The organism is Polaribacter sp. Hel_I_88 (genome assembly GCF_000687935.1).
GTDB lineage: Bacteria > Bacteroidota > Bacteroidia > Flavobacteriales > Flavobacteriaceae > Polaribacter.
The window spans coordinates 2,800,001-2,857,671 of the sequence record NZ_JHZZ01000001.1; the positions used below are offsets into that span (position 1 = coordinate 2,800,001).

Genomic DNA, 57,671 nt, shown 5'->3' on the forward strand with positions numbered 1-57,671 from the left:
CTTGTTTGAGTTCGTGCTTGGTAAGCTTAAAATAGTTTACTAGAACTTCTGGTAATAATAATTTTATAACATCAATTGAAACCTCCAAATCTTTAATATTTTAAAAATTCAAAGTTTTGCTTTTTATCTTTACTCCACAACTTTTGGACTTGATCCAATCTTTTCTCGATTAGTTTTTCATACCATTTAGAATTTATAATCAAAGCTGAAGGTTTAACTTTAGTTTGATTGTAAAACCAAGATAAATTTTGACAAAGATTATCTGTTTTTTATATCTGTATATTATTTAAAAAGAATTTTTTCAACTTTAAGCATAATATAAAGTAAATATTTATTTTTTGCTACTAGTAGTTTTATTTTTTCTTAGTTTGAAAATAGTTCTGGTTTGTATTTTAAAGATTTTTGTAAAATTTTGCTAACCTTTTCTACTTTAGTTTCTTTAATTATTCCAATTAATGCTCTATTATTATCTTATACTTTTATAATCATAATGTATAAATTTCTATTTGAAAAGACAGTTTTAATCAATAGATTTTTTTTTCATTATTTTGAGCAAACCAACACCAATTTTTATCGTACTTTTTCTGATTTAGCTCTACAATACAAGAACTTCTTAAAATAATAAATTTAATAACATTATTTATTTATCCAAATCTTAAGTGTTTTAAAGATTAAAATTAAGTATGATTGGCAATAGTTAATGTTGGAATAGAAAACAATTATAGCCTTACTTTTTTGATTACATTAATACTATTCATGGAAAATTTATTTAAATGAACTATTAATTAATTTTTTTGTGATAATATATTCATTATCAATAATAAACTTTACAAAATAAATACCTGTTTTAGTATTTAAAAGTTGAAAAGAATGATTTCTACTATTGTTTAAAATATTAATTTTTTTTCCTGTAATATCATACACTAGAATTTTTACATCATTATAAGATTCTAAACCCTTAAAATAAACAAAATTATTTGATGAAACTGGGTTTGGATATAATTGAACTTTATCACTTAAAGGAAAATATTTTGTAGAGGACGCTGTATTACAAGAAGTTGTTGGATCTGAAGCATTTTGAGCTCTAATCCAATCAATCTCAAAACTTACATTGTTATCATTTGTTGGGTCTATTCTAAAACCTTTTATTGTTTTCCCCTGCCAATTGCTGTTTGAAGATAGATTTAATTTTAATTCTTGCCAATCTCCATTTCCTGTATAATCTACACTACTTGTTCTTGTAGATGAAATTCCACCATCTTCATTTATCCAAAATAATTGAAACTTTGTGGAATTAATATTAGCTTTCATTCTAATGGTTAAATCAGAAATTTGGGAACCAGAAAGTGAAACAAAATTTGTGTTTGTAATTTTTGGATCTGCTGAGTTACTTGTTCCTTTTAAAACGCCATTTGTTTCTTCAATATCGGTTATAAAATCTAAATTATATCCGTTAAAAATATCATCACCATTAAACTCTAAGGCAAAATCTGAAGCAGAATCAATATTCCTACATAAATCTTCTTCTTCTTTATTATTTAAACCATCCTTATCATTATCAGCTTCACACTGTGAAGGGTCAATAGCATTATTTGCTCTTAGATAATCTATTTCGAATGTAGTATTTGCATTATTTGTTGGGTCTATTCTTAAACCTGTAATTGTTTTTCCTTTCCATTCTGTATCATTTGATAAGTCTAAAACTATTTCTTGCCAATCTCCATTTCCTGTATAGTTTTCAAAAATAGTTCTTGAGGATGCAAAGCCTGCATCATCTGATGTAGACCAAAAAAGCTGAATTCTGGTATTGGCTCTATCTGCTTTATATCTAAAAGTTAATGTATTTATATCATCGCCTTCTAACGCTAAAAAGCTTGGTTTAATGATTTTAGGATCTCCACCAATCGAAGTCCCTTTTAGAACACCATCATTCTCTTCTAAATTATCTATAGAATCAACTTCATAACCATCAAAAAGAGTGCTATCACTATTAAATTCTAATGCAAAATCAGAAGCGGAATTTTGATTTCTACAACCGTTTATTTCATCAGCATCTAAAATACCATCTCCATCTGAATCTTGATTTACAAATGTTGATGAAACACTAAAATTATCTGGAATATCGATTCCTAAATTTATACCATCAATAGTAATATTAGCTGAAGAAGCAGTATTAATATCTCCAATATATTTTTCATGAAAACGCAATATTAATTTATTTACGTTTGTAAATTTATCAAAATGATTGTCTTGCCCAATTCTAACATTCGCAATGTCTGATGAAGAGTACGTTCCAACACTAAAATGAGTTCCGTTTTCACTTCCTACTAAAACCTCAACATTTGGTCCAGTATAGTTGATACCTAACGTATTAAATTCTTCCCAAACTTGTCTTGATACTAAATTAATTGCATAATCTGTATAACCATTAATTCCATTACCATTATTTTCTATTGAAAAATTTACTTTTCTGTTATTGTACGTGAAATTTGGGACGTTTAAATTGTCTGTTGTAGTTGCAATATCTCTAGAATCATCATTTGTTTCTATAGATCCAAAATCAAAAGAACGCACACTATAATCTATAAGTGTTACTTTATTGATAATGTTTCCCCAACCAGAACTATCAAAACAATTTCCTGCAATACAAATAAAAGTAGCTCTGCTCTCATGCTTATAATCAGAACCAAATTGTCTTTGAAAAAAATCGCTTCTTTCTTGATTACTGATATGTTTGAAATAAAAAGTGTTGTCTTTAATAAGATATGCTTGAGATGCACTCGCTTTTAATTGTGCAAGACTATTTACTCTTGTAGCATTTCCACCATAAGCAATGCCAGGAATATTTGGATATGCAACAATTACACTTTCAGAATTTGTTAAAGCACCATCTAAAGAAGCACTCATATATGTTGGTAATTTATGATATTGAAAATAATACGTGTAATCTAAATCGTTTGTAATTACGGGTGCATCAAAATATAATTGTTGTGTTTGTGAATTATAAACAGCATGACTAGATTTGTCTGGGTATTCTGTAATAAAATATCTTGGTGTAAACCCAGTATCATCATCTTTATTTGTAAAGTCGATATCTTTAAAATAATTGTAAGTTTTATTTTTTGTTAACCAAGCACCCCATTCAGGTACCTCGATTGCATCTGTCATTTGAGTATTTGCACCTTTTTCATACAAATGATTTTCTCTTGGATTTTTTATAATTATTGGTCTTACATTTGTTCCTGCAACACCTGTTACACTTCCATCTTCATCTATTAAACCACTTAAATACATATAACTAAAATAAGAAATATGATCAAAATCGAACTTTGAATCTTCTTCTACGTCAGGTCCATAAGTAATTCCTCTAGCAAAGTGATTGGTAGACTTTCTTGAAGCTCCATTTATTTGAAAACAATATGAGTTTGCGCCATTTGAATTAAACCCGTCAAAATGTGTATCTACAATTCCTGATGGGCCATCATAAATACTATGTCCTCTAAACGCATTTCCAAAATTATTTAAAGCTTGATTTGGATAAGGTAAAGATCTACCAGCTTGTAGTTCACTTGTAGATTGCGGATTTCCAATATTTGCAGATTTACCAACAATTAAAGAATTGTATAAAGTTTGGTTGTAAGAAAAGAAATCGGCTCTTCCATTATCACCAAAATCACAATCGTAAAAATCCATTGTGTTGGCTCTTATCCAAACATTTCTATCTACAGATTTGTAGCCGTCAAAACGATTAATAATTGGTACAAACTGACTTCCGTCAGCATTTCTAGGTCTGTAATGACCAGTAACAATTTCGTCTGAATCTCTGTCTATTCCACCATCAACACCCCAACTAAACAGGTTTGAATGTGCTTTGTTATCATCAAAAATTCCCATTGGTTGTATACCAGGTACGTAATCAGATTCAGGGCCGTCTAAAACATCATCTAAAATTAAATGCCAAAAGCCAGAACCATCTGAACCTGCAGAAACGTTGCCTATAAAATGGTTGTTAGGATTTGTAATCCAAAAAGTTGATGGAAAAGCCTCTGGATGTGCTCCTCTTCCAGAACCAATTCCTAAATCGTGAGGAGTTGTTTCTTCTCCTTCTTTAGGTCTTTTACATAATACACCTAAATTATTTTTGAATAAATTTCCTGTTTCACTACCGTTTTCTAAAAAATAACCATGTCCCAAAAAATCATAACCAACATTGCCTTCTACAACTGTATTGTTTGTTCCATGAACTACGATTACTCTATTAAAAGATGTATGAATTCCTGCATTTTTAATATACTGACCATCTGCATCTCCTAATAAATGCCAGTGCCAAGGATATTTACCAATTTGAGACTTTTGTCCCATTCTATACAATTCAATATTAGAAGCTTTAGAAATTGAATTTGGCATCGACATAATGTGCCCACCAAAACCATTAGTTTCGCTAGAACTATCTCCTTGTATTTTTAAATTATGTGTTAATAAACCTACTTCTGCTCTTTCATCTAAAATTAAATCTTTTTTACCATTGTTATAGATTTGTTCAACTCCAAAGTGCATAAATTCTAAAGGAGTATTCAATTTTAAAACTAAACCATTTATAGCAGTAATGGTTCTTTTTTCTGCTTGATGAGGATCAAAATCTGTTGAAGCAATAACAATTTCATCACCAACCTTCCAATTTATAGATTCTTTTAAAGTAATGGTAATTGCGCCTTTTTCTGCAGTTGCGTTTAATTGTGTCCAAGTTTTTCTTGATGTTCCATGCAATTCTAACCTTGCATTGGTCATTACACCAATTAATTTAGCACCCATAAGTGCATTGCCCATTAAAACTTCATTAGGATTTGAACCCGTTAAAGTAATTAAACCATTTCCTGTATAGTTGTTTGTTTCACTACCAATTTGTAACAAACCTCCAGAATGAACCATGATTCCTTTTGTAGTTAAATCGAAATCGGTTATTAAGTTTTGTGGACTTAAAGTTCCATATACACCAATTGTTCTGGCATTAATTGTTCCTGATAAAGTAACTCTAATACTAGCAGGAATAATTACATCATCTACACTTGTTGGTATTTGCTTTGTACTCCAAATTGCTGCATCATTCCAATTTCCATCTGCAATAGCTTGAATTGCTACTAATGAATTTGATGCAGAATAAAATTTGGCAGTAATAAGCTCTTTTTTTTCTGAAGGATTTGTAAAAGAGACTACTAAAAAGGCAGTTAATAAAATTGTAAAAACGGATAGTATTTTTTTCATCATTGTATTACAGCGTTAACAAATGAAAATAATCTATTTCAAATGTTAGCAAAAATTGAAAAAAAACATTAAAAAAGCATCCTGTTCTTTCCTGTAAATATGTTAAAATACTATAGTTTTAACTGCTTTTTAAGGTATTTTGATTCTTTAAAATCTGTTTCTTAATCTACAACAATTTTTTTAGTAACTATTCCTTGAAGTGTTTGGAGCTTTATAATAAATATTCCAGCAGCTAAATTTTCTATTGAAACAGTTTTTTGACCCTTAACATCAAAAGAATTTTGTAATACTTTTTTACCTGAAATATCATAAATTTCAATAGTTGCTTCACCTTCTTTTAATCCGTTTATTTTAAGATTTTTATCACTTTTAAAAATAGTTACAGAATTTAAAAAAGCATCATTTGTATGTAAAACGTTTGATGAACTTGTATGCAAATAAAATCTTCCTATTCCATTTTGAGTATCCTCTAAAAACACTGTATAATTATCAGAAATTGCATCTAATTTTGTGGATTTATTTTTTAATCGATCTTCTAAATAAATATGCAATTCTGATGGTAAGTTTTGAGCTTCAACAGTAAAATTTATTTTTTTTCCTTTTGATGCAATTACCCCTAAAGGAATGATCATTTTTTCTAAACCTGAATTTGGTAATGCTTGTCTTTCCAATGGAATATGATCATCTGAATCTAACAAATTCGTGTACATACCAAAATCTAATTTTGATCCTGTAAACAAACCAATATCTTTTCCTTTATCTAATCCAGTAGTTTGATTTACAGCATAATTAATAAAAGTTTCGCTGATTTTATCACCATCATTGATAGATAATTTTATTGTTGGATTGCTGTTTTTATAAAAAGTAATGCCAGTTTGATGACTTTGCAAAGATTCTAGAATCGAAAAATTATTAGTTAAAGAGTTAGAAGCATTTACAAAGAAACCTTGTCCAGGAGCAATATAAGCTGATGTTTCCAATCCAGAATAAGTTCCATTTATTGGATTCCAGATATATACAGTTTCATTAGCGTCAGCAATATTATCAGCATTTGTGCCAGCATTATTGGTTGCATCCATTAATTCTGATACTCTTATGTAAGAAGGAAAAGGATTACCTATTAAATTCCAATTATTACCTGTTCCTTGTGTTATTGATAAAATAACATCTGAGTCTGGAAATGTACCTACAAAAGGATATACTTCTTCATTATTATTTTGATAATTGGTCGTCTTTTTTCTAGTAGAAAAGCCAATACCTTGCTGAAATGTTGCTGATGTATTTCGTTGATGATATAACCAATTACCTCCAGCTGAGTTATTATAAAAAGCAACTCCTCTGTTTGCACCTGTACCTGTGGCAATAAAATTATCTAATATCCAATCATCATTAACAGTTTCACCAACAACTGGAGATGATATTAAGTTCCAAACTGCTGGATTAAAACCACCTCCTGTTTGAGGCAATGCAGTATTGTCTATTTCTGTAATAACTTTGTAAGTAAAAACTCCTGAAACTGATCCTTTAGCAATTAAAGTTCCTCCTCCATAAACAGTTGTAGAAGTTGCTGAAATGTTATTTGAACCAACATCTAAAGAAGCATTTTTTTGAATTACAATGTTCTTTGCAGCAATATTAGAAGATGCAATTGGGTTGTTTGGTACATTATTTGGAATAATAATATTTTCTACAGCAACTGGAGTATTTCCTCTAGACCAATTGCTATCTAATGCATATTCTGAAGTTGTACCCAACCAAATATTTGTATTTGCTGTTTGTGCTTCTGCAACTCCTAAATTAATATTTGCTTTTATCTGATTTTGTGATAAAACTTCTGTAGTAATCATAAAATCATCTAAATAACCATTTAAAAAACCAGCTGTTATAGAACTTTTTGATACACCAAAATTTAATTGTTGTGTGTTTCTATTGTTGTTTTCTGTTATTGTATTCCCAATAGAAGCGCTTCTTTCTTCTTCTCCATTAATATACATTTTAACAGTATCTGAACCAACATCCATCACCAAAGCTATATGAACCCAACCCTTTAAAACAGGAGAAGTTGTAGAATTAAACCCTGCAGATTCTCCAAAAGAAGTATTAAAAAGTCCATTTCCTGAGGTTACTTGAAGGGGTCTTCCACTTAAACCTCCTGCTTCATCTTCTTGATGTACTATTTTTGGATTGCCAGCAATGTCATTAAATTTTACCCAAGTTGCTATTGTAAAAGAAGCTCCAGCATCAAAAGTACTACCAGAAGTTATATAAGGAGTTGCATTAAATAGTGCTGAATTCCCGAATTTACCAGCATCATAAATACTTACTGTATTTGCCGTTTTTGGGTTTAAAGTAACTATTGATTTTACATCATTTAAATTATTATCAAAAGGAAAATGCATTAGAATTTTAGAACTATCAATAGCATCTTGCCCAACAGAAGTAGACGATTGACTAAAGGTTTCAGGAGTATCTATTCCTAAAGTTATAGAGTTGATGCTTACGCTTTCTGAAGCAACTGTATTGATGTTTCCTATATTCGATTCGTGAAAACGAAGTGTTAGTTTCTTAACATTTGTAAATTTATCAAACTCATTATCTTGACCAATTTTTATTTTATTTGCATCTGATGAAGTATATGTTCCTATACTAAAATTAGTTCCATTTTCACTACCTACCAAAACTTCTACATCTGGACCTGTATAGTCTAAATTTAAAATTTCAAAGTTTTCCCAAACCTGTCTTGCTGCTAAATTAATTTCATAATCAGTATAACCATCTGTACCATTTCCATTATTGGTAACATCAAACTCAACTTGTCTGTTGCTGTATGTAAATGATGGAACTGTTAAATTATCAGTTGTAATAGCATTATCTCTAGAATCGTTATTGGTTTCTACAGAACCTAAATTCATAGCACGAATACTGTAATCGATTAATGTAACATTATTGATAATATTACCCCAAGTAGAACTATCAGAACAATTGCCTGAATTACATATAAATGCATCTGTTTCGAACCTATAATCATGGCCAAATTGTCTTTGAAAAAAATCACTTTGAACTTCTGTACTTATTAGTTTAAAGTAAACTGTATTGTCTTTTATAAAATAAGCTTGTGATGCATTTGCTTTTAAACTGGCAAAACTGGTAACTCTTGTTGTACTTCCACCAGCATACGTTATTCCAGGTATATTTTGATAAGCAACAATTACATTTTCAGAATTTGTTAAAGCACCATCTAAAGAAGTAGTCATATATCTAGGTAATTTATGATACTGAAAATAGTAGGTGTAGTCTAAATCGTTTGTAATTACTGGTGCATCAAAATAAAGTTGTTGTGTTTGTGTATCAAAAACAGCGTGCGAAGTTTTATCTGGATATTCTGTAATAAAATATCTTGGTGTAAAAGCACCACTACTTTTGTTTGTGAAATCTGTGTCTTTATAATAATTATAGGTTTTGTTTTGCGTTAGCCAAGCACCCCATTCTGGTTTTTCTATAGCATCTGTTTGTTGCGTATTTGCACCTTTTTCATATAAATTATTTGTACTTGGATTATTTCTGATAATGGGTCTAATATTAGTACCAGCAGTTCCTGTTAAACTTCCATCTTCATCTATTAAACCACTTAAATACATAAAACTTGCCCAAGAATTATTGCCAAAATCAAATTTTGAATTTTCTTCTACATCAGGCCCAAAAGTGATTCCTCTTGCAAAATGATTTGTTGATTTTCTGGATGCGCCATTGGTTTGAAAACAATATGCTTTTACTCCAGTTGACGTAAAACCATCAAAATGTGTGTCTACAATTCCTGATGGGCCATCGTAAATACTGTGTCCTCTAAAAGCGTTGTGAAAATTATTTACAGCTCTATTTGCATAAGGCAAAGATCTACCAGCTTCTATTTCACTTGCAGATGTTGGATTCCCAATATTTGCAGATTTACCAACAATTAAAGAATTAAATAAGGTTTGATGATAAGAAAAGAAATCTGCTCTTCCATTATCGCCAAAATCACAATCATAAAAATCCATTTTATTGGCTCTAATCCAAACATTTCTATCTACAGATTTGTAACCATCAAAACGATTTACAATGGGTACAAACTGACTTCCATCAGAATTTTGTGGTCTGTAATGTGCATTCACAATTTCATCAGAATCTCTATCTATACCACCATCAACTCCCCAACTAAATAAATTGGAATGAGCTTTATTGTCATCAAAAATACCCATGGGTTGTATGCCAGGAACGTAACTGGATTCTTCTCCATCTAAAATTTCACTTAAAATTAAATGCCAAAAACCAGAACCATCTGATCCTGCAGAGACGTTTCCTATAAAATCGTTGTTTGGGTTTGTAATCCAAAATGTTGATGGAAATGCTTCTGGATGAGCACCATTTTGTGCGCCAATTCCTAAATCATGAGGAGTGGTTTCTTCACCTAATAAAGGTCTTTTACACAAAACTCCTAAATTATTTCTGAACATATTTCCTGTTTCACTTCCGTTTTCTAAAAAGTAACCATGTCCTAAAAAATCATAACCAACATTACCTTCAACTAAAGTGTTATTGGTTCCATGAACAACTATAACTCTATTGAAAGACTTATGAATTCCTGCATTTTTAATATACTGTCCATCTGCATCTCCCAGCAAATGCCAGTGCCAAGGATATTTACCAATTTGAGACTTTTGTCCCATTCTGTATAATTCAATATTTGAAGCTTTTGAAACTGAATTTGGCATAGACATGATATGCCCACCAAAACCATTGGTTTCGCTTGCAGCATCTCCTTGAATTTTAAGATTATGAGTTAATAAACCAACTTCGGCTCTTTCATCTAAAATAATATCTCTTGTCCCATTATTATACGTTTGTTCCACTCCAAAATGCATATAATTTAAAGGCGCATTAAGTGTTAAAACCAAACCGTTAATTGCAGTAATTGTTCTTTTTTCTGCTTGATGAGGATCAAAATCGGTAGAAGCAATTACAATTTCATCACCAACATTCCAATTAATCGTTTCTTTTAAAGTGATGGTAGTTGCGCCTTTTGCTGCAGTTGCATTTAATTGTGTCCAGGTTTTTCTGGCTGTTCCATGCAATTCTAATGTTGCACCAGTCATTGCTCCAATTAATTTAGCACCCATAAATGCGCTACCAAATAATATTTCATTTGTATCTGAGCCAGTCAGTGTTATTAAACCATTTGCTGTATAAGGATTTGCTTCAGTACCAATTTGAAAAACACCTCCATCATGAACCATTATTCCTTTGGTGGTTAAATCGAAATCTGTGGTTATATTTTTAGGAATTAATGTGCCATAAACGTTTATGGTTCGTGCATTTACTGTTCCAATAAGCGAAACTGTAATTCCTGTTGGAATTGTTACATCATCTGCACTTGTTGGTATTTGGTTTGTACTCCAAGTTGCAGTATTATTCCAATCTCCATTTGCTATTGCTTGAATTGAGGCTAAAGAATTTGGTGCACAATTATATTTAAAAGTTACCAGTTCTTTTTTTTCTGATGGATTTGTAAAAGAAACTATTATAAATACAGTAAATAGAAATGCAAAAACGGATATTATTTTTCTAATCATTACAGAAAATAAATGTTAACAAATGAAGTCATCTTCAAATTAGAAACAAATTTTAAAAAAGTAACCTAAAAGTGCATCTTGTTGTATCCCGAAAAATAAAATTAAATCAGAAAGTTTATTGTACTAATAATCCTTGTTTTTCTAAATGAGCCAATAATTCTTTTTTGTAACTGTTTTGTAACTCTTTAATTTCATCAGAATTGTAAAGATTATTCCATTCTTTTGGGTCTTCTTTTAAGTTGAAAAACTCACCAGTAATAATATCTTTTTCAGTATAATTTGTAGCGTTTGCTTTTCTGTTTAAGACTAAAATCAATTTATAGTTTTCAGTTCTCCACATAAAAGCAGCTTCACCTTCTCTTTCGTGCAAAGCAGCAAAAGTTGCTTCATTTCTTTTGTTTGATAATAAACTTTCTCCTAGCAAAGGTTTGTCTTGTTTAATTTCAGCAAAATCTAATAACGTTGGCAATAAATCTGTGTTTTCTGCAGATAAATTATCAATAGAATTTCTTTTTAAATCTTTTGGCAAAGCAGTTCCTGCCAATAACATTGGTATTCTTACACTGGCATCATATAAATTGTATTTATTAAACTTATAAAAACGTTCGCCCAACATTTCTCCATGATCTGATGTGTACACAATTAGCGTATTTTCTAATAAGCCTTTTTCTTTTAAAGCCGCTAAAGTTCTACCCATCATATCATCAATCCAAGTTACGTTTGCATAATAACGCATCGTCATTAATTGCCAATCTTTTTTAGATGCTTTACTCCAATATTCTTTGTACATATCTCTTCTATTTACACCTTTTGAGTGTGGAGAATTATCCTCTGTCCAGTTTGGTTGCATAGCATATTTGATAGTATCTGCATCATAAAAATCTTCATAACCTTTTGGAACATTATGGCCTGCATGAGGTTTCATATAGGATAAATATAAGAAAAGAGGTCTTTTATCTTTTCTTTTTTTGATATAATTGATTGCCTGTTTGGTAACCCAACCATCTCTATGTTCGTCTTCTTCTAACTTACTTGTAAAACCTAAATAGCCTAAATTATTTTCTTCTCCTGGACCCATATCAGCAATTTCATCATCGTATTTTTTCTTTGCTTCAGGATTCATTTCCAACATTGTAATACCACCTTCTTCTTTAATTTCTGATGTATAGCGTGTTTCAAAACCTCTTGTATTTGTTCTGTGTTTTCCCCAATGTGTTTTTCCAAAACCAGCAGTTTCATAACCTGCTTCTTTAAAGTATTCTGCCATTGTTTTTACAGGAACATCTTCATCTTTTATACCATCACTATTTCTATACACTCCAGATTGATTTGGATACAAACCCAACATCATAGAATTTCTACTTGGTACACACATTGGTGCTTGGCAAACTGCTTGACCATAAAAAACGCCATCTTTTGCTAAACTATCTAAAGTTGGTGTAATTACTTGTTTGTTTATCATTCCTAATGCATCAAAACGATGTTGATCATCCATTAAAAAGATAATATTTGGTCTTTTTTCTGTTTTCTTTTCTGATGATTTTGAAACTTCTTTTTTGCAAGAAATTACAAGTAAACTGATTAAAAATATATAAAGTAAGGTTGATGATTTCATTTTTTTTAATTTAATTGATGTGAAAAACTTCTTCTAAATTTCATGATTTTGGACTATTGTCTGGATTTGTTTTCATAGAATCTGCCATGAATTCCCACCATTTTTTACAGATTTCTGTGTTTGCTATTTCGTTCCATTTTTGTGCGTCTTCAATTTCTGCATAGCCAAATAAAATATGAGTTTCTTCATCTAAAAAGAGACTGTAATTAGAAACACTTTGTTGTCTTAAAACGGTTTCCAATTCCATTCAAATAGGATTATGTCTTTTGGTATCTTCTTCTTTTTTATTAGAATATAGTTTCATTTTAAACGCTTTTCTCATTTCAATTAGTTTTTTATTTCTCTAAAAAATGATACTTAAAACGTCTGTCAGGAGCTGTGTCTCCGTTCATGAAAAATGATGAAATATCTTTTAATTCTATTGAATTATCTGCCCACTTAAAGTAGAAATCTGCATTTTCTTTTATGCCAATATCTTCTTTATTTATGCAAAGTTCTAGTTCGTTATTTTCTGACTTGTAGTTTACTTTTCCAGCATCAATCCAAGAAGTTCCATTCCATTTTTTTAAAGTTGATTTTTTTGATGAAGTAACTTCGTAATTCACAACATAATCATAACCTTCCCAACCTGTATTAATATCTTTATCAGCATCAATAAACAGTAACATCCATTTATCGTCTTTATAGCTGGTTAATTTATCTTGAGTTTTCACATAAAAGAAAACATTATCTTTATCTAAACCAACTTTAGAGGATATAATATCATTTCTACCAGTGTTGTTTGTATAATTTGTGTCAGGATCATAACCAGCAAAATCTCTGTGCATGGTATCTCCAGTTGGATCGTAAAATTCTGGTTGAATATTTGTCCAATCATCAAAATTTCCATCAACTTTAATAGTATTGTTTTGAGAGAATTTAACAGGCGGATTCATTCCTTTAAACTTACGCATGTTAGATACCAATTGATAATAATAATTGTCTGTGTGACCATCTTTCATAGGAGCCATATCTCTGTTAAATTCCTCTGTAAAAGCATCTACAAAATAAGAATCACCAATGTTAATCGGTCTTCCTGCATACCCTGGGTGATTGAGTTTTCCATCCCAAATAAAACGTTGTGCCAACCACTCATTCCATTGAGTAACCATCACCATTTCTGGATTTACTTCTAAAGCTCTGTCCCATTGTTCTTGAAAATGTTCACCTTCTCCAGTTGTTGGAGTTACATAAAATTCGTTTACTGCTGGTTGTTTTCCCTTGGATCTGCTTGTGCCATACAAACCATGACCCAATTCTACTGGATGCCCAGCAACAGAAACAGGAATTTGCTCTGGAATATCTGGACTTTTGCTCCAACCATAATCTTGTGGAGTTGTATCTAACCATTGCCAATGATTAGGGTTTTGTTGGGTTTTTGTCCAAGCCCAACTATATTTTATGGTAAAAAAATCTCTAGCTTGTTTGGTTAGTTTTTCATCTTTAGGATTCGCCATCATTACAGGTTTTCCATCCCACATAAACCACTGGTCTTTGTATAAACCTTTTTTATAAAATTCGTTGTAAATTTTAGTAACTGTTAAACCGCTTTTTGAGTTTGTAGTAAACGTAATATCTGGAGTAGGAATGCCTTCTGAACGCATTTTTTTTCCCATTTCAAATAATGCTTTTACAGTTTCTGGATAAATAAAATGGTTGGTTACATCTAGATACAAGAAATCTACTTTTACATTGGTTAGCATTTGTAAATCTCTTCGTAAAACCCAAGGATCTTCAGATCTGTAATACCCTTGTTCTGGTTCTCCCCAAAAGTGAAATTTCCCTTTTGGACCCCATTTTCTTTTTCCTTTTGGATCTTTTAAAATCTTTGTAATATCGTAAACTTTTTTACTATGATGTCCATGCCAGATGTAATAAAAAACACCAACTTTTTTATCTTCTTTAATAGGACCAGCAACCTCAAAAGTTACAACCTTTCTGCCTAAAGCATCTGTAGCTACCCAATTATCTGTATTGTAATTTTGTAATTGAATTGTTTTTACTGATTCTTGAGCAGCACTTAACAAAAAACTTCCAAATGCAGCAAGAAATAATAACTTTTTAAATGAGTTCATTTGTATGTGTATAAATGATTTAAAAAAACTATTGTTTAACTTTCAACCCTTCTGGAGCGTCAATTTTTGTTGTTACTTTTCCTTTTGCATCTTGAGTATGACTAATTTTTAAAACTCCGAATTTTGTTGGAAATGTTCCGTTTACAAACTCTAAATCTCCTAAATGTGGTTTAATTGTAACAGTATTTCCACCATCAGAAACATGCACACCTAAAACATATTGTGTTAACCAAGCTGTTGGTCCACTTGCCCAACCATGAGCTAAACTGTGTCTTAAACCAACATAACAAAAAGCACCAAAATCGGTATGGATATCTGCAACATTTTGTCTTGGTAATTCATCTATTCTTCCACTAATTTTTCCTTCTGCAATATTAAAATCTTCCCAAAAAGTAGTGGCTCCTAAATCTAACATTCCTCCCCAATATTCGCTAATAACGTTTATTGCTCCTTGATAATCATCGGCTTTAGCCATTGCTTCTAAAATATAATATCCATAAAAAGTGGACATATTTTCTACGCCATTTTTCTTTAAAACATCAACATTTATTTCTTTTGCTTTTGCCAAATCTGCCAAAACCATTAAAGAGGCAGCTTGTTTAGATGTATTGCCTTCTGGAGTGTGTTTCTTAAGATTTTTAGCAATTTTTTCATACTTTTTACACAAGTCCTTTTTTCCTAATGTTTCCATCATTTCAGATCCTGCTTCAAACGTCATAATCATCATTGCTTGTAAACCTGCATGCACTGCTTTTGGATCTGTACTTGTTGGCCAATCTAAAAAACGACCACCATTTAAAATTTCTTTATTGTCTTTATCAATAAAGGTGCTCAATTGATCCAATAGATCAATCATATAAGTTTCTTGCTCTTTTAAATAGGCTAAATCTCCATGATAATTATACCAATCTTTATGAATTAACAACCACCACATAGAGTAGGAGCTAATTGTATTCATCCATTGAGGCAAAGGATGCTGATCTCTTGCCAAGTCTAAACTTTTTGGTACAATACTATTGCTACCAAAAACAGAATTTATCGTCATTACTTCTGGGTGCATATCACCTACCCAAACCAATCTGTCTCTTTTTATACCATCCCAAAGATAATTTTGCATGTTTAAATGCACAGTGTAAGCACCAGTCATCCAAATATCATCTAACCTTTTATTGCTGCTTTCAAAAGAACCAACATACTCTAAATCTCTGTATACAAAAGCTGCTTCAATAGATTTTATAGGTGCATTTTCATCAGCTTCTACAACATCGATTCTAAGAAAACGAAAACCGGTTTCGCCAATTTCTACAGAGCCTAGCCAAGGCACTTCCACAATAAAATCACGTAAAGAATGTTCGTTTGTTGCATTAAATTTACCACCAATATCAGACATTGCTTCAGAAACAGATTCTCCAAAACGAATTCTTAATTTCATAGGTGTTTTAGACGGTCTTATTCCCATGGAGATTTTTACACCTCCATGAATTTCTTTTCCATAATCTAACATGATTCCTGGTTTATGGTCTTTTGTACTTATCAATCTAAATAAGTTTTGATCATTAACAGCAACTTGCCCATTTCCTTTTTCTAATAATGTGTTTTCATTTTTAATATGATTTCCAGAATCGTCAGATTTCCAAACAATTCTTGTAGGTGTTAAATAGGTTCTTATCATTTCTGAATGACTTGCTCTTTTCTCATCATTCGCATCAAAAACAGGAGGTAATTGCGCGAATATTGCTGTTTGCATAAAGAATAAAATCAATAAAATTGGATACGATTTGTTCATTTTTTAAAAATTATAATAATTGAGATTTGAGTAGTATTATATGTTTGGTAAAAATATCTTTTGCCACCTTTTTTTCTATCCTGTTGCAACCTGTGGGATTTTTTAAGAATTGCTAAAATATTATTTTATTCCTGTTTTAAAACGGTATGCAAAAGCACTTTCTCTAACTGGTTGAATGGGTTTCATTTTTCCATTTTGTTTAATTTTTACCCAATTTCCTTCCCAAGTAATATAATAATGAGTGTTGGGCTCTAAAGTAGGAAAGTCAGTAAAAACAATTTCTTTTTTACCTTCAAATTCGCTGTTTACATCTAAATCTTTTACCCATAAAATTTCTGGACTTCCATATTTTTGAAGTCTTATTTTTCTGTTTTTAGTATTTGCAAAACTGATTTCATTTTTAAAAACAAAACTTAATTTTTGGGTTGTAGAAACGTTATCTTCCATAAATTCTGGAGACGATTTTTCCATCATCATTTTAACTCTATCAAACCCAAAACCTCTTTTTTTGTTTCCAGTTGGCATATTCCACTCTTTGTTGTTTTCAAATCCATGTTTTTTAGTGTATTCATTCCATGCAGTTAATAACTGCTTGTATTTAATTTGATGTTTTTCATGAACATTTTCGGTTTCAGTTGGATCATTTTTTAGGTTATACAATTCAAAAGGACTGTCGTAAAAACTTACCAATTTCCAGTCTCCTTTTATAATTCCTTTAGAACGATAAAAAGTAGAAACAAAGAATTTTTCTTCTTCAAATTTTTCGTTTTTTATTAATGGTAAAAAACTTTTCCCCATCAATTCTTTTTTATCCTTTGGATATGTTGCACCTGCCAGTTCTAAAAAAGTTGGGTATAAATCCCAAATTCTAATCATTTCTTTATTAATGGAATTTTTCTTCAATTTTAAACCATTTGGCCAGTGCATAATCATTGGAGATCTTATTGCACCTTCTCCACTTCCATGTTTGTAAGAAGAAAAAGGGGTGTTACTTAAAGCTGCCCAACCATAATTTGTTGTAAAACCAGCACCTCTATTTTCTTGGCTCCAAGGAAGCGCTTTTCTATTGGTGTGCAAACCTGCATAGCAACCACCATTATCAGAAATAAAAATAATGAGCGTGTTTTCTAATTCGCTGTCGTTTGTATTTCCATCGTTGTTTGGATCTTTTAAAAACGATACAATTCGTCCAATATTTTCATCCATATTATCTACCATTCCTGCATAGGCACTTCTAGATAAGGTTTCAAATTCTTTCTGAATTTCCCAAGTTTTGTTGGAGGTTTCTGGCAATAAATCCCAATCAGGAATTTCTACACCCAATTTTGGGAGTTTGGTATTTTTATCCACAATTCCCATTTTTATCATTCTTGCCAAACGATCTTCACGCAATTTGTTCCATCCATCTTTATAAACATTTACGCCATTTTCTGGATCATAAAATTTACGCACATTTTTTTCTGGAGCATCTAAAGGACTGTGAGGTGCATTGTAGGAAACCATACTAAAAAACGGTTTGTCTTTTTTAATAGCTTCATCCATATATTTTATGGCATAATCTGTAAAATTTTTGGTTGCATAAAAATCTTTTGGCAATGCTGAATTTGGGAAAATTTCACCATCTTCTTGCCATTTTGCATTTCCTTGTCCTGTAAAACTATTTATTTGTCCACCCGTAAAACCATAAAAATGATCGAAACCAAAATCGGTTTTTTCATTGCCAATTTTAAAATTATCCATTCCATGATTTTTACCCACTAAATTTGTGGTGTATCCATTTTTTCTTAGCTGAACAGCAATACTTTCTCCTTTTGGAAAACTTCCTTTTCCTGCTGCTTGAAATTCGATTCCAGAAATAATAGCAACTCTACTGGTAACACACATTGGTGACACATAAAACTTATTAAAACGCGCGCCATTTTCTGCTAAATTATCAATATTTGGAGTTGGTATTTCTCCACCAAAAGAGCTTACATCACTAAAACCTAAATCATCAGCAACAATTAAAATAATATTTGGTTTTTTGTTTTGAGAAAAGCTAAATTGAGCTACTAAAACGAGCGTAAATAGAACTTTAATGTTGAAATTCATTTTAATATTATATGAAAAGTTAATGTTGAAATATAATGCAATCAAAAATGATGCTAAACTTTTCAAACCATATCCTGTTGCAACCTGCTATTATAACCTGCAAGTGCAGGATACTGATTTATATTTGCTTCAATATCTTTAAGTTTTAATTGAAAATACAATTTATGAAATCTTTTACTATTCGATTTTTTGTAATAATAATTTTTGCTATTTTTTGTGTAAATTGCAAATCTCCAAAAGAAGTAAGTGATAAAAAGGAGGTTAAAAAACCACTAAATGTTGTTTTAATTTTGATGGATGATCAAGGTTATGATACATCTATTGATGGAGTGAAAGGAATTGAAACACCAAATTTTGATAGTTTCTCAAAAGAAGGAATGCGTTTTACAAATGCGTATGCTGCTGTGCCTTCTTGCTCACCAAGCAGAAGTTCTATAAGCACAGGAATGTATCCTCATGCAAATGGGCATTGGAGAAATACAATTACACCAAGTTTATCTGATGGTGATGAAGCCTTTGGAAGAAATGCAAATAGAGTTGATAAAGTTGGGATTCATGAATACATTAAAACACTTCAAGAAGTTTTACAAGAAAACGGATTTTTCACAGCAATTACTCAGAAATTTCACATGAGTCCACCTTGGAAATTTCCTTATTCTGATAGAAATACTGTACATAATGATCCTGAAAAGTATAAAGAAGTAATTGCAGATTTTGTAGATAAATCTGGAGATAAACCATTTTTTTTTCAAGCAAATATTTCTCCTCCTCACAGAAATTTTGACAAGCACATGAATAAGTTTCCAGAATATATGCCAGATCCTAACCAAATTGTTGTGCCAGACTATTTACCAGACACACCTTTAATGCGTGAAGATTTAAGTAAATATTATGGTTGTGTTCAGTTAGCAGATGCTTGTGCAGGTGCAATTATTGAAACACTGAAAAGAAAAGGAGAATTTGATAATACCTTAATTATTTTTACTTCAGATCAAGGACAACCTTATCATAGAGCAAAAGCATCTGCATATGCAGAAGGTTTGCATGTGCCTTATGCAGTTGCAGGTCCAAATGTTATAAAAGGCCAAATTTCGGAAGCCTTAATTTCTCATATAGATATTATGCCAACCATTTTAAATTTCTTGAGTTTACCAATTCCAGAAACTGTTCAAGGGAAATCGATTTTACCTGTAATTACTGGTAAACAAAATAAAGTAACTGATAGAAATTACATTTTTGGTGAGCATAATTCTCATGGACCAGATGTAAGAGAACATTTTCCAAGTAGAGTTGTTTTTGATGGGCAATTTTATTTGATAAAAAATTTAATGCCAAATAAATCGTATTTATTACCAGCTGATTTACGAGCCTACAAAGGATGGAGTAACAGAAGCTATGAAGCAACTGTTAAGGCAAAAGACACACACCCAATGCAATATAATTTACTACGAACTTTAGAAAAAGGAAGACCAGCCTTGGAGTTATATAATATGGATAATGATCCTTATCAGTTGGTTAACCTTGCTGATGATCAAAGCTTTAAGGCTAAAAAAGAAGAACTAATTTCTGCTTTAAATAAATGGAGAAAAGAAACTGGTGATGTAGTTGATAATCCACAGAAAATAAAAACTAGAAAACTTACAAAATAGTAGTATATAATTTAATTGATGAAAATATAAATAAACCAAATAAGGACACTACAGGATAGGGTATTTATAAAAATTAAATATAATTGTTACTTTTAACACTTGAAAAAACATATATGATGAAAAAACTACTTTTTACTTTTTTTATGCTTGTATTAGCATTACAAACTTTTAATGCACAAACTATTGTTGGTTTTGAGTTTACCAATGATGATGAAGGATGGAATCGTAATCCAGCAAGATGTTCTACAGAATGGAATACTGCTGGTTATTTAGATGCAACTACAGAAGGAATAGCAGATCCTTTCTTTTTTAATACTGCTGCAATAGCGTTTAGCACGACTAATGTTAATTTTTTAGAATTGAGTATAAAAAACGGTACCGCAAACGGAGGTGGAAGTTTAATTCTATTAAGAACGGGTGATACAAATGTAAATATACCATTTTCTATGACTCCAAATAGTACAGATTTTGAAACTATTTTAATTGATCTATCTGATGTTAACAATTATTCAAACAATTTACAGATAGATGATGTTAGAATAGACCCTAACAATGGTGGTGCTGCAGGTGTTATTTCTTTCGATTATATTAGATTTGTAGAAAATCCTTCTAATGTTGTATTGGCAACTTCTGCATCTGTTGATGGTCCAGCTACAATAGATACCAATGGAATCGCTCAATTTACAACAACAGTTTCACCAAATAATGCCACTTTTAATGATGTAACATATTCTGTAGATGATGACAATATTGCTAGAATTAATGCTTCTGGGCTTTTAGTACCAAAAACAACGGGTACAGTAACAGTAACAGCAACAACTACAGATGGTTCTAATGTTAGTGATTCAAAACAAATAACAATAACACAAGGAGGAAATACAATTTTTAGCTGGGACTTTACTTCTGATGATCAAGGTTGGAATCGTGCACAAACAAGATGTACAACAACTTGGAACAATGCTGGTTATTTAGATGTTGCTACAACTGGTGATAATGATCCATTTTTTTATAGAAATCCAAAAATTGAGTTTAATGCTAGTAACTTTAACTTTATAGAGTTAAGCGTAAAAAATGGCACTACAGATACTCAAGGAGGTGTATTTTTATTTACAAGTGTTGGTATTATTAATGTGCCAGTAACAATGACAGCTAATAGTGCAAATTTTGAAGACATAGTAATTGACTTAGCAACTGTTAATAAGTTCGCAAACAATTTAACAATCACAGATGTAAGATTAGATCCTAACAATAGTGGTGCTGCAGGAGTTATTTCTTATGATTATGTAAGATTAGTAGGAACTCCTACAAACCCAATATTAGCAACTTCTTTATCTATTGATGGACCAAATACAATTTCTACAATTGAAGTTGCACAAATTACATCAACGATTTCGCCAAGTAATGCTTCTTCTAAAACTTTAAGTTATTCAGTAAATGATGCAAATATTGCTACAATTAATGCTGATGGCCTCTTAGTTCCTAAAATTACTGGTACAGTAACAGTAACTTCTATAACTACAGATGGTTCTAATATTAGTGACACAAAAACAATAACAATAACACAAGGAGAAGACACCATTCTTGCTTTTGAATTTAACACAAATGATGAAGGTTGGAATAAAAACCCATTAAGATGCACTACTGCTTGGAATAATGCTGGGTATTTAGATGTTACTACTGTAGGTGAAAATGATCCAAGTGTTTTTAATACAACCAAACAAGCCTTTAGTGCTGCAGGTGCTGCATTTTTAACTGTAAGCGTAAAAAATGAAACAGCTAGTGATAATGGAACAATTATATTTTTTGTAGAAGGTGGAGGAACTAAAGCTGCACAGTTTAATATGACTCCAAATAGTACAGAATTTGAAACGATAGTGGTTGATTTACCTGCAACTGTTTCAAATTGGTCTTTTACTGATAATTTTACTGATATTAGGCTTGATGCAAATGCTGATGGGTCTGAAGGTGTTGTTTCATTCGATTATATTAGATTTACAAAGCAAGATGCTACTGCATCTGTAGAATCTCAAAAATTATTAGATGCTACTTTTATGTATCCAAATCCAGTTCGTCAAGGAAACGATGTTTTTCTAAATTTAGAAAGATTTACAAGTACTGATAAGGTTGAAATTTCTGTAAACGATATAACTGGAAAATTAATTTACTCAAAAAAAGTTTCAGGTGGTAACTCAGAGAAAATTTCTACAAATCAATTAAATACAGGTGTTTATTTAGTAAGTATAAAAAATGATAGAAGTTTTAAAACGTTTAAAATTTTAGTAAATTAAAAAAAATAGACCTAAATAAATTCTATGGTTTCAGGAAGCCTTAAAAGAGTGTTGTATGTACAGCACTCTTTTTTATTAAAAAACTTTTAACACACTAATATTAATTCTAAAAAAAAAGGATAGTACAGGACAGGATTTTTTTTAATTCTTTATATTATTGTTTACTTAAACCCGATAAAAATCGGGTTTTCCTTTTTAATAAATCTTGACATAAAATTTTTGACATCAATGAATATACTTTTTAAGAAAAAAATAAATTTTTTATTTTTAGCTATTATAATGGCTTTTACAGTTTATGGAAATGATTTCCAAACGAACTTACCTTTAGAAATTCATCAATTAAGAATCGAGTACTTAGAAAATCCTGAAGGAATAGATGTTTTAAAACCTAGATTTAGCTGGGTTTTAAAAGGTGATGGATTTAATAGACATCAATCTGCATACCAAATACACGTTAGTTTGTCTAAGAATGATATTAATAGAGGCTTTATTTGGAATAGTGGAAAAATCTCATCTAACGAAACTAATCAAATTATTTATGATGGAGCAACCTTAGTTTCTGGTAAAAAATACTTTTGGAAGGTTACTGTTTGGGATGAAAATGACGTTTCATCTACCAGTGAAATTGCTTCTTGGTCTATGGGCAATCTTGAATTTTTAGATTGGCAAGCAGAGTATATTTCGCACAATGTTGGTTACAATAAAAAGGATAAATACACAGAACTATATTTGCCTCCAGCAAGATATTTACGTCATTCTTTTAACATCAACAAAAAAATAAAAAGAGCAACAGCTTATACAACTGCTTTAGGAGTTTATGAGCTGCGCTTAAATGGAAATAAAGTTGGAAACGATTATTTACTGCCTGGTTGGACAGATTATAACAAACGTTTATATTATCAAACGTATGATATTACAGACCAACTTTCACAAGGAGAAAATGTGGTAGGTGCTATTATTGCAGATGGTTGGTATGCTGGTTATATTGGCTATGCACTATTAGTAAGACTCGATAAAGTAAGAGAATTTTATGGTGTAAACCCATCTTTTATGGGGCAAATAAAAATTGAATATGAAGATGGAACATCAGAAATAATTGCTTCTAATGATAAAACTTGGAAAGCAAATAGTGGGCCAATTTTAGAGGCAGATATCATTATGGGTGAAACCTATGATGCACGTTTAGAACACAAAAATTGGGATAAAGCTGGTTTTGATGATAGTAAATGGAGCAAACCAAAACGCTACACAATTGCAAACGGAAAATTAATGGCTTCACCAACAACGGGTATAAAAAACCAAGAAACTATTAAACCGATTAAAATTACTGAACCAATACCAAACACGTATATTTTCGATTTAGGAAAAAACATTGCAGGAATCGTTGCTTTAAAAACACAAGGAGAAGCTGGCACTAAAATTACATTACGTTTTGGAGAAATTTTAAAAAGTGATGGAACTTTATTAACCGAAAATTTAAGGAAAGCAAGAGCTACAGACACGTATATTTTAAGTGGAAATGGCGTTGAAACTTGGGAGCCAAAATTTACCTATCATGGTTTTCAGTTTGTAGAAGTTACTGGTTTAACAAAAAAACCAACTTTAGAAACCATTACAGGCATTCAATTGAGTTCAATTACAACAGATGCAGGCACTTTCGAATCTTCAAACCCAATGAATAATACATTGTTCAAAAATATAAAAACTACTCAGGCTGCTAATTTCGTTGATATTCCTACAGATTGCCCTCAAAGAGACGAACGTTTAGGGTGGACAGGTGATGCTCAGGTTTTTGCGAGGTCTGCAACTTATAGTGCTGATGTAGCTTCTTTTTTTACAAAATTTGCTATTGATTTAGATGATGCTCAAAGATGGTATGGAGCGTATCCTAACTTTGCACCTTTTCCGTTCTCAAGACCAGAAGAATATTCTCCTGCTTGGATGGAAGCTGGAATTATAATTCCTTACACAATGATGCAGGTATATGATGATACTAGAATTGTGGAATATATGTATGAAGGAATGCAGAAATTTATGGAATTTCAAGAAAAAGCAAGTAAAAACTTTTTAAGACCTGGAGCAGGTAAAAACTGGGGAGATTGGTTGTCTGTAAATGAAACCACAACTGATGATTTTATTGCTTCTGCCTATTATGGTTATGCAACAAAATTGATGTCGGATATGGCAAATGCTATTGGCAAAACAAAGGATGCTAAAAAATACACACAAGATTTTGAAAACATTAAAAAAGCATTTGTAGAAAAATATATTCTTGCTGATGGTAAAACAACAGAAAACTCTATGACAGCTTATGCTTTAGCTCTATATTTTGATTTATATCCTGAAGATTTAGCACAAAAAGGAGCATCACTTTTATCAGAAAAAATTAAGGAAAATAATTATAAGTTTGCAACTGGTTTTTTGGGAACTAAGCATGTAATGTTAGCTTTGTCTAAGTATGGTTTTCATGAAACTTCTTATAAATTATTTCAACAAAAAGCGTATCCAAGTTGGGGATATTCAATAGAAAATGGAAGTACCTCTATTTGGGAACGTTGGAATAGTTTCACAAAAGATAATTCTAAAAACTCAGATTTAAATGCAGCTATGAATTCTTTTAGTCATTATGCATTTGGTTCTGTTGCAGAATGGATGTTTCAATATGCAGCAGGTATTGATACAAAATTGAATGGTTATAGGAAAATAATTATAAAGCCAGCTATTTTAAATGAAATGAAATTTATTAACAGTAGCACAAATACTATTAATGGAACCATAACATCTAACTGGAAAATTGATGGCAAATGTTTTTATATGATAATTGAAATTCCTGCAAATACCAATGCAATTATTCATGTTCCCACAAAAAAACCATCTAAAATAAAGCTAAATAATAAAAGCTTACAAAAGGATACAAATCACAAACTTGTTTCTGCTGATGAATACGAAACTGTTTTAGAAGTTGGTTCTGGAAAATATGTTATCAAAGCCGAATTAATAAGATAATTCTTTTATCAAAATAATATTTTTACAAGAAAGAACAGGATACTATAATCTTAAAATGTTCTTAACATTGAGGTAACATTTAATCATAACCATAAATTAAATTATGAAACTTACTAATAATTGTCATTTTAATGATATTTTAAAAAAAACGCTATTTTTAGTTTTTATTTGTTTTTCATTCACGATTCAAGGGCAAACAAAAATAATAAAAGGAAAAGTTACATCTGTAGAAGGTGATCCTTTACCTGGAGCCTTTATACTTCAAAAAGGAACAAAGAATGGAACATCAACAGATTTTGATGGGAATTATGAGCTAAAAATACTTGATGATCAAAGTAAAATTTTAGTGTTCTCTTATTTAGGGTATCAAAATTTAGAAAAACCAATTGGAACAGCTACAACCCTAGATGCAAAATTATCTCAAGAGTCTGAGTCACTTGAGGAAATTGTAATTGTTGGGTATGGAGAAAAAAAGAGAAAAGATGTTACTGGAGCAATTAGCTCTATAAGCGCAAAAGATTTAGAAGACCAAGTTTACACGAATATTAGTGAAACTTTGCAAGGCCAAGCTTCTGGAGTCTTAGTTAATTCTGATTCTGGTGAGCCTGGTGCAGGAGTTTCAATCCAAATTAGAGGTATAAATAGTCTTTCAGGAAGCACACAGCCACTTTACGTTTTAAATGGTATTCCTTTAGAAACTGGAACGCAAGCAGAAGGAGATGCTTTTTTTACAGCAACAAATCCTTTGGCTGATTTAAACCCAGATGATATACAAAGTATAGAAGTTTTAAAAGATGCATCTGCAACTGCAATTTACGGAGCTAGAGCAGGTAATGGTGTTGTATTAATTACCACTAAAGAAGCGAAAGCTGGGAAAGTGAAAATTAATACCAGTGTAAGATCTTCTATTTCTGACATTGGAGTTCCATACAGATTAATGGTAGGAGGACAATATGCACAATTTAGAAATGATATTGTTACATTACAAAATCCACAAACGTCTTTCGATGATTTACTTGCACAAAATAGAATTCCCTTTGATGGCTTAAATGAACGACGACCACTTCCTGAAAATGCAGAAGATGGTACAGATTTTATGGATGCAATTTTTAGACAAGCTATTATTAAAAATGCTAATTTAACTGTATCTGGTGGTGATGAAAACTTATCTCAATTATTATCTTTAAACTACAATGAAAATGAAGGTAATATTATAAATTCTAATTTTCAAAGAGCAAATTTAAGGTATAATTCAAAAATGAAAATTGGCAAAAAATTTAATTTAACCTCAAATATTCAATTAAATTACACGAGAAATCAAAGAGTACAAACAAGTGCAAGAACAGGTTTGTCTGGTGTTGTTTTTTCTGCCATGAGAATTAATCCTTTTATTCCTTTATTAGATCCAGACACAGGAGACTTTAACCAGATAGGTGTTAATGGAGAAATAATTACAAACCCAGCAATTGAGGCAACAGAATCTGATAACGTACAAAAATCTAGAAGATTAATTTTCTCAACAAGTGGTGTTTATGATATTACACCTGAGTTAAAGTGGACAAATAGAATAGGGTATGATTATGGAATAAATACCAATCAAGTTTTTAATAACAAAAAGACAGTGGTAGGAGCGAACTCTAGTGGGCGTTTATTTTTAGCTGAAGCAGAAACGAATAGGTTTACAGCAGAATCCTTTTTGAATTTTAATAAAAGGTTTAATAAACATAAAATAAATGCAACTGTTGGTGCAAGTTATACAGATATCAATGCTTTTAGAAAAAGAGAATTATACACGGATTTTACTTTTGATGATTTAGGAATTGATGCACTACAATTAGCCAGCACAGCTCAAAACTTCTCCACAGTAAGAACTAATAACTATTTTCAATCTTTATTATATAGACTAAACTATACTTTTGATGATAAATATACCTTAACCACTACAGGAAGATATGATGGAGATTCTAAATTTAGCCAAGGACAACCTTGGGGGTTCTTTCCATCTGCAGCAATTGCTTGGGATTTACATAAAGAAAAATTTATAAGAGACGTAAGAGAAATTTCTTTACTTAAACTTAAAGTTTCTTATGGTCAAGTAGGTAGTTCTAGAGGTGTTGGTCCTTATTCTACTTTAGATCTTTATAATATTGGTAATATTGGTTTAACAGATAATAATTTATACACTGCAACTTTTCCTGCTAGAATCGTAAATCAAGATTTAAGTTGGGAAACAAGCACAACTTTAAATATTGCAGTGAATGCCAATTTTTTTAGAAACAGACTTAGAACAGAAATAGGGGTTTATGAAAGAGTTACAGACAACCTTTTAAACAATTTACAAATTCCTTTACAAAATGGTTTTGGAAGCATTCCTATTAACGATGGTACACTAAACAATAGAGGTTTAGAAATAGACATTGCTTATGATATATTTAAGAATGAAAACTTTTCTTGGACATCCAAATTAAATTGGACTAGAAACATAACTAAATTGGTGGATTATGGTGCAAATGAGTTTGTAAATGGTCCTGGAATAGCAGCTAATTTTTTTCAAATTAATGCGACAAGAAGTTTTCCAGGAGAAGAGTTAGGGTTGTTTTTTGGTTATAAAGTAATAGGTTTAATTCAACCAGAAGATTTGGTAGATTATGCGAATGGTAACTTTAATATTAGAACAGTTCCTGGAGTAGATGAAAATGGTAATCCAACGCAAGAACAACTATTTGCTTCTACTGTAAGAAACAACAATACAACTGGTAATCCTGGAGCAAATTCTCCTGGTTTATGGAAGTTTGAGGATATTAATGGAGATGGAATCATAAATCAAGAAGATAGACAAACTATTGGAAATCCAAATCCAGATTTTTTCTTTGGATGGAATAATCAATTTAGAATAGGAAACTTTAACATAGCTGCTTTTATACAAGGTTCTATAGGTAATGATATTATGAATTTAAACCGAGCTTTTATTGGTTCTGGTTGGCAAGGTGCAAATGGTACCCAAGATTATTATAATAACAGATGGACAGTTACAAACCAACATAATGATGTGCGATACCCAAGTTTTAATGGGCCTACAGGTGTTACAGTACCAAACTCTGTTTTTATAGAAGATGGTTCTTATGTAAGGCTAAAAAACCTAAGTGTACGTTATAATTTTAAAAATGTAAAATTCTTTTCGAATGTTGGTGTTGTATTTACAGGAACCAATTTAGTTACTATAACAAATTATACAGGACCAGACCCAGAAGTTAGTACAAATGGTAATGGTGCTTTAAATAGAGGAATTGATTATTCAGCTTATCCAAGACCTAAATTATATACGTTAGGTTTAAATTTAGAATTTTAAAAAATGAACATCATGAAATTTAAAAAAATATTAATTCTAGGAATATTATTAACAGGATTTATTTCTTGTGATCAAGAATTAGAAGAAGAGGTATTCTCTTCTTACAGTGCAGGAAATTTCTTTGAAAACGAAGAGCAACTTCAAGCTCAGAATATTGGAATTTATGAAGCTTTTAATCACGTAGTTTGGGAACAAGATATGTACTTTTTAGTAAGTATGACAAGTAGATATGCAACTAGTCGAGTACCTAGTTTTGCTTGGCATGCAGCATACCAAACTGCAGATAGGCAGCCTTTTAGATACGAAAGAATATGGAGAGTAGGCTACCAAGCAATAGCAAGAGCTAATACCATTATTAAATATGCACCTCTTTCTGATTTCTCTCAAGAAAACCCAGATATAGCAAACTTTTATATAGCAGAAGCAAGATGGATGAGAGCGTATACCTATTTTCAATTAACGCAACTTTTTGGTGAGTTACCTTTGTATTCTGAGCCAGTAGAGTCTTCAGATCCAGAAATATTGTTTAAAGCAAGAAGTTCTGTACAAGATATATATGATTTAATTATAGCAGATTTAGAGTTTGCAAAAGATAATTTACCTGTAACTTGGAACAGAACAGGAACAGGAAGAGTAACAGCAGCTGGTGGTGCTTTTCTGTTAGGAAAAGTATATTTAACATCTGCAGGTTCTCCTCTACAAAACACAGCAAATTATCAAAAAGCAATTGAGGTTTTAAAACCTTTAGCAGATAACCCAGATGCTTATGATGTAGAATTACTTTCAGATTGGAAAAGTGTTTTTGATATTAATAATGAAGGAAATAAAGAAATTATTTTTGCTCATGGAAATATCTATGAAAATTTAAAGGGTTCTGTTTTACCTTTTTGGACAAATCCACAATTTAGTCCTTTTGGAGGTATACAATCTGTAAACGGAAGTGGTTATCAAATTGCATGGCATCCAGCTTTATTAGATTTATATGAGGCAAATGATACTCGACTTGCGGATGGTTTTACCTATTCTTACACAAGAATAAATAACAATGCAACTGTAACCTATAGAAGAAATCCCTTAAACGTTGCTGGTTTGGTTTATGGAGGTAGAAACGGAATTTCTGGAACAAAATACCAAGATCCTGGAGCTATAGGAAATGTAATACACTCGAAAGATCATATTGTTTATAGGTATGTAGATGCTTTTTTAATGTTGGCAGAAGCTTATAATGAAAATGGAAATCCTGCAGCTGCTTTGCCTTATCTAAAAATAGCTAGAGATAGAGTAAATGCAAGTGATATTACAACTTCAGATCAAGATGCATTAAGAGTAGTAATTAGAAATGAAAGGATTAGAGAACTTTATGCAGAAATGGGCGAATTATTTGATGTAAGAAGATGGAACATTGCAGAAGAAGAATATAATAATCACTTGTTAAGACAATGGAGAAATCCAAATCAAGGTTGGGATGAAAGAAATAAATTAAGTCCAATACCATTTATTGAGTTAGGTAAAAATCCTAATTTAACACAAAATCCTGGATGGTAAAATAATGATGAAAATATACAAATGAGGCTGTCTAAAAAGTAAATTTATTGATTTAATAATTTTTAGACAGCCTCATTTTAGTTTCACTTAAATAAGATTATAAATGAAAAAACTTGCTTTTTATACACTTGTTATTTTTTTAATAATTTCTTGTAAAACAAAAAATATAGAAACTGTTAATACCACTACAAATAAAGAAAAGCTTCCAAACTTAGTTATTGTTCTTTCAGATCAACACTCTGCAGATATGGTTGGTGCTTATGGTAATAAACAGTTAATTACACCTAACCTAGATCAACTTGCAGCAGATGGTATGCTTTTAGAAAACGCATTTTCTAGTCAACCAGTTTGTACCCCTTTTAGAGGAATGTTAATGAGTGGAATGCATCCTCTCAAAAATGGAGCTTTTGTAAATGATGTTCCACTTTTGCCAAATAAAACAAAATTAATGGCAGAAATTTTAAAAGAAAAAGGGTATCAAACTGCTTATTTTGGGAAGTGGCATTTGTTAGGAGGAAATAGAGATAGAGGAATTCCAAAAGAATTAACCTATGGATTTGATAAGGTATTAACCAATAATTGTCACGTAGATTTTAGACCGGGAAAAGCTTTTTTCTGGAATGAAAAAGGCGAAAAAGAATTTTTTAATGAATGGGAACCTTATGCTCAAACCAATCAAGCAATAGATTATTTAAAAAGTATAGATATTTCAAAACCATTTGCAATTGTTGTTTCCTTACACCCACCTCATGATTGGGGAAAATTCAAAGGTGTAGATGGTAAAATGCACTATAGATATGATACTTTAGATGAATTAATGGCACTTTACAAAAGAGAAGAAATTGAATTAAGACCAGGTTTAGAAGATACTCCAGATAGAAGAAGAATGTATCATGGACACATGGCTCAAATTACTGGTATAGATATTGCTCTAGGTAAATTAACAGATCAATTAAAAGAAATGGATGTAGTAGATAATACGTTAGTTGCTTTTACTGCAGATCATGGAGATATGTTAGAATCTCATAATGCAATTTTACCAAAACAATACCCTCATGATTATTCTAATAAAATTCCCTTTATTATTAAATATCCTAAAAAAATAAAAGCAGGTTTAAAAACGAAAACAATGCTGGCTACTATGGATATTTTACCAACAATTTTAGGGTATATGGATATTGATGCAAACGTAAACTTCGACGGAAAAAATTTATCATCAGCAATAGTAAATAATAAATTAGATGAAGACGATTACGTGCCTATTTGGAACTATAGAATTGGTAGAGCAAGAAACTCTAATTGGAGAGGTGTAGAAACAGATCATTATACTTTTTCTATGTCTAATGAATCTAAAGACCCAATTATTAACGTTTTGTTTGATAGAAAAAAAGATCCTCATCAATTAAATAATTTATATAACAATCCTGCTTATGCAACTATTCAAAAAAAATTAGAAGGTTTTACAAAGGAATGGATGCAAGAATATAGTGATGAATTTTATGGGGCAAAAGAATTTAATGCTGTACAACCAAAAAGCAAGTGGACATATAATTATAAATATTCCCCAGCAGAATTACTTAAAAAATAAAAATTTAACAAAAAACAGTGTTTATTTTGAAAACAAAAAAATCATTTTTTAGAGCGATAAATTTTAAACAAATCCTTTTTTTTATTTTTTTACTAGTTAGCGTAAGCACTTCTTTCGCACAAAAAAAAATTGAAATTAAAGGTGTAGTTATTGATGAATTTGAAAACCCAATACCTTATGCAGCTGTTGGTATACCATCTAAACAAATAGGTACTTCTACAAATGATGATGGAGTTTTTTCTTTTCAAATAGCGCCAGAAAATTTAGCTGATATTCTAGAAATTTCAACAATAGGTTTTAAAACTTATAAAATTAAATTTCAGGAATATTTAGATAAAAAAATAGAAAAAATTATTTTAATTGAAGATGTAGTAACTCTTGCTGCAATTACATTAGAAAAAATTGATGACATTGTAAAAAAAGCACTTAAAAAAGTAAAGAAAAATACTTTAAGTGATAAGCATCAGTTAAATATGGTTTACAGAAGATCTTCTGTAGAAAATAATCAAACACGTTTTATGGTAGAGCATTATTTAAATGTATTAGATTATGGTCCGTCAGACAATCGTTTTGATGAAATTGGATTAGCCGAAGTTAGAAAATCTGCAGATTATAGATTTGCATTTAAAAAACAACCTGTGCATGCAATTCACATTATGGGACAAATCAACCCTTTAAGACAACGTATTTATGAATCTGATTATAATTGGGTAAGAGATGGAGATACTTCTTACGATGGTGAAGATGTTATAATTGTTAAAGGAACAAAAAAAGACCAAAAAGTAAATAAAGAAAACAATTGGATTAAGTTTTATGTAGGTATGGACACCTATAGTATTTACAAAATTGATGTTTCAAGACATGCGAACGAGTTTTCTAACTTAAAAGCTTTTTATATCTATAAAAAAGATAGTAATGGTAAACTAGTTTTAAGTTATCATAATAGAGAAGCGAAATTTAGAACTCCAGTAAGCGCACAAAAACAAAAACTTTTAAAATTAAAAAGCAGAAACGTTCAAAGCTCTTATAGACATGAAGCTATAGTTTTAAGTATTGAAACAGATAAGAAAAAATTTGATGTTAAAAATACTATTTACGATAGAAAAGATATTGGTGACTATGAGGCAAAATATAATGCTATATTTTGGCAGAATATAGCATTACCTCCAGAAACAAAGTTTTATAAAAAGAGTGTAAAAGAGTTAGAATCTATTTACGGGGTTTCTTTAGAAGAGCAATTTAAATTAGTAAATAAAGAATAAATCATGAAAAAAATACGCTTAATTTTATTACTAATTTTTGCGGTTCATATTTCAAATGCACAACAAAAGAAACCAAACGTAGTTTTTATTTTAGCTGATGATTTAGGTTGGAGTGATGTTACGCTTTATGGAAAAACAAAACTTTACGAAACACCAAATTTAGAGCGTTTAGCAGCAAGAGGAATTACGTATACAAGGGCTTACGCAGCTAGTCCACTTTGTTCACCAACTAGAGCTAGTATTTTAACTGGGCAAACACCAGCAAGAACAGGAATTACTGCACCAACAGCACACTTGGGTATGGTGAAATTAAAAGCCTCTTTAAACCAGGGAACAGGACCAGCAAATAAATCTGTTATTTTAGAATCTGTTACAAGGTTAAACAACACCTTACCAACTTTGGGAAAACAATTTAAAAAGGCAGGCTACCAAACAGCACATTTTGGAAAATGGCATTTAGGTGCAGATCCATATTCGCCATTGCAACATGGCTTTAATGTTGATATTCCACATTGGCCAGGCCCAGGTCCAGCAGGAACTTTTGTAGCTCCTTGGCGTTTTAAAGATTTTAAAGAAAATTATACAAAAGAACACATAGAGGATAGAATGGCTGATGAAGCTGTTTCTTGGTTGCGTAATGTTGATAAAACAAAACCTTTTTTTATGAATTACTGGCAGTTTTCTGTTCATGCACCTTTTGATGCTAAAGAAACTTTAAAAAAATACTACAGAACCAAAGTAGACTTATCTGATGCACAACATTCTGCAACCTATGCTGCAATGGTTCATTCCATGGATGATGCAATTGGACGCCTTTTAGATGAATTAGATAGGTTAGGTTTAACAGAGAATACAATTATTGTTTTTACAAGTGATAATGGAGGAAATATGTATAATGGAGTTACAGATATTTTACCAAATGGCGAAAAATACATGGCACCACCAACTAGCAACAGACCTTTAAGAGGTGGAAAAGCAACCATGTTTGAAGGTGGTGTTAGAGTGCCAACCATAATTTCGTACCCTGGAGTTACAAAAGCAGGCGCAATTAATGATGCTCTAGTACAATCTACGGATTTTTACCCAACTTTATTAAATTTAGCTGGTTTAGAGTTCCCAGAAAATCATCCTTTAGATGGTATTGATATTATAGAAACTCTTAAAGGAAATGATATAAAAAGAGATGGAATTTTCACCTATTTCCCCCATCAACCTGGAGTTCCAGATTGGTTACCAACCTCTATTTCTGTCCATGCTGATGATTGGAAATTGATTCGTTTGTTTCATCAAGGAAAAGATTTTAAGCACGATTATTTGTTGTACAATTTAAAATGGGATATTAGTGAACATAATAATTTGGCTAAAACATATCCTGAAAAAGTAGCTGAATTAGACAACCTAATTCAAAAACATATAGAAGATACCAAAGCAATTGTACCAATTCCTAACAAAAATTTTGATTCTACAAAATACAAACCAGAAAATATTGGGAAACAACCAGGTGGTTTAAAAGGTAAAAAATTGGAGATAAACTAGGTTTAAAATACTAATTTATGCACAAATTATTCTACAAATATTTTATATTTTTTTTGATTTTTGCTTCTACTTCTAATTCAATTTGTGCACAGTATAGAATTGGACAATCAGTAGGAATTAGTGGTAAATTAGAAAATTCAATAAAAAATAAAACTTTAGTTTTTTATGCTGTAAACGATATTTATGGTGGGGATAAAATAATTCGAAGATTAAAAAAAGAAGGAGGAGTATCTGTAATTTCAGCAAATAAGCTATTTTTCCCAAAGGGAAATGAAGGAGATTATATATGGTCTAATAGCGAAATTAAGCAATACCTAATTGATAACAATATTGAGACAATTTTATTGATTAAAATGAACAGTGATCTTAAATATAATCCTTTTAAACCAAAAACATTTTTTGATAGTCTGACAGATAGTTTTAAGTATAATAAAAAATCTATAAAAGTTTTTAAATATTCTACATTACTATTTGAAATTTATAATTCTGATGATAATTATTGTAAACCAGTTGCTTCGCTAAATACACGAATTAAAAAAACCAGTTTAAATGAAAACGATTTTAAAAAAAGAAAAACAAAAAAAAGCATGAAAAAAAATAGAAAAATCATTTTTCAAAAATCAAAGTTTGTATTTGAATTGATGAAAGAATTCAAAGCTTTTGATTAGTAAAGTTATTTTGTATTTAAATTATTTAGGATTTAGTTCTACTACCAAATCCCTAAAAGAAATATCTCTAACCTCATTTTCAGGATTATAATCAGGATTTTTTGTTGGCCAATAACGTTTATCAACATTTTGTTCTAACCAAGAAATTAAATCATTAAAAAGTGCATCTCCTTTTTCTTTTTGAGTGGTATATAAATCGTTTCTTTCAAAAGGGTCTTTTTCGATATCATACAAATGCAAACGTCCATACCAATCAAAAATTAGTTTAAAATCGCCTTTTCTAATGGCAGAATGTGGCGTTAGTGCCAAGTTATCATAAGGACTTTTGTAAATTACATTAAAAGGATAATGCCAATAACGAGTATCTTTAGTATATGTTTTTTGTTCATTTTTTGTATCAGTTAGTAAACCAATAATACTTTCACCATCTAAATTATTTTCAACAATAATTTCTTTTGCATTATAACCTGCAGCTTCTAAAATTGTTGGAAAAATATCTGTACAATCCACAGGAACATCTACCCATTTTCCTTGCTCAATTTTACCTTTCCATCTAAAAACCAATGGAACACGAATTCCACCTTCTGTCAAACACGCTTTTCCACCTAAAAAAGGATTGTTTTCTGTTCCATTTCCATCAGGAGTAATTTCTGCATCAATACCTCCATTATCAGACATAAAAACAACGAGCGTATTTTCTTCAATGTTTAATTCTTTTAGTTTGTCTAAAATTAGTCCAACAGATCTATCCATACTTTTAATCATAGAAGCATAAATGGCATTATCTTGTCCGTTAAAACCTTTTGTTTTTTTGGCGTTAAAATAATCGATTTCTTCTTTTTTACCTTGATATGGTGTGTGCACTGCAAAATGAGAAAAGTATAAAAAGAAAGGTTTTTCTTTATCTTTTGCTTTTTCATCAATATACTTTAATGCTTGTTTTGTTAAATCATCAGTTAAGTATTTTTCGCCAGTTTCAGCTCCTGCATTTCCTATTTCCCATTCATCTTGTGGCATTTTTGGGAAACGTTCTTTTGTTTTTTGATTCCATCCATTTCTCCAATTAAAATAAGCAGATCCTCCACCATCAAAATAGGCTAATGTTTCAAAACCATTGTCTTGTGGCTGAAACCCTTTTGCTCCAAAACCTCCAATATGCCATTTTCCAATAAATCCATTATTGTAGTCTGTCATTGCTTCTGCAATAGACAATTCGTCTAAATTGGTTTGTATATTTTTTCCAGTTGGAACCCCAGAATTTGAAGTTCCATTTACCAAAGCTTGTTCAATTAAAATATTGTCTTTGTGTTCTAAAACATCGTTTGCATAGTAACCTTTAGGCACTACTATATTCTGATTATAATACGTATTTCTATGAGGCATTGCTGTTGTAAAACCCAATCTAGAAGCATATTTACCAGTTAAAATGCTAGCTCTTGTTGGGGAACATAATTGGTTTGCATAGGCTTGTGAAAAAGAAATACCTTCATTCATTAATTTATTGATGTTTGGTGTTTCGTAAAAAGTACTATCCATTGAAGTATTTAAAAATTTTGCGGCATATTTCTGTGAATCTACAATACCATAATCATCAGCAAGTATAAAAATTATGTTTGGTTTTGTTTGTTTTTTCTTTTGACAAGAAATTAAAAATAAAATGGATAAAAATAAGACTGAGTATTTTTTCATGATGATACAACTTGTACATTTAATTTATAAATCTAATAATAGAGAAACTACAAACTATCCTGTTGTTTAGGGTTATTAAAGCAATAATTTAATATTTACAAGATAGTACAGGATACAAAATAGTACATATTCTAGTTAATTTGGCATACTTGTTATTCTAATTAAAAATAACAATTAATACTTATTAATAATTTTATTTAACAATTATGAAGAAAAAAATACTATTTATGATGGCATTAGCACTGAGTATTCAGTTTGTGAGTGCTCAAGCAATTACTTCCGGAGATATTTTATTGTACCTTGATTTTGAAGGAAATTTCACAGATGATACAGGTAACTTTTCATTTGCAAGAAAAACATCTGGAAATGCGAGCGGAGCAGGTGGGAATGATATTACATATAGCAGTGATGGTAATATATTTGGACAATATGGTGTTTTTGATGATACTGTGTATGAAAGTGCAAACGGAATTTATAATACTTCAAATAGTTCTACGATTGCTGTTTGGGTAAGAGTTGATGATGCAGAAAATATCGTAGGTGCTAGTATAAGTCATGTAATTGACATGGCTAATGGACCAGATGCAGGCACTACTGCAGATGATGGAACTGCACAATTAAGATTTAGATCTTCGGGTGGCTCTGGAGATAATAACTTCGCTTCTGCTACAACTGGAGCTGAAATTTTTTCTAATGAAACAGCTACGAAAGAAGTATGGTATCATATAGCTCTTGTACATGACGCAGTAAATGAAACGCAAACTTTTTACATTAATGGAGAAGTGGATAGTGTCTATGATTATAGTGCAGTAGCAACTAAACCAAGAAATGTTAGTACAGAAATAATTATTGGTGCTAATAAGGTTGGTAATACTGGTCAAGCAATTAAGGGAGATATAGATGATTTATTAATTACTTCAGAAATTCTTTCTGCTACTCAGGTAAAATCTATCATGGAGTTTGGGGTAGAGGCATCTAAAACAGGTGTAACCAGTGTTTGGACAGGAAATGGGGATACAAATACAGCTTTTAATACCGCAAATAATTGGGAGCCATTAGGAGTACCTGCTGTTACTGGTAACATAAAAATACCAACAGGTTTAACGAATTACCCAGTAGCATCTAGTAATGTTAATGTTGCTAATATTTTAGTAGAGAAAAATGCATCTTTTAACGCGGGTAGTAACACTATAACTGCTAATTCTTCAAAAGTTTTTGGTGGTGGAAGTTTAATTGCTAATAGCGTTTCAGGTACTTTTACCTATAATGTTTTAACAGCAATAGATAATAGTGCTGCACCCCAAATAGCTAATCCAGAAGGAGGAGGAAATATTTTTAATCCAGCTGTTTGGAATTTAATGTCCTCTCCTGTTGTTGGTGAAACATATGATAATGATTGGATATTATACAACTTTATAGGAACTGGTACTGGAGCAAATAGAGCTATAGCTTCTTACAACAATACAAGTGGTAATTGGGATTATTTCCAGGCGAGCGATACTCCAGAGACCTTCAGCCAAGGTGTTGGGTTTTCAACCAGAAAAAAAACTGTAGATTATCAAAGTAAAGACGAGGAAGTTTATGAGTTTGTAGGAACTTTTCCAGGTTCAGATGTTATACTATCAATAATTCAAGGTGCAGATACTAATTGGAATTTAGTCGGTAATCCTTTTCCATCTTATATTAGAGTTTCAGAATTATTGGCAGCTACTAATGGTGGAGGAACAAATGCAGATAATCTTACAGGAGCTAGTCAAACTGTTTATGTTTGGAATGGTACTGTTTATACTAGCTTAGCTACAACAGATTATATACAACCAGGTCAAGGCTTCTTTGTAGAGGCAGCAAATTCTACAGCAAGTAATTTTTCTATACCAGAATCTTTACAGAGTCATCAAACTGGCGTTACGTTTTATAAAAATGCAGATCCAAAAGTTACGCTTTCTATATCTGAAGGAGATAGAATAAGAAATGCTTTTGTAAGTTATGCACCTAATAGAACTTTAGGTTTAGACGCAGGAAATGATATTGGCATGTTTACAGGAGTGGGCTCTAGCTTTTCAGTATATACTCATTTGGTAGCAGATGATAAAGGAATTGCTTTTGAAAGACAAGCATTACCAAATTCGGATTTCGAAAGTATGATTATTCCTGTTGGTGTACTTGCAAGTGCAGGAAAAGAAATTTCTTTTTCTATAGATGCTCAAAATTTACCAAGTGGTATTAATACCTATTTAGAAGATAAAGTTGCAAAAACTTTTACGCTTTTAGAAAATGGCTCAAACCATACTGTAACCTTAAATGAAAAACAAGAAGGTATTGGAAGGTTTTACTTACATACACGTTCTGCTGCTTTAAGTACAGATACTGTTTTATTAGATGCTGTAAGAATTTTTAATACAAATAATTCAACTGTAAGAATTTCAGGTTTAAATAATGGTGAAGCTAATTTTACAATGTTTAATATTTTAGGAAAACAAGTGTTAAATACTTCTTTTATGGCTAATGGCAACAAAGATATTTCTTTACCAAATTTAGCAACTGGAATCTATTTAATTAAATTAGAAACCGAACAAGGAAACATCAGCAAAAAAATAATTTTAGAATAATAACGAGAAAAATCCACATATCATGAAAAACGACACTACAAACCAACCAGAAATTTCTCGTAAAGATGCTATTAAAAAAATAGGAAATTACGGTAAATATGCAGCATTAACTGCATTAGGTACTTATATGATTTTAAATCCACAAAAAGCACAAGCATCAAGTGCACCTGCAGATCCAGGGACAGGATTCTAAAATAAAAAATTCATATTTAAAATGCCTTGAAAAACTTTCAAGGCATTTTTTTTACTTTTAAATACAGTCTTAATGAAAACCATATTTCGTATTTTTTTATTCCTTTTTGTTTTGAATTCCTTTGGTCAAAAAAAACCAAATATCATTGTAATTTTTACTGATGATCATGGGTATGCAGATATTGGTGCAAATGGTTTTGCTGATGATGTAAAAACGCCAAATATAGATTTATTGGCAAAAAACGGAGTACGTTTTACGGCTGGTTATATTACAGCTCCACAATGTATTCCGTCAAGAGCAGGACTTTTAACTGGAAGGTATCAACAAAGATTTGGTTTAGATCAAAATGGAACAATTCCTTTGCCTTTAGATGAAGTTTTAATTCCACAAAGGTTAAAAAAAGCAGGATACACAACAGGTATGGCTGGTAAGTGGCATTTAGATCCTAACCCAGGTGCTTTAGAATGGGTGAAAGAAAATATACCAAATACTGACGTAAAAGATCGAAAAAACATAAAAATTCCTACAAAATTAAGAGAACCTTATACAAGTGATAACCGAGGTTTTGATTTTGTTTTTGAAGGATATTTAAACACATATAGAAGTAATTTTGATTTATATGATGGAAAAAAAACACCACCAAAAACAGTAAAAGAAAAAGGATATCGTTTGGATATTCAAACACAGGCTGCTATTACTTTTATCAAACAAAATAAGGAAAACCCTTTCTTTTTTTATCTTTCTTATTTTGCACCTCATGTTCCTTTAGAAGCTACTAAAAAATACTTAAATCGATTTCCTAAAAAAATGCCAGAAAGAAGAAGACATGCTTTAGCAATGCTAGCCTCAATTGATGATGGAGTAGGAAACATAAAACAAACTTTAAAAGATTTAAATATGGAAGAAAACACACTAATCTTTTTTATTAGTGATAATGGAGCTCCTTTAAAAATTAATAAAGAAGATAAACCAATATCTTTTAAAGGCGGTGCTTGGGATGGTTCTTTAAATACGCCTTTTGTTGGCGAAAAAGGTATGCTTTCTGAAGGAGGAATTAGAGTGCCATTTATTATGAATTGGCCAGCAGTTTTGCCAAAAGGTAAAGTTTACAATAAGCCCGTAATTTCTTTAGATGTTGCAGCAACAACAATTGCAATTGCAGATTTAAAAGAAAGTAAAGAATTAGATGGTGTAAATTTAATTCCTTTTTTAATAGATGATAAAAAAGGTGAACCCCATCAAAGTTTATTCTGGAGATTTTGGTCTCAATCAGCTATTAGAGAAGGCAATTATAAATATCTAAAATTTGGAGAAAGAGAGTTTTTATTTGATGTTACTACATTAGAGCATGAAAATGTAAATCTTATAAAAAAACATCCAAATTTAGCAAAAGATTTGAAAGCAAGATTAGTAAAATGGTCTAATACTTTAAAAAATAAAGGAATAGATTTAGCAACTAAAGAAAGTGAAAAAGTATGGTTTACTCATTATTTTCCAACAGAATAAGGAGTTTACAAAGATTTCCTGTCAATAAAATTAAATGGAACTTTAAATTTACCTTTTTTCTGTTCTAAAATCATTTTAGCAGCAGTTTCCCCCATAATATTAAAATCTGTAGAAACTACAGTAATACCTAATAATTCTTTTAAAGGTGTGTCATTATAAGATATAATTCCTACATCTTTACCTAATTTAAAGTTTTCTTCTCTAGTTCTTTTTACCAAACTTACTAAATCCGATTCCTGTATGGTTATAAATAAGTCTCCTTTTCTAATAACCATATCTTCATACACTTCTTCTAAATATTCAAAATCGATAGAGCGTTCAAAACAAAATTTTCTAAAACCATGTAAAATCCTTTTTGGATAAGGATAAACTGTTTTTGTAGGATAAAACAACGTTAGATTTTTATATTTCTTCATTTTAGAGTATGCTTTGTTTAAAGCATTATAAATGTCGTTTTCAAAATCTTGAAAAATCTCAATGGAACCACCTTCAATTCCTTCTTTAAAATTATCTAAAATAACCAATTTCTCTTTTGGTATTTCTTTTAAAGCTTTTATTACTTTGTCAGTATAACTTACATGAGCAAGTTCTTCCGTTTTAAAATGTGGCATAATTACAAAATAATCATAAGCAGCTTTATTTTTGGAAATCAAATTTAAAAAAACAGTTTCATCACAATGATAAATATGTAAATCAGTATGAGAATTAGGCCCAATATTATCAATAAAAGAATTATAAACTTTTAATTTGTAGGAACTTAACTTGTTTATTAAAAATAAAATATTTGCTTTAGATATTAATTTTGTTCTAGTAATATAATATCCTTTACCTCTTACAGATGTAATTATATTACGTTTTTTTAAAATATTATAGGCTTTTTCTACAGTATCTCTAGATAAATAATATTCCTCGCTAAAACTATTTATAGAGGGTATTCTTTGATCTATAACCAAGTTACCATTGGAAATGTTTTGAATAATAGCGTTTACGATTTGTTGATATTTAGGAACTCTTGAGTTTTCATCAATCGTTATAAAGTCAAACATAAATAAAATTTAGTTTAGATAAATAAAGAACTAAAGTAGCTGAATTTATAGAAACTAACAAATGTAAATCAACTTCATTCTATATATAATTCATAAATATTTTTTAACCATTATAGTACAGGATACAAAAAAAGTCTTGTAGTTTTAAATTCGCTCTATAATACTTTAATAAACCTTATGGAAACTAATACAAAAACATTTAAGTACGTAGATTATTTATGGGATCAACAAAAAGCAGATGCTTTAGCAGATGATCAAGTAGCCCTATTTTTATATCGTTCAAATATTTTAGGAGCAGACTTAAGAATCACAAATTATGGTGGTGGAAACACAAGTTGTAAAACCATCGAAAAAGATCCTTTAACGAATGAAGAAGTTGAGGTAATGTGGGTAAAAGGTTCTGGAGGAGATATTGGAACACTAAACAGAGCAGGAATTGCAGGTTTGTATACCAGTAGATTGCGTGATTTAAAAAATGTTTATGGAGGTTTAGAGGATGAGGACAGAATGGTTGGTTTGTTTAATCACTGTATTTATGATTTAGATAGCAAAGCTCCTTCTATAGACACTCCTTTACATGGCTTATTACCCTTTGCACATATAGATCATTTACATCCAGATGCTTTAATAGCTGTTGCTGCTGCTGAAAATAGTGAGCAAGTTACCAAAGAAATTTGGGGAGATACAATGGGTTGGGTGCCTTGGAAAAAACCAGGTTTTGAATTGGGTTTAATGCTAGAAAAATGTTTAGCAGACAATCCAGGAATTAGAGGAATTGTTTTAGGTTCTCATGGTTTATTTACTTGGGGAGATACTTCTTACGAATCGTATATGAATAGTTTAGAAGTTATTGAAATGGCTTCTGAATTTATTGAAAAGAAAATAAAAGAAAATGGTGAGGTTTTTGGCGGACAAAAAGTTGAAAGTTTACCAGCAAACGAGCGTCAGGAAAAAGCTGCACAAATAATGCCTTTGTTAAGAGGCTTGTGTTCTTCAGAAAACGGAATGATTGGTCATTTTTCTGATACGGATGTTGTTTTAGAATTTATCAATAGTAATGATTTAGAGCGTTTAGCGCCAATGGGTACTTCATGTCCAGATCATTTTTTAAGAACCAAAATTCAACCTTTAGTTTTATCTTTAGATAAAAACGAAGATTTAAGTGATACAGATGCAATTCTTGCAAAATTAGAACCAGCCTTTGAAGCTTACAGACAAGAATATATAGATTATTATAATAAGTGCAAAAACGATAGCAGCCCTGCAATTAGAGATGCAAATCCTGTAATTATTATTTACCCAGGAATTGGGATGTTTAGTTTTGCAAAAAACAAACAAACAACAAGAGTTGCAAACGAATTCTATACAAACGCAATTAATGTAATGAGAGGTGCAGAAGCAATTACTGCTTACACATCTTTACCAAGACAAGAAGCTTTTGATATTGAATATTGGTTATTGGAAGAGGCAAAATTACAACGTATGCCAAAAGAACAACCATTATCAAGAAAAGTAGCATTTGTTACTGGAGCTGGTGGTGGAATTGGTAAAGCAATTGCAGATAAATTAGCTGCTGAAGGTGCAAATGTTGTTTTAACAGATATTAATGAAGAAAGTTTAAAAGAAGCGCATGAAACTTATAAACGAGATGTTTCTACCTATGCAATTTGTGATGTAACAAGTACAGAATCTATCTCATCTGCTTACAAAAAGGCTTGTGTAGAATTTGGAGGAGTAGATATTGTTGTGCACAGTGCAGGTTTAGCAATTTCTAAAGCTTTAGAGGATACAACCGATAAAGATTGGAATATTTTACAAAGCATTTTAGTAAAAGGTCAGTTTGATTTGGCAAAACAAGCTGCAGCAATTATGCGTAAGCAAGGTTTAGGAGGTAATTATATTTCTATAGCAAGTAAAAACGGCTTGGTTGCTGGACCTAACAATGTTGCATACGGAACAGCAAAAGCTGCTCAACAACATATGGTTCGTTTATTAGCAGCGGAATTAGGGAAAGATAAAATTCGAGTAAATACCGTAAACCCTGATGGAGTTATTGTAGGAAGTAAAATTTGGGAAGGAGCTTGGGCAGAAGGCAGAGCAAAAGCAAATGGAATTACTGTTGCAGAATTACCAGCATTTTATGCAAAAAGAAACTTGTTAAACGAAATTATTAGACCAGAAGATATTGCAAACGGAGTATTCTCTTTAGTTGGTATTTTAGACAAATCTACAGGAAACATTATAAATGTTGACGGTGGAATGGCTAATGCTTTCGTTAGATAATTTTCTTAATTAAATAATATTATTTTTGAAAACTTCCATAAATTATATTCCCCCAAATTTTTATGGAAGTTTTTATTTAAAACTAAATTTTAATGAAATTAACAAAACAACATATAGAAGACGATAATAAAAAAAGTATTTCTTCTCATCATAATAGTTATAACTTTTTGGCAGACTCATTAACTTCTAAAGGTCACAATGTAAATAATATTTTATCAAAATTATCAGAATTTCAAGTTGCAGTGCCAAGTTGGGCTTTAGGTGCTGGAGGTACACGTTTTGGTCGTTTTTCATTTTATGGAGAACCATCAACTTTAGAAGAAAAGATAGATGATGTAGGTATTTTACATGCTTTAACACAAACTGCTGGTGCTGTTTCATTGCATATTCCTTGGGATATTCCAACTGATTACGCTGCGATTAAAGAAAAGGCAAAGGCTTTACATATCAAATTCGATTCTGTAAATTCTAATACATTTCAAGATCAAAAAAATGCAAAAGAAAGTTATAAGTTTGGCTCTTTAAGTAACACAAGTCAGGCAGTTAGAGACCAAGCAATTCAGCATAATTTAGATGTTATCAATATTGGAGATAAATTAGGTTCTAAAAGTTTAACGGTTTGGTTGGCAGATGGTTCTTCTTTTCCTGGACAAAATAATTTTCAAACTGCTTTTCAAAACACACAAAATAGCTTAATTGATATTTATGCAGGTTTGCCAGAAGATTGGAAATTGTTAATCGAATACAAACCTTATGAACCCAACTTTTATTCAACTGTAATACAGGATTGGGGAGCTTCTTTAATGTTGGCAAATGGTTGTGGAGAAAAAGCATTTACTTTGGTAGATTTAGGACACCATTTACCAAACTCTAATATCGAACAAATTGTTTCTATTTTAATGCTGAAAGGTAAATTAGGCGGATTTCATTTTAATGATAGTAAATATGGTGATGACGATTTAACTGTTGGAAGTATCAAACCTTATGCTTTATTCTTAATTTTTAACGAATTGGTTTACGGAATGCAAAACAATCCTCAAAACCCAGACTTGGCTTGGATGATTGATGCCAGTCATAATATAAAAGATCCTTTAGAAGATTTATTACAATCTTTAGAAGCTATTCAAGAGGCATACGCAAAAGCTTTATTGATAGATCAAAAAAAGCTAAAAACGGCTCAATTAGAAAACGACGTTACTAAATGTCAAGAAATTTTACAAGATGCATTCAGAACAGATGTTAGACCACTTTTATCAGCAGCAAGATTACTAACTGGGGGTGCAATTAATCCGATTCAAAGCTATAGAAATTTAGCGGTAAGAGATGGTTTAATTAAGGAAAGAGGAAAGCATACAGTAGCAACTGGATTATAAAAATTTACGCATGGCACAAAAAGTAACAGCAGTTTTTGACATCGGAAAAACAAATAAAAAGTTTTTTCTGTTTGATAAAAACTATAAAGAAGTTTATAGAGAATATGCCTCTTTTGATTTAATTGAAGACGAAGATGGTCATCCAACAGAAAATTTAGAGGCTTTACAAGTTTGGCTAAAAGAAATATTTTATCGTGTTTTAAAAAATGAAGAGTTTTCTATTAAAGCAATAAATTTTTCTACGTATGGAGCAAGTTTTGTGCATTTAGATGAAGAAGGAAATCCATTAACACCTCTTTATAATTACACCAAAGAAATTAATGAAGATTTAGTTGATGGTTTTTATGAAAAATATGGTCCAGAGTTAGAATTAACAAGAACTACAGGTTCTCCAAAATCTGGGTTGTTAAATTCAGGAATGCAATTGTATTGGATCAAACATACAAAGCCAGAAATATTTAAAAAGATAAAATATTCGTTGCATTTGCCACAATATTTAAGCTTTGTTTTTACAGGAATTCCTATTAGCGAATATACAAGTATTGGTTGCCACACTTCCTTATGGAATTATGAAACCAAAGATTATCAAGCTTGGGTTTATAGAGAAGGAATTCATAAGGTTTTACCTCCAATAGTTTCTACAGAAACAAGCATCAATATGAATTATAATGGTACAAGAATTAAAGTTGGTGTTGGTATTCATGATAGTTCCTCAGCACTTTTACCTTATGTAAGAAGTGTAAAAAAACCATTTGTATTGGTTTCTACAGGTACTTGGTCTATTGCTTTAAATCCGTTTTCAGATGTTCCTTTAACCACAGAAGAAACAGAAGCAGGTTGTATAAATTATATGAGAATTAATGGAAAACCTGTTAAATCTTCAAGATTATTTTTGGGTAATGAGTATAAACTTCAAGTAGAAGAATTATCAAGAAAGTTTAATGTTGATAAAGACTATCATAAAACTATAGAATTTGATTATGAAGTATATTTTGAAATTATAAAAGAGTTTCAATATTGTTTTACATGGAAATCTTTTTCAGATAAAAATATGCCTAAAAAAACAAGTTATTCTTACCATACTTTTGAGCATGCTTATCACCAATTAATGATAGAATTGGTACAACTTCAAGTACAAGGGATCAAGAAAATTGCAGATACTCAAGAAATAGATCGTTTGTATGTTGATGGTGGTTTCACGGATAATGATTTATATATCAAACTATTATCTTACTATTTAAGAGGTATGAAATTAAGAACTACAAAAGCTTCTTTAGGCTCTGCCTTAGGTGCAGCTATCGCTATTTCAGACTCAAAATTAAATTCAAAATTTTTAAAGAAGAATTATGCTTTAAAAAAGCACGTTCCTTTTATTGCTATTTAAAAAATGTCAAAAAAAACAAATTTTATTCATCCAAGAGATGAAATTACAACGATTATAGATCGTATTTACAAAAGAGGAATGACAACCACTTCTGGTGGAAATATTTCTGTTATTGATGATAATGGAGATATCTGGGTAACACCTTCTGCAATCGATAAAGGCTCTTTGAGAGCATCAGATATTATTTGTGTAAAAAAAGACGGAACAATAGATGGTAAACACAAACCTTCTTCAGAATTTCCGTTTCATAAAGCAATTTATGAGGCAAGACCAGATATAAAATCAGTAATCCACGCACATCCACCAGCATTAGTTTCATTTAGTATTGTTCGTCAAATTCCGAATACCAATATTATATCTCAAGCAAAACAGATTTGTGGTCCAATTGGGTATGCAAAATATAAATTACCTGGAAGTAACGATTTAGGAAGTGTAATTGCAGATGAATTCAACAAAGGATTCAAAGCAGTTATTATGGAAAATCACGGAGTTGTTTTAGGAGGAAGCAATTTAACAGATGCTTATGAACGATTTGAAACATTAGAATTTTGTTGCAGAACCATTTTATATGGTTCACAAATTGGCAAACCTAATTATTTAACAGACGCTCAAATAGATCAATTTGAAGCGCAAGTGCCTGCTGTAAGACCAGAGAAAAAGAAAAACAAATTTCCTGCTAATGAAGTAGAAAAACGTTTAGAAATTTGTAAAATCGTAAAACGTTCTTGTGAACAAGGTTTAATGATAAGTTCTTATGGCACAGTTTCTATGCGTTGGAAAAACAACGATTTTTTAATTACACCAACCAATATAAATCGTTGGGATTTAAAAATTGAAGACATTGTTCAAATTAAAAAAGGCAAAAGAGAATTAGGCAAAACACCAAGTAGAGCAACGTATTTACATGAAGAAATCTACAAAAATAATCCTGAAATAAACTCTATTATAATGACGCAATCTCCTTATTTAATGGCGTTTGCAGTTACAGGAGAATATTTAGATGTAAGAACAATACCAGAAAGTTGGATATTTTTACAAGATATCCATGCTGTGAAATTTGGCACACATTTTAAAAATAATGTTGATAAAAAAATCACAGAGAATTGTAACACAGCTTTAATTATAGAAAACGATTCTATAATTATTACTGGTGATAAATTACTGCAAACTTTCGATTATTTAGAAGTGGCAGAATTTAGTGCAAAATCTATTGTATTAGGAAATTCTCTTGGAGAAATGGTGCCTATTAATGATGATCAAGTAGAGGAATTAAGAGCAAAATTTTTATCATAAAAATAAATTATGGCAATAAAAATAGATACACGTTACCCATCAATTGATGATTTAAGAAATAAAGCACGTAAAAAAATACCAAAATTTGCTTTCGAATATTTAGATGGTGGTTGTAATGAAGATGTAAACCTACACAGAAATACATCTGAATTAAGAGAAGTGCAATTAAAGCCTAATTACTTAAGAAATCATGGAGGCTCATCAACCAAAACAAAATTATTTGGTATTGATTATGATGCTCCTTTTGGAATTGCTCCTGTTGGTTTACAGGGTTTAATGTGGCCAAATTCTCCAGAAATTTTAGCAAAAGCTGCTTTTGAGCATAACATTCCTTTTATTTTAAGCACTGTTACCACTACAAGTATAGAAAGAGCTGCTGAATTAACGGAAGGTAAAGCCTGGTTTCAGTTGTATCATCCTACAGAAGACAGTTTAAGAGATGATATTTTAAAAAGGGCAGCAGCTGCAGAATGTCCAGTTTTGGTTATACTGTGTGATGTACCAAGTTTTGGGCATAGACCTAGAGATATTAGAAATGGTTTAGGGATGCCACCAAAAATGAATATAACTAACATTTTAGAGGCATTTATACATCCTCATTGGAGTTTACAAACACTTAAACATGGAATTCCGAGTTTTGCCAATTTAAAACCATATATGCCAAAAGGTTTGGATTTAAAACAGTTAGGTAAATTTATGGATCAAACTTTTTCTGGACGTTTAAACGAAGAAAAAATAAAACCGATTCGCGATATGTGGAAAGGTAAAATCGTTTTAAAAGGTGTAGCCTCTCATTACGATGCAGAACAAGCAATTCGTTTAGGTTTAGATGGAATTATTGTTTCAAATCATGGAGGAAGACAATTAGATGCTGGTGAATCTACCATAAAACCTTTAAAGTCAATTGCAGAAAAGTATGGTGATCAAATAGAAGTAATGATGGATAGTGGAATACGTTCTGGTGTTGATGTTGCTAGATCTTTAGCCTCTGGTGCAAAGTTTACATTTATGGGGCGTTCTTTTATGTACGGAGTTGCTGCTTTAGGAAATAAAGGAGGTGATCATACAATATCATTATTAAAGACAGAGTTGCAACAGGTTATGGAGCAAATTTGCTGCGAGAGGGTAGAGGATTTTCCAAATCACTTAATATAATCAACCAAAAAACAAATTTATGAGTCAAGTAAGTATAGAACAAAGCCAAATAGAGGAAATTGCTGGTGGTGAATTTGAAAGAGAACCTGTACCAAAATCCAAACTAAAAGGTTGGAAAAGTTTTATAGGTATGTATGCAGGAGAGCATGCTGCAGGAACCGAATTTATGATTGGTCCACTTTTTTTAACAGCTGGCGTTAGTGCTTTTGATTTAATTGTAGGTTTGCTTATTGGAAATCTTTTAGCAGTTTTAAGCTGGCGATTTTTAACGGCAGAAATTGCTGTTAAAAATAGATTGACATTATATTTTCAGTTAGAAAAAATTTGTGGAAAAAAATTAGTTACTGGCTATAATTTAGCAAACGGAATTTTATTCTGCTTTTTAGCAGGCTCTATGATTACAGTTTCTGCAACAGCAGTAGGTATTCCTTTTAATATGCCAATGCCAAAGTTAGATGATACTTTACCAAATGGAATGACATGGATTATTATTGTAATTGCAATTGGTGCAGTAATTTCTATAATTGCAGCAAGAGGTTATGATACAGTTACAAAAGCAGCAAATTGGATGTCTCCTTTTATCGTTTTGGCTTTTGTAGCATGTGGCATTGTAGCTTTAAGTCAATTAGGTGTAGATAGTTTTTCTAAATTCTGGGCAATTTGGGGCGAAGGTGGTGAACCTTTTCCTGGGCAAACAAAATTTACGTTTTGGCACGTTGTTATTTGGTCTTGGTTTGCGAATGGTGCTATGCATATTGGTATGTCTGATCTATCTGTTTTTAGATTTGCTAAAGAAGCTAAAGCAGGTTGGGCAACAGCAGCAGGTATGTATGTAGGGCATTATATGGCCTGGATTGCAGCAGCACTATTATATGCAGTGTATTTAAAATCTCCAGAAGCTTTATCTTTTCTTGATAATGGAAATGCACCACCTGTTGCTCCTGGACCAATGGCTTACAATGCAATTGGTGTTTTCGGAATTATAGCCGTAGTTTTAGCAGGTTGGACAACTGCAAACCCAACTATTTATAGAGCAGGTTTAGCTTTTCAAGCAATTTTACCAAAATTATCAACTGCAAAAGTTACTATTTTAGCGGGTGCAGTTGCTACAATTGCAGGCTTATTTCCAGCATTTGCAATGAAATTATTAGGTTTTGTAGCTTTATACGGATTTATTTTAGCGCCATTTGGGGCGATTATCGTTTTTGAACATTTCTTCCATAAAAAAGCTGGAATTATTAAAAACTATGCAGAAAAAGCAAACTTATCTTTTAATGGCTCAGTGTTTTTAGCTTGGGCAATAAGTTTTGGAATCTTCTATTTTATCTCAGTGCAGTTTAATGTTTTCTTATCTTTTGTAACCTTACCTGCATGGATTTTATGTGGTGTGTTATTCTTATTTTTTAGCAAGTATCTTCAGAAGAAATAAGCATTGTAATTATTCACGATTTTTTTTCGAAAAGAAAGTTTACGATCGACTTCATAAAAAAGCTTCTTTTTTATGAGTGAAAAACTCTTTTACTACGATACTTTTTTAATAAAACAAAACTCGAAACGTACGTTTCGAGTTTTGTTATGTATGCAGAGTTATAAAAGCTTTTTAATTTTCTTTAGTAGATTCTGTATTTTTTAAAACCTCTTTTTCGGTTTTTTCCCAAGAATTTTTTTCTCTTATTCTTTTATAAAGTTTGATACCTAGCATCATTAAAATACCAAAAAGGATAATACCCACAACTCCCCAAATCCAATTTATGGCGCTTTTTACAGTAACTAAAAAAACTACTGCAAAAAGTATTATTGTCGAAATCTCATTGAAAATTCGTAACTTAAATGCTGAGTATTTTATAATATCTCTCTGAAGTTTGCTATAAATATTCTGGCAAAATCCGTGGTAAAAATAAAGTGCAAATACAAAGGCTATTTTTACCAGCATCCAAGGTTGAGATAAATAAAATGGATTTTGAATCAACATCCAAATACCAAAAATACTTGCTAGTATTGCTGATGGCCAGGTAATAATATACCAAAGGCGTTTGCTCATCAACTTATATTGCGTTTGTAAAATGGATTTTGCAGGTTCTAACTTATCTTCTGCTTCAGTTTGATAAATAAACAACCTAGGTATGTAAAACAAACCAGCAAACCAAGTAACTACAAAAATAATATGTAACGCTTTTACGTATAAAAAATCCATAAATTTTATGTTTCGTTTTGAGGTTTTGAAAAATTAAGCGAAAAATTTTTTCGTTAATTCCCAAAGTTTTGCATTTTTTTCAACTACCAACTACCAACTACTAACTACCAACTGCTGATTTACTCTTCAATCCAATTAACTAAAACGTCTACCCAATCATCATTATCATTAATACAAGGAATTGCGTAAAACGCTTCACCACCAGCTTCTAGAAATTCTTCTTTACCTTCCATGGCAATTTCCTCTAAGGTTTCTAAACAGTCAGATACAAATGCGGGTGTAACAACGGCTAGTTTTTTAACACCTTCTTCTGGATATTTTTCTAGCATTTTATCTGTATAGGGTTGCAACCATGGATCTCCAGCCAATCTAGATTGAAAAGAAACAAAATATTGATGTGGTTGTAAATCTAAATATTCTACAACTTGTTTTGTAGTTTCATAACACTGGTGCTTGTAGCAAAATTCGTGTGCAGCAGAACTGGTTTTACAGCACTCAAAATTTACGCTATCATTAGGTTTACAGTGGCTTTTTGTAATGTCAGATTTTCGAACATGTCTTTCTGGAATTCCATGATAAGAAAACAGTATTTTATCCCATTCTTTTCCTTCTAAATGATTTTTAATACTATCTCCTAAAACTTTTATATAATCTTTTTTATGATAAAATGCAGGAATATGGTTAAATTTCATATGAGGGAAAAACTCTGCTCTCAATTCTTCTGCCAATACTAAAATTGTATCGGTTGTGGCCATGGCATGTTGTGGATACAAAGGCACAATTAAAACATCTGTTACACCTTTGTCATGCAGTTCTTGTAACCCCATTTTTATAGATGGTGTTCCATAACGCATTGCTAATGCAACAGGCAATTCTGTTTTCTTTTGTACTTTATCTAACAATCTTTCAGATAAAACAATTAAAGGCGAACCTTCATCCCACCAGATTTTTTTATAAGCTTTGGCTGATTTTTTTGGTCTCGTATTTAAAATAATTCCTCTAACCAAGATGGTTCTTAGCCATTTTGGAGCGTCAATTACTCTTTCGTCCATTAAAAATTCATCCAAATACTTTCTTACATCTTTGGTTGATGTGCTTGCTGGTGATCCTAAATTTACTAATAAAACTCCTTTCATTATTGAGGTTTAAATATTTAAAGTTCAAGGTTTCAAGTTTAAAACTTCAAACTATTTTTTAATATTTTTATTTTCTTACAATTTACTTATTCCCTTTTGTAAGGTTAGGATGGGCTTTTATCTGATTCGTAACTTCAAACAACGTAATCGCTAAACTATGTATTACGTTCATGCTCGAGTTTCTGCCATACATTGGTATTGAAATTGTATAATCTACTAGATTTACATTTTCAATTCCATTTCGTTCGCTACCCAAAAGTAGTACGATTTTTTCATGATTTTTAAAATTAAAATCTTGAATATTGATGCTTTTATCAGTAATTTCTATACCAATAATTGTATTTCCTTCTTCTTTTAAACTGTTGATTAGAGAGCTAAAATTGTTATAGTATCCGTGGTCAGTTTGATTGATGGTATTTCTAGCAGTATTAATTACTTTTCTGTTTTCAATGGATGGTGAATTTTCATGAAAATAAATTTTCTCTACGCCAAAACTTTCAGAAATTCTAAAACACATGCCAATATTTTCGGGTGTCCTAATAGCATCGCAAACAATCGTAATCGGAAACTTTTGTTGTATATTTTCTACATTTTCGTGTGATAGCTGTTTCAAATTCTCTATTTTTTCTAACTTCTAACTTCTAACTTCTAACTTCTAACTTCTAACTTCTAACTTCTAACTTCTAACTTCTAACTCTGCAAACTCATTACATATTTTTTTGGTGTTGTGCCGAATTTCTTTTTAAAAGCTGCAATAAAATGACTTGATGTGCTGTACCCAACCTGCAAACCAACTTCGTTTACATTATATTGATTTGTTTCTAGCAATCTTCGTGAATGTTCCATTTTATAATCGAACAGGAAACTATAAACTGTATCACCATAAATTTGTTTAAAACCTTCTTTTAATTTTTTGATGTTCAAGCCAATTTCGTTTGCTAATTCTTGCAAACTTGGTGGTTCTGCCATTCTAGAAATAATAATTTCTTTCGCTTTTCTAATTTTTAAAACATTTTGTTCATCAACCAAAAAAGGACAATATTCACCTTCTGCAGTTTCATCTTTCTGAAAATGTAAACTCAATAATTCGTAAACTTTACCTTTAACATATAATTCTCTAATAGAACTATTAATGTTTGAGTTGATAATTTGCTGCAAAACTATGCCAACTGTAGGTTTTATTTCGGCATCATCATAGTATTTTTTGTTGCTATTTTCGTTGCTTAGAAAAGGGATATAGCCAGATTCTTTAGAAAATAAAGAATGGAATTTTTCAATAGAAATTAAAATAGAAAGTAAGGTTGTTTTTGGTTGAATTTCTAAGTTTATAGGTAAAACTCTTTGAGGATTGTATAATAAAATTGATCTGTTGTCTAAAACATCAAAAGAATAAGAACCATCGTTAAATAAAAATTTAGAATTACCTCGCAAACAAAAGTGCATTTGTATGAAAGTGCTATTAATTTCGCGTTCAAAATTCAAAATTTCATTGCTTTCATTCTGAAAATGAAGTACATAAAACCCTTTTTCAAGTGTTATTTCATCTACAGTACTTTCTCCGACATTTTTAAACATAAAAAATAAATTTAATCAATGTGTTTTTATTTAGAACGGTTCTATATAAAATCTTTGTAAAACCTTATCACACAACAAAAATAGGGATTCCAGTGGGTTTATTTATTAAAAAATTACTAAAAAACATAGAACGTTACTAAAAGTACTTTCAGCGATGTTTTTTTATAAATTTAGTTTTTATTTTTGTGCGATCTTAACAATGTATGAAAGAACTAGGGCAAGAGCACTTTTACAATATTGGCGTCAGTTATAAAAAAGCAGATGCAGAAACGCGTGGTAAATTTTCTGTTTCTAAAGAAAACCAAATTGCACTTTTAAAAGAAGCAAAAAATAAAGGGATTTCTGGAGTTTTTATAATTTCTACCTGCAACAGAACAGAAATTTTTGGTTTTGCAAACAGACCTTGTTTGTTAATAGAATTATTATGCGATTTTTCTGAAGGAACTCCAAAAGAATTCTCTTCATTTTCTCATGTATACCAAGACCAACAGGCTATTAATCATTTATATAGAATTGGTACAGGTTTGGATAGCCAAATTTTAGGAGATTATGAAATTGTTGGGCAATTAAGGCAAGCTTTTAAATTAGCTAAAAAAACAAAAACGGTAAATGCTTATTTAGAAAGATTGGTAAACAGTGTTTTACAAGCGAGTAAAAAAGTTAAAAATCAAACGAAGTTAAGTTCAGGAACTACTTCAGTTTCTTATGCAGCAGTTCAGTACATTATCAAAAATATTCCAAATTATAATAACAAGAATATTCTTGTATTTGGTTTGGGGAAAATGGGGAAACATACTTGCAAAAACTTATCAGAATATACAAAAAACAAGCAAGTTACTCTAATAAATAGAACGTTAGAGAAAACAACAGCGTTTGTGAAAGAACACAGTTCAATTCGACAAGCTGCTATAGAAAATTTAACTGAAGAAGTAGCAATTGCAGATGTTTTAGTAGTTTCTACAGGTGCAGAAAAGCCTACAATCACTAAAAAACATCTTACAGAAAATAAAGAACTTTTAATTTTAGATTTATCGATGCCAGAAAATGTTGCACACGATGTTCAAGATTATAAAAATATTTCTTTAATTAATGTAGATGAACTTTCTAAAATAACTGATGAAACCCTAGCAGTTCGTTTGGCAGAAGTGCCAACAGCAGAAAATATAATTGCTACGCATAAAGCAGAATTCAACGATTGGTTAAATCATAGAAGGTTTACACCAGCAATTGCTGCACTTAAATTATCACTAGAAAATATTAAAAACGACGAAATTAACTTTCAGAAGAAAAAAATTTCTGGTTTTGATGAATATCAAGCAGAAATACTAACTTCACGTTTAATTCAAAAAATAACTACTCAATTTGTAAAGCATTTAAAAGATGATAACACATCTGTAACTGAAAGTATAGATGTTATACAAAAAGTGTTTCAATCTTAACCAAAACATAATGCAAAAAATAATTAGAATAGGAACTCGCGAAAGTCAATTGGCTCTTTGGCAAGCAAATAAAGTGCGCACAGAATTAACTGAATTGGGCTACGAATCTATTTTAGTACCTATAAAGTCTTTAGGAGATATTGTTTTAGATAAACCTTTGTACGAGCTTGGAGTTACAGGCGTTTTTACAAAAAGTTTAGATATTGCAATGTTAAATGGCGATATTGATATTGCTGTACATTCTTTAAAAGATGTACCTACTGCTTTGCCAGAAGGTATAGTGCAAGCAGCCGTTTTAAAACGCGGTAATTATAATGATGTTTTGGTTTTAAAAGGAAACGAAGAGTTTTTTGGACAACCAAATGGAATTATTGCTACAGGAAGTCTGCGAAGAAAAGCCATGTGGTTAAACAGGTATCCTACACACAAAGTAGAAGGTTTAAGAGGTAATGTAAACACACGTTTGCAAAAGTTAGAGGATAGTGAAACTTGGGATGGAGCCATTTTTGCTGCTGCAGGTTTAGAAAGATTAGGGATTAATCCAGAAGGTAAAATAGATCTTTCCTGGATGATTTCTGCTCCTGGTCAAGGTGCTATTATGATAACTGCTTTAGAAAAAAATGATTTTGTTTTAGATGCTTGTGAGCAATTAAACCATCATGAAACCAAAGTTTGTGTGGGTGTAGAACGTGAGTTTTTAAGATTGTTAGAAGGTGGTTGTACTGCTCCAATTGGTGCTTTAGCTTATGTAAATTCAAAAACTGAAGAAGTTAACTTTAAAGCTGTTTTGTTAAGTAAAGATGGTTCTAAGAAAATTAAAGTAGAAAAAACGGCCAAACTTGGTAATCATAAATTTTTAGCAAAAGATTGTGCAGATTATGTAATTAATAGGGGAGGAAAAGAATTAATGTTAGAGGATAATGAAAATCAATCTAAGATCGCTTCAATTTATTCTACAAAGAAACTTTCAGAACTTCAAAAAGAAACTTTATCAGAAGCAATTGGTATAGAAGATAGCGATTTTATTAAAATACGTTTTAATAGAATTCCTGCTAAAGTGATAAAAAACGAAATTGAAAACGTAATTATTACAAGTCAGAATGGTGTAGAAGCAATTTTGAATTCGTTCACGAAAAACGAGTTAAAATTTAAGAACATTTATTGTGTTGGTAGAAGAACTAAAAAGTTAATCGAAACTAAAATAGGGAAAGTAACCAAGGTTGCAAAAAACGCGAAAGCTTTAGCTGAATATCTATCAAAAGAACTAAAAAATAAAGAAGTAACGTATTTCTGTAGTAATTTACGAATGGATATTTTACCAGCGTATTTACAAACGTACAGTATTGCTGTCAATGAAGTGGAGGCTTATAAAACCATGTTAAGTTCAGATGCTTTAAGTGATGAAATTTCTGGAGTTTTGTTTTATAG

General features: G+C 31.0%; 34 protein-coding genes (2 of these 34 running past the window's edge). 20 read left to right on the forward strand and 14 right to left on the reverse strand.

Annotated features, from left to right (window positions below; genetic code table 11):
- The 8 genes from P161_RS0112495 to P161_RS0112530 form a co-directional block, all read right to left on the reverse strand.
- Positions 1–88 carry the 5' portion of a hypothetical protein gene (locus P161_RS0112495; protein ID WP_026777294.1) on the reverse strand. The gene continues 263 nt to the left of window position 1, outside the view, so only the first 88 of its 351 coding nucleotides appear in the window; the start codon lies at positions 86–88; its stop codon lies off the left edge, out of view.
- Positions 89–765: 677 nt separating this feature from the next.
- Positions 766–5,262, reverse strand: a complete 4,497-nt coding sequence (locus tag P161_RS19135) for a G8 domain-containing protein (RefSeq protein WP_051605741.1) — start codon at positions 5,260–5,262, stop codon at positions 766–768.
- Between the two features lie 161 nt (positions 5,263–5,423).
- Positions 5,424–10,871, reverse strand: coding sequence for a G8 domain-containing protein (locus tag P161_RS19140; RefSeq protein ID WP_051605742.1), 5,448 nt, complete (start codon positions 10,869–10,871; stop codon positions 5,424–5,426).
- Between the two features lie 115 nt (positions 10,872–10,986).
- Positions 10,987–12,486 (reverse strand): sulfatase, encoded by a 1,500-nt coding sequence (locus tag P161_RS18560; protein ID WP_051605743.1) that lies wholly within the window; start codon positions 12,484–12,486, stop codon positions 10,987–10,989.
- A 40-nt stretch (positions 12,487–12,526) separates the two neighbouring features.
- The gene (locus P161_RS18565; RefSeq protein WP_197026349.1) at positions 12,527–12,733 is read right to left on the reverse strand and encodes an L-rhamnose mutarotase; all 207 of its coding nucleotides are present in this window, start codon (positions 12,731–12,733) and stop codon (positions 12,527–12,529) included.
- A gap of 88 nt (positions 12,734–12,821) precedes the next feature.
- Positions 12,822–14,600: a hypothetical protein gene (locus tag P161_RS18570; protein ID WP_051605744.1), complete on the reverse strand. Its 1,779-nt coding sequence runs from the start codon at positions 14,598–14,600 to the stop codon at positions 12,822–12,824.
- 28 nt (positions 14,601–14,628) lie between these two features.
- Positions 14,629–16,386 (reverse strand): family 78 glycoside hydrolase catalytic domain, encoded by a 1,758-nt coding sequence (locus P161_RS0112525; protein ID WP_026777295.1) that lies wholly within the window; start codon positions 16,384–16,386, stop codon positions 14,629–14,631.
- Positions 16,387–16,506: 120 nt separating this feature from the next.
- Positions 16,507–18,477 (reverse strand): sulfatase-like hydrolase/transferase, encoded by a 1,971-nt coding sequence (locus tag P161_RS0112530; protein WP_026777296.1) that lies wholly within the window; start codon positions 18,475–18,477, stop codon positions 16,507–16,509.
- Positions 18,478–18,641: 164 nt separating this feature from the next.
- Between P161_RS0112530 and P161_RS0112535 the strand changes: the two genes are divergently transcribed.
- From P161_RS0112535 to P161_RS0112575, 9 genes are all read left to right on the forward strand, one after another.
- Complete coding sequence (locus P161_RS0112535; protein WP_026777297.1) at positions 18,642–20,126, forward strand: sulfatase; 1,485 nt, start codon at positions 18,642–18,644, stop codon at positions 20,124–20,126.
- A 116-nt stretch (positions 20,127–20,242) separates the two neighbouring features.
- Positions 20,243–22,414, forward strand: coding sequence for a T9SS type A sorting domain-containing protein (locus P161_RS0112540; protein ID WP_026777298.1), 2,172 nt, complete (start codon positions 20,243–20,245; stop codon positions 22,412–22,414).
- Between the two features lie 228 nt (positions 22,415–22,642).
- Positions 22,643–25,420 (forward strand): alpha-L-rhamnosidase, encoded by a 2,778-nt coding sequence (locus P161_RS18575; RefSeq protein WP_036841466.1) that lies wholly within the window; start codon positions 22,643–22,645, stop codon positions 25,418–25,420.
- A 103-nt stretch (positions 25,421–25,523) separates the two neighbouring features.
- Positions 25,524–28,769, forward strand: a complete 3,246-nt coding sequence (locus P161_RS0112550; RefSeq protein ID WP_026777299.1) for a TonB-dependent receptor — start codon at positions 25,524–25,526, stop codon at positions 28,767–28,769.
- Between the two features lie 12 nt (positions 28,770–28,781).
- Entirely contained in the window at positions 28,782–30,314 is a 1,533-nt protein-coding gene (locus tag P161_RS0112555; RefSeq protein ID WP_026777300.1) for a RagB/SusD family nutrient uptake outer membrane protein, read from the forward strand.
- A gap of 103 nt (positions 30,315–30,417) precedes the next feature.
- Positions 30,418–31,902, forward strand: coding sequence for a sulfatase (locus P161_RS0112560; RefSeq protein WP_081817035.1), 1,485 nt, complete (start codon positions 30,418–30,420; stop codon positions 31,900–31,902).
- 26 nt (positions 31,903–31,928) lie between these two features.
- Positions 31,929–33,164: a carboxypeptidase-like regulatory domain-containing protein gene (locus tag P161_RS0112565; RefSeq protein ID WP_026777302.1), complete on the forward strand. Its 1,236-nt coding sequence runs from the start codon at positions 31,929–31,931 to the stop codon at positions 33,162–33,164.
- A 3-nt stretch (positions 33,165–33,167) separates the two neighbouring features.
- Positions 33,168–34,700, forward strand: a complete 1,533-nt coding sequence (locus P161_RS18580) for a sulfatase (RefSeq protein ID WP_051605745.1) — start codon at positions 33,168–33,170, stop codon at positions 34,698–34,700.
- Between the two features lie 17 nt (positions 34,701–34,717).
- Entirely contained in the window at positions 34,718–35,368 is a 651-nt protein-coding gene (locus tag P161_RS0112575) for a hypothetical protein (RefSeq protein ID WP_155810462.1), read from the forward strand.
- Positions 35,369–35,389: 21 nt separating this feature from the next.
- Here P161_RS0112575 and P161_RS18585 read toward each other — a convergent pair whose 3' ends face one another.
- A complete protein-coding gene (locus P161_RS18585) occupies positions 35,390–37,057 on the reverse strand; it encodes a sulfatase (RefSeq protein ID WP_051605746.1) in 1,668 nt (555 codons plus the stop codon).
- 206 nt (positions 37,058–37,263) lie between these two features.
- On the opposite strand from P161_RS18585, the gene P161_RS0112585 reads away from it, so the two are divergent.
- The 3 genes from P161_RS0112585 (at position 37,264) to P161_RS0112595 (ending at position 41,365) form a co-directional block, all read left to right on the forward strand.
- Positions 37,264–39,666 carry a T9SS type A sorting domain-containing protein gene (locus P161_RS0112585; protein WP_081817037.1) on the forward strand — a complete coding sequence of 801 codons (2,403 nt, stop codon included), beginning with the start codon at positions 37,264–37,266 and terminating at the stop codon, positions 39,664–39,666.
- A gap of 22 nt (positions 39,667–39,688) precedes the next feature.
- Complete coding sequence (locus P161_RS19770) at positions 39,689–39,859, forward strand: hypothetical protein (protein ID WP_197026350.1); 171 nt, start codon at positions 39,689–39,691, stop codon at positions 39,857–39,859.
- A gap of 72 nt (positions 39,860–39,931) precedes the next feature.
- A complete protein-coding gene (locus tag P161_RS0112595) occupies positions 39,932–41,365 on the forward strand; it encodes a sulfatase (RefSeq protein ID WP_026777305.1) in 1,434 nt (477 codons plus the stop codon).
- Positions 41,366–41,370: 5 nt separating this feature from the next.
- Here the strand turns inward: P161_RS0112595 and P161_RS0112600 are convergent, their stop codons facing one another.
- Entirely contained in the window at positions 41,371–42,411 is a 1,041-nt protein-coding gene (locus tag P161_RS0112600) for a GntR family transcriptional regulator (protein ID WP_026777306.1), read from the reverse strand.
- A gap of 177 nt (positions 42,412–42,588) precedes the next feature.
- On the opposite strand from P161_RS0112600, the gene P161_RS0112605 reads away from it, so the two are divergent.
- The 6 genes from P161_RS0112605 (at position 42,589) to P161_RS0112630 (ending at position 51,328) form a co-directional block, all read left to right on the forward strand.
- Positions 42,589–44,694 carry a bifunctional rhamnulose-1-phosphate aldolase/short-chain dehydrogenase gene (locus tag P161_RS0112605; RefSeq protein ID WP_026777307.1) on the forward strand — a complete coding sequence of 702 codons (2,106 nt, stop codon included), beginning with the start codon at positions 42,589–42,591 and terminating at the stop codon, positions 44,692–44,694.
- A gap of 92 nt (positions 44,695–44,786) precedes the next feature.
- Positions 44,787–46,067, forward strand: a complete 1,281-nt coding sequence (locus tag P161_RS0112610) for a sugar isomerase (protein ID WP_026777308.1) — start codon at positions 44,787–44,789, stop codon at positions 46,065–46,067.
- A gap of 10 nt (positions 46,068–46,077) precedes the next feature.
- Positions 46,078–47,451, forward strand: coding sequence for an FGGY-family carbohydrate kinase (locus P161_RS0112615; RefSeq protein ID WP_026777309.1), 1,374 nt, complete (start codon positions 46,078–46,080; stop codon positions 47,449–47,451).
- Between the two features lie 3 nt (positions 47,452–47,454).
- Complete coding sequence (locus P161_RS0112620) at positions 47,455–48,744, forward strand: class II aldolase/adducin family protein (protein WP_026777310.1); 1,290 nt, start codon at positions 47,455–47,457, stop codon at positions 48,742–48,744.
- 9 nt (positions 48,745–48,753) lie between these two features.
- Entirely contained in the window at positions 48,754–49,899 is a 1,146-nt protein-coding gene (locus tag P161_RS0112625; RefSeq protein ID WP_026777311.1) for an alpha-hydroxy acid oxidase, read from the forward strand.
- A 19-nt stretch (positions 49,900–49,918) separates the two neighbouring features.
- Positions 49,919–51,328: a cytosine permease gene (locus P161_RS0112630; RefSeq protein WP_026777312.1), complete on the forward strand. Its 1,410-nt coding sequence runs from the start codon at positions 49,919–49,921 to the stop codon at positions 51,326–51,328.
- Positions 51,329–51,499: 171 nt separating this feature from the next.
- Here the strand turns inward: P161_RS0112630 and P161_RS0112635 are convergent, their stop codons facing one another.
- The 4 genes from P161_RS0112635 to P161_RS0112650 form a co-directional block, all read right to left on the reverse strand.
- Positions 51,500–52,093, reverse strand: a complete 594-nt coding sequence (locus P161_RS0112635) for a CopD family protein (RefSeq protein ID WP_026777313.1) — start codon at positions 52,091–52,093, stop codon at positions 51,500–51,502.
- Between the two features lie 119 nt (positions 52,094–52,212).
- Positions 52,213–53,229 carry a ferrochelatase gene (hemH, locus tag P161_RS0112640; protein ID WP_026777314.1) on the reverse strand — a complete coding sequence of 339 codons (1,017 nt, stop codon included), beginning with the start codon at positions 53,227–53,229 and terminating at the stop codon, positions 52,213–52,215.
- A gap of 82 nt (positions 53,230–53,311) precedes the next feature.
- Positions 53,312–53,842 carry a TrmH family RNA methyltransferase gene (locus P161_RS0112645; protein ID WP_026777315.1) on the reverse strand — a complete coding sequence of 177 codons (531 nt, stop codon included), beginning with the start codon at positions 53,840–53,842 and terminating at the stop codon, positions 53,312–53,314.
- A 77-nt stretch (positions 53,843–53,919) separates the two neighbouring features.
- Positions 53,920–54,804, reverse strand: a complete 885-nt coding sequence (locus tag P161_RS0112650) for a helix-turn-helix transcriptional regulator (protein ID WP_026777316.1) — start codon at positions 54,802–54,804, stop codon at positions 53,920–53,922.
- A gap of 203 nt (positions 54,805–55,007) precedes the next feature.
- Between P161_RS0112650 and hemA the strand changes: the two genes are divergently transcribed.
- Both hemA and hemC read left to right on the forward strand, forming a co-directional pair.
- The gene (gene hemA, locus P161_RS0112655; RefSeq protein WP_026777317.1) at positions 55,008–56,243 is read left to right on the forward strand and encodes a glutamyl-tRNA reductase; all 1,236 of its coding nucleotides are present in this window, start codon (positions 55,008–55,010) and stop codon (positions 56,241–56,243) included.
- A gap of 10 nt (positions 56,244–56,253) precedes the next feature.
- Positions 56,254–57,671, forward strand: partial view of a hydroxymethylbilane synthase gene (gene hemC, locus P161_RS0112660; RefSeq protein WP_026777318.1) — the 5' portion only. It continues 196 nt past the right edge of the window; only the first 1,418 of its 1,614 coding nucleotides appear in the window; its start codon is at positions 56,254–56,256; its stop codon lies beyond the right edge, outside the window.

What these genes read in the sequence shown, in the direction of transcription:
- P161_RS19135 (WP_051605741.1), bottom strand. Translation starts at nt 5,262, where the DNA reads ATGAAAAAAATACTATCCGTTTTTACAATTTTATTAACTGCCTTTTTA.
- P161_RS19140 (WP_051605742.1), bottom strand. Translation starts at nt 10,871, where the DNA reads ATGATTAGAAAAATAATATCCGTTTTTGCATTTCTATTTACTGTATTT.
- P161_RS18560 (WP_051605743.1), bottom strand. Translation starts at nt 12,486, where the DNA reads ATGAAATCATCAACCTTACTTTATATATTTTTAATCAGTTTACTTGTA.
- P161_RS18565 (WP_197026349.1), bottom strand. Translation starts at nt 12,733, where the DNA reads ATGGAATTGGAAACCGTTTTAAGACAACAAAGTGTTTCTAATTACAGT.
- P161_RS18570 (WP_051605744.1), bottom strand. Translation starts at nt 14,600, where the DNA reads ATGAACTCATTTAAAAAGTTATTATTTCTTGCTGCATTTGGAAGTTTT.
- P161_RS0112525 (WP_026777295.1), bottom strand. Translation starts at nt 16,386, where the DNA reads ATGAACAAATCGTATCCAATTTTATTGATTTTATTCTTTATGCAAACA.
- P161_RS0112530 (WP_026777296.1), bottom strand. Translation starts at nt 18,477, where the DNA reads ATGAATTTCAACATTAAAGTTCTATTTACGCTCGTTTTAGTAGCTCAA.
- P161_RS0112535 (WP_026777297.1), top strand. Translation starts at nt 18,642, where the DNA reads ATGAAATCTTTTACTATTCGATTTTTTGTAATAATAATTTTTGCTATT.
- P161_RS0112540 (WP_026777298.1), top strand. Translation starts at nt 20,243, where the DNA reads ATGAAAAAACTACTTTTTACTTTTTTTATGCTTGTATTAGCATTACAA.
- P161_RS18575 (WP_036841466.1), top strand. Translation starts at nt 22,643, where the DNA reads ATGAATATACTTTTTAAGAAAAAAATAAATTTTTTATTTTTAGCTATT.
- P161_RS0112550 (WP_026777299.1), top strand. Translation starts at nt 25,524, where the DNA reads ATGAAACTTACTAATAATTGTCATTTTAATGATATTTTAAAAAAAACG.
- P161_RS0112555 (WP_026777300.1), top strand. Translation starts at nt 28,782, where the DNA reads ATGAAATTTAAAAAAATATTAATTCTAGGAATATTATTAACAGGATTT.
- P161_RS0112560 (WP_081817035.1), top strand. Translation starts at nt 30,418, where the DNA reads ATGAAAAAACTTGCTTTTTATACACTTGTTATTTTTTTAATAATTTCT.
- P161_RS18580 (WP_051605745.1), top strand. Translation starts at nt 33,168, where the DNA reads ATGAAAAAAATACGCTTAATTTTATTACTAATTTTTGCGGTTCATATT.
- P161_RS0112575 (WP_155810462.1), top strand. Translation starts at nt 34,718, where the DNA reads ATGCACAAATTATTCTACAAATATTTTATATTTTTTTTGATTTTTGCT.
- P161_RS18585 (WP_051605746.1), bottom strand. Translation starts at nt 37,057, where the DNA reads ATGAAAAAATACTCAGTCTTATTTTTATCCATTTTATTTTTAATTTCT.
- P161_RS0112585 (WP_081817037.1), top strand. Translation starts at nt 37,264, where the DNA reads ATGAAGAAAAAAATACTATTTATGATGGCATTAGCACTGAGTATTCAG.
- P161_RS19770 (WP_197026350.1), top strand. Translation starts at nt 39,689, where the DNA reads ATGAAAAACGACACTACAAACCAACCAGAAATTTCTCGTAAAGATGCT.
- P161_RS0112595 (WP_026777305.1), top strand. Translation starts at nt 39,932, where the DNA reads ATGAAAACCATATTTCGTATTTTTTTATTCCTTTTTGTTTTGAATTCC.
- P161_RS0112600 (WP_026777306.1), bottom strand. Translation starts at nt 42,411, where the DNA reads ATGTTTGACTTTATAACGATTGATGAAAACTCAAGAGTTCCTAAATAT.
- P161_RS0112605 (WP_026777307.1), top strand. Translation starts at nt 42,589, where the DNA reads ATGGAAACTAATACAAAAACATTTAAGTACGTAGATTATTTATGGGAT.
- P161_RS0112610 (WP_026777308.1), top strand. Translation starts at nt 44,787, where the DNA reads ATGAAATTAACAAAACAACATATAGAAGACGATAATAAAAAAAGTATT.
- P161_RS0112615 (WP_026777309.1), top strand. Translation starts at nt 46,078, where the DNA reads ATGGCACAAAAAGTAACAGCAGTTTTTGACATCGGAAAAACAAATAAA.
- P161_RS0112620 (WP_026777310.1), top strand. Translation starts at nt 47,455, where the DNA reads ATGTCAAAAAAAACAAATTTTATTCATCCAAGAGATGAAATTACAACG.
- P161_RS0112625 (WP_026777311.1), top strand. Translation starts at nt 48,754, where the DNA reads ATGGCAATAAAAATAGATACACGTTACCCATCAATTGATGATTTAAGA.
- P161_RS0112630 (WP_026777312.1), top strand. Translation starts at nt 49,919, where the DNA reads ATGAGTCAAGTAAGTATAGAACAAAGCCAAATAGAGGAAATTGCTGGT.
- P161_RS0112635 (WP_026777313.1), bottom strand. Translation starts at nt 52,093, where the DNA reads ATGGATTTTTTATACGTAAAAGCGTTACATATTATTTTTGTAGTTACT.
- hemH (WP_026777314.1), bottom strand. Translation starts at nt 53,229, where the DNA reads ATGAAAGGAGTTTTATTAGTAAATTTAGGATCACCAGCAAGCACATCA.
- P161_RS0112650 (WP_026777316.1), bottom strand. Translation starts at nt 54,804, where the DNA reads ATGTTTAAAAATGTCGGAGAAAGTACTGTAGATGAAATAACACTTGAA.
- hemA (WP_026777317.1), top strand. Translation starts at nt 55,008, where the DNA reads ATGAAAGAACTAGGGCAAGAGCACTTTTACAATATTGGCGTCAGTTAT.